Here is a 57,671-nt window from a genome sequence, read left to right as displayed (position 1 = left end):
AACCCCTCGCACTCCGATCGTCGTATGGGCAATGAACTTTGTGAACGGAAGCAAAAAGAATAACAAGATAATGAATGGTATCGACCGAATGATATTAATTAATGAGTTGACAATCGTATAAACGACGATATTTTCCCATTGACCTTGTTTCCTCGTCAAAACAAGCAGAATACCTAATGGAAGGCCGATAAGTATGGAAAATGCGAGCGAAATAAGCGTCATTTGTGTTGTTTGAATGAAGCCTTCCCAGATCGCGTCGCCCCATTGATTCAGAAAATCTGCCATCAGCCCTTCACCTCATCCACGAGAATATTCTGTTCATGCAAAAATTGTATGGCCGTTTCAACCTTATTCTGATCCCCTTTAATATGGACCAGCAGATTACCGACCGATTGATCTTTCAGTTGGTCGATTCCGCCCGCAATAATACTTGGCAGAACGTCGAACTGTTTCGCCAACGTGGCCAGCACCGGATCTTTCGATGACTCACCGAGGAATGTCAGCTTGACCAGCTTTCCCGACTTCAGCAACTCACTTTTCAGTGATGCTGGAATTAGGAATTTGGCTTCATTGCTGATAAACTGCTTTGTCATCGCTTCCTTTGGTCGAGTGAATACATCGACAACTGAGCCCTGTTCAACAATCCGGCCATTCTCCATAACCGCCACCCGGTCGCAAATACGCTGAATAACATTCAATTCATGAGTAATCAGGAAAACGGTAATACCAAGCTCTTTATTCACTTTCAGCAAAAGTTCAAGGATCGCATCGGTCGTATTCGGATCGAGCGCACTTGTCGCTTCGTCACTGAGCAGTACTTCCGGTTCATGAGCGAGCGCACGAGCTATCGCCACCCGTTGCTTCTGGCCGCCGGATAACTGGCTTGGAAAAGCACTTCGACGATCCGACAGACCGACGATTTCCAAATATTTATCAGTGCGGGCCTTGATCTCTTCCTTCGGTACGCCTTCCAGTCTCAGAGGCGTTGCAACATTTTCATAGACATTCGCCGTTTCAAGCAAATTGTAGCCTTGAAAAATCATGCCGATCTTTCGTCTTAATTGCCGCAAACCTTTTTTATTCAGTCCCAAAACATCCTGATCATCGACAAACACCTGCCCGCCGGTTGGTCGTTCAAGCAGGTTCACACAACGAATCAGCGTGCTTTTTCCGGCGCCGCTGAATCCAATCACACCGAAAATTTCACCTTTATTCACCTCTAGGGAGACGTCCTTCAAGGCTTCAATCTTGTTTTTTCCAACCCGAAACGTCTTTGACACATGCTGCAATTTAATCAAGAAGCTGCCTCCTTACCAAGCAGGAACTACAGAACCGCCGAATTTCTTCTTAATGAAATCTTTAACTTCTTTTGAGTGGTAATACTTTTTCAGCTGCTTTACAACTTTGTCGTTCTTATTATCGGTACGAACAACGAAATAGTTTGGATATGGGTTGTTTACTAACGGTTCATGGTAGATTGAGTCGTTCAGAACGGTAAGTCCGGCACCCATTGCAAAGTTCGTGTTGATTGCTGAGGCAGTAACTTCGCCAAGCTGAGCCGGAAGTTGAGCCGCATCCATTTCAATGATCTTCAGATTCTTCGGGTTGCTGACAACATCTCGTTTCGTTGCTGTCACGTTAGAACCTTTTTTCAGTTTGATTACACCCGCTTTTTCAAACAATTGCAAACCGCGAAGTTCGTTTGCCGGATCATTCGGAACTGCGATTTTATCGCCCTTCTTCAGATCTTTAATGTCCTTAATGCTCTTGGAGTAGATCCCCATTGGGAAAGCGACCGTCTTAAATACGTCGGTAATTTTGTAATCTTTATTTTCAATCTGATTCTTAAGGAATGGAAGTGTTTGATAGCTGTTCGCATCCAATTCTTTTTCATTCAGAGCGATGTTGGGTTGATTGTAGTCATTAAAAACCTTCAAGTGAATCGTCAAACCATCTTTTTTAGCCAGCTTCACCACTTGCTCCATAACCTGTTGATGAGGTCCGCCCGTCACGCCGACCGTAATTTCTTTTTCACTCAATTCTTTTGAAGAACCGTTGCCGCAAGCAGCTAACACAAAAATTAGAGAAAATGCCACTAATGCTGATAAAATTGCAGTAACCTTTTTCAATCTGTTTTCCTCCTGTTTGTCACTAGGACTACTATGAATTCTAACCGCAGATTCTTCAAAACATCCTGTTTCCTTCTCCTGAGAAGTTAGAAATATAAAGAGCTTCTCCCGATAAGAGAGAAGCTCGATTTGTCCGTATCTTCTCTTATCTCTCAGGACCCAAACGGGTTCTGCAGGAATTGGCACCTAAATTTTCATTTGGTTGCCGGGTTTCATCGGGCCAGTCCCTCCGCCACTCTGGATAAGAAGTATTCAATTGGTTAGTAAATTGATTGTACATCGAAACGATTAATGTGTCAAAAGTTTGTCATCACATTTGAGAGAATTCCGATATTCATAGACCGTATCTCGTTAGTTAATTGGTTCGGTTGTCGCATAGCCTTGCGGATGGCTGCTGTGCCATTTCCAAGCGTCCGCAAGAATTTCAGGAATATTTGTATGTTGCGGATTCCATCCGAGCACACGTTTCGCTTTTTCTGGTGAAGCAATCAAGGTACTTGGATCTCCAGCCCGTCTCGGAGCAAGTTCTGCAGGAATCGCTTTACCCGTCACTTTGCGCGCGGCCTCAATGATTTCTTTAACGGAGAAGCCTTCGCTTGAGCCGAGGTTGAAAACGTCACTCTTACCGCCATCAAAAAGATATCGAAGTGCCAGACGATGCGCAGCAATCAAATCCTCAATATGCACATAGTCGCGCACGCAGGTTCCGTCCTTCGTGGCGTAATCATCACCGAAAATTGAGATATGATCACGTTCACCGGCTGCAACTTGAAGCACAATTGGAATTAGGTGTGTTTCCGGATGATGATCTTCACCGATCACACCGGATTTGCTAGCACCGGCAACGTTGAAATAGCGGAGTGCGACAAAACGCATACCATATGCGCGATCGCACCATTTCATCATTTTTTCCATAGTCAGCTTGGTCTCGCCGTATGGATTCGTCGGTTGGGTCGTCATTTCTTCTGTAATCGGCACCACTTCCGGCTCACCGTAAGTCGCCGCCGTTGACGAAAACACAATATGTTTTACATTATTTTCTTGCATGACTTCAAGCAATACCTGCATTCCATATACATTATTATTGAAATACATCAACGGTTTCTCAACTGATTCGCCAACCAGTGAATTCGCCGCAAAATGAATGACACCTTTAATGACTTCTTTTTTAAAAACAGTGTCTAAAAATGCTTTGTCACGAATATCGCCCTTATAAAATTTCGCTTTAGGATGCAGTGCTTCCTTGTGACCCGTTTGCAGATTATCGACAACCACAACATCTTCCCCGGCATCAATCAGCTGATAAACGGCGTGTGAGCCGATATAACCTGCTCCGCCTAATACTAAAATAGACATAAACTACCCCTTCCCGTCCTGAACGTGACTTTAACTTCTTTTATTTTCCACCTTATACACATGCTTGACAAGCCTTATTCGGCAACCCTCTTGAATTGAATCGCCACTGTTGTTTTTAGAGCACGCTCAAGATGCTTTTTATGCCTTTGCGCAGCCTGTTCTTCAAAATAAGCATCATCATGATAATATGCGATAATTTGAAGCTGCTTCTTCTTCGTCATTTTGACGGCCAAACGATCAACAACATGCAACTTTGTACGATCAAAATCATGCGCGAGCCGTAGTACAGCACCTAATGTCTCATACAACTTCATTTCATCCTTAGCCAGCAGCTTCTGGAACGGTTTGGCGAAGTCAGCAAGATTCGCACGATTTTTAAATGAAGCAACAAGAGCTACCGCCAGTCGGTCGTGATGACTGATCCCGTTAATGTTAATATTCGTCAATAGGTAAAAGGTTTGCGCGCTGCTCGATTCATTATTCACAAACTCGCCAAGGTACGCAAGGTCGGCGCTATGAGAAAGCACCCAGGCAATGCGTTTTTCCGAGCCTTTTCCCTTTAACAATTCAAGTATACCGTCAAGCACTTGAAAGGCCAACTTCTTCACATATGCGGTATGATGGCTGTCCAAATTAAAATTATGCCGCATCTGTCTCATGCTTTCATTCAAAACATAGGGAATACGCGTTTCATCTCTCTGCCGAAGCATCCATTCATAAAAGGCGCCTTCACGGAGACCTTCACCGCTCAACATGAATGTCTCCCCATGATTCATTTTGACAAGCAAATTGATGACTGCCGAAGCCGGTAAAATAATGTCGGACCTGTCTTTGGAAAGCCCGTCCATACTTTCTCGTTCCTCAATGGTCATGGATGCCAATTTTTTCGTCAAATTGTTCAGCCGCTCGCGGGGAATCGTATATTGATGAAGACCGACCATTGGATAATGTTCCTGAATTTGGTCGATACGTGCCAGATTACGGGCAGTTCCGCCTATACCGATAATCGGGAGTTCATTGCCGCACAACCAATCGAGCGAGACGAATTCCTTTTTGACATAGGCCTCTAGCCGTTCCATTTTATTCGGATCGCCGTTTTTATAAAAGGTTTGATAAAGCGTCACAGCTCCAAACGGAAAAGAATGCGAGCGGACCAGCTGACGCCCTTTGAACATCGTGACTTCAGTGCTCCCGCCCCCAATATCGATTGAGATGCCGTCATCGACATAAGTCGAATTAACAATTGCGAAATAGCCGTAATACGCTTCCTTTAATCCGGAGAGAAGCCGAACCTTCACCCCTGTTTCATCCAAAACACGTTTCAATACTGCGTCCCGATTTTCCGCTTTGCGCATAGCGGCTGTGGCAAAAGCGTCGACCATGCACACATCCCGTTCACGCTCAATGATGGATCGGAATCGTTTCAGAACTGAGAGAAGAACAGAAATTCCCTCTTTACTCAAATGATCATTATCATCTATGTAGTTACTCAATCTCGCTACCGCTTTAAAATTTATAAGTTCTTTAAAAAAATAGTCACGATCAATGCCAATGATCACAAGTCGGATCGAGTTCGAACCTATATCAATCATCGCATGTTTCTGCACAATCTCCAACATATTCTCCCCCTGCCCATTTTGCCCGGAGAGCACGAATTTCGTCAGCTCTTAAATTAACAGTTTGATTAAGCACTGCTCATCTAAAAGTATAGCCTAAAAAGTGAAGCTGTGACATGAAAATACTCGTTATGCAGAACTATTGATAGCCGGCTCAATCATTTTTCGGTTCTGAGATATCCGGAAACTCCTCGACGACTTTGACCCCATTCATCTTCAAATGACTCTCAATTGATTTTGTCATTTGCTTCAACACGGCAATACGCGCGTACCATTTGTTATTAGCAGGGATTATATGCCAAGCGGCAGCGGCTGTATTGGTTTTCTTGAACATTTCTTCAGCAGCTATGACATAGTCATCCCACTTCTCACGGTTTCGCCAGTCTTCATCCGTAATTTTCCACTTTTTCAACGGGTCTGACTCTCGACTTTTGAAGCGTTTGTATTGTTCTTCTTTACTAATATGGAGCCAGAACTTATCAATCATGTAACGGTCGTCGGTCAGCTCTTTTTCAAAATTATTTATTTCTTGGAACGCCCGTTTCCACTCGTTCGGCTCCGCCAATTTTTCCACGCGTTCAACGAGTACCCGCCCATACCAGGAGCGGTCAAAAATCGCGATCTGTCCATATTGGGGAATTTTCCGCCAGAAACGCTGCATATAGTGATAACGCTTCTCATGAGGTGCCGGTGCAGCTATCGGCCAGACACGAACGCCCCTTGGATCAAGGTTAGCTACCGCTCGTTTAATCGCCCCTCCTTTTCCGGCCGCATCCCATCCCTCAAAAACAAACAGAACACCTAGTTTATGCTCAAGAAGCAAGTGCTGCATTGATAACAGCTTCAATTGGTACTTCGCCAGCTTTCTCTCGTATACCTCCTTATGCTTTATACCTTGTTGCAGATCCACTTTAGCTAATTTTTCTTCGTCCATTTTTAACCTTCCTCTCATTTTTTCGATAACTTTAAGATATGGCTTTCGCGACATGACTATCCAAAATCATACCGTATTAGCCACATCAATTCATAATCTGATGAGGCATAATTATTTGAATTACGCTCACACTATCTCATGGCGGCAACGCCAAAATCCAAAAGAGGGCTGTGGTTATTGTGGGACATAAAGATGAAAAATTCAGTAAGTCGGAAAATCAATTTAACGAAGAGTTTGCCGAACCACTTGACGAACATTCTGTAGAAGAAAGAGAACGCGCGCAGCGCACAGGTGACAACGCAACTTCAAAAAATTACAGCGAATGTCACAGTCACAGCAAAGAACAGAACCATAATAACAATCGTTAAGCCCCTAATGAAAAGAACGGAGACCGTTTTAATGCGGTTTCCGTTCTTTTTTGTTTATTAATTTTTAAATGAGTGAATCGGAGCCGGAATCCGACCGCCTCTATTAATAAAATCGGTGGAGGAGTTGTGATTGAAATCCATGACCGGAGCGTAGCCAAGCAAACCGCCGAATTCGACCGTATCTCCGACGGATTTACCGGGAGCTGGAATCACGCGGACCGCTGTCGTCTTATTATTAATGACACCAATTGCCGCTTCATCAGCGATCATCGCAGAAATGGTTTCTGCAGGTGTATCTCCGGGAATCGCAATCATGTCGAGACCTACGGAGCAAACCGCAGTCATCGCCTCTAATTTTTCCAGATTCAACGCGCCCTTCTCAACCGCGTGGATCATTCCAGCGTCTTCGGATACCGGAATGAACGCCCCACTCAAGCCGCCGACATGGCTGCAGGCCATTACGCCGCCCTTCTTGACAGCGTCATTGAGCATCGCCAACGCGGCGGTTGTACCATGCGTACCCACAGATTCGAGTCCTATTTCTTCAAGAATATGGGCGACAGAATCACCAATCGCCGGCGTTGGCGCTAGGGACAAGTCAACGATACCGAAAGGAACACCGAGCCGAGTTGATGCCTCGTGACCAACGAGTTGGCCCATACGCGTAATTTTAAAGGCAATCTTTTTAATTGTGTCCGATACAACATCGAACGGCTCGCCTTTTACCTTTTCAAGCGCCCTCTTCACAACACCCGGACCACTCACACCGACATTAAGGACGCAGTCTTCTTCGCCGACACCGTGAAAAGCGCCAGCCATGAAGGGGTTATCCTCAACGGCATTCGCAAAGATGACTAATTTGGCGCAGCCTAACCCTTGCCTATCTGCGGTTCGTTCCGCCGTTTCTTTAACAATACCGCCCAGTTGCTTAACTGCATCCATATTAATCCCGGAACGTGTGGAACCGACATTGACTGATGAACAAACAAAATCGGTTGTCGCAAGTGCTTCCGGTATCGAACGGATCAGCTTGTGGTCAGCAGCCGTATACCCTTTTTGGACCAGCGCGCTGAACCCTCCAACGAAATTAACTCCGGTTGTTTTCGCAGCCTTGTCCAAGGTTTGCGCAAAAGCAACATAGCTTTCATCCTGCGACGCTCCTGCCACAAGCGCGATTGGTGTAACGGAAATTCGTTTATTAATAATTGGAATACCAAATTCATCTGAGATAGCTTCCCCGGTTTTCACCAGGTTTTCAGCTAGACGTGTGATTTTATCATAGATCTTCGCACGCGCCTTCTCTCCATCGCTGTCAATACAATCCAAAAGTGAAATGCCCATTGTAATTGTTCGGATATCTAATTTTTCTTCCTCAATCATCCGAATCGTTTCTAATATTTGTGTTGTTTCCATGTTTTTTCTTTTTCCTCCAACTTATAAGCTATGCATGGATGTAAAGATTTCTTCACGCTGAATTTTAATCTGAACACCAAGATCTGTGCCTTTATCAGCTAGAGACTTTTTAATTTCTCCAAAGCTGTCTGAAACAGCCGATAAGTCAAGAATCATCATCATGGTGAAATAACCGTTCATGATGGTTTGAGAAACATCAAGAATATTTACGTCAAGCTCAGCCAGCTTGCTGCTGACACCTGCAATAATACCGACATTATCCTTGCCAATTACTGTTAAAATCGCCTTCACTTGTTCCACTCCCTGTTTGTCATTTACCTACATTCATTTTTGGTTCATTAGTCAAAATGGGGTACTGTCCTAATTAATTTTTCAGACAGCTCCTTATTGCCATTATCTCAAGAAAATTTTATGATGCAAGTGAATCTGAAACATTGACAAAAAGAAGCCATTCTTATAAGATGAATTATGGTTTTAAAGCGCTTTTGCGGGTGTAGTTTAATGGTAAAATTAGAGCTTCCCAAGCTCTCGTCGTGGGTTCGATTCCCATCACCCGCTTTACAATCAAAAAATTTTCAGGAGCGGATTTCCGCTCTTTTTTAGTTGCGTAAGACTTTAACCAGATGCAAAGAATCAGCTAATTAGATGCTGGTCACTTTACCGAACTTACTCAAATGCTCAATTCGATTGTAATCAATAATCTTCCACGAATCGCCGGCTGTCTCGATATGACTGATGCATGTGTTGAAAAGCTTGGTCTTTCCCGTTCCAATTTTCCCATTTGACAGGATTGCCAGAATAACATTGATTAGACCTCCATGCGCGACGAGCAGGATCGTCTGATTGGGAAAGCACGCTCTCATCGTTGAAAGGCCGTGAACGACACGCTTTTTGACAAAGTCAATGGGCTCCATATCCGGAATGTTTCCATCCGGGAACTGTTCATCACGCTCCGGGATTGTCATGCCGGACGCCTTACCGTACGCTTTTTCAATGAAGTCTGCGTTTTCTATTAAAGGCAAATTTCCAATATAGTTGTTCACGATCTCCGCTGTCTGCTTTGCGCGAAGCAGTGGGCTGGTCACAACAGCGGAAAACCTCGAGGATTCCAGAAATTCTCCAACCATTTCAGCTTGTTGTCTTCCCCGCTCATTCAGCGGTATATCTTCGCGTCCCTGCAGTTTCCCGATCGCATTCCAATCGGTCTCTCCATGCCTGACCAGGCAAATTGTCGTCATGATCAATCCTCCAACTGTTCTTTCTGGTACTTAAAGCCCGCTTATCACAGGCTCCAAGTAATCTTATCTCCTATTATATCGGAAAATTATTTCTTATGTAGTGCCAAGTTTTCCAATTAATCCGCTTCATTAAGCTGAGCGGCTATCCTTATCACTAATCAAGGCGCAACCCAGTGTGAAAAAGAACCGTTACCAATTAATCGGAAACAGTTCTTTTCTTAGACCACGCAAGCAATACGTGGATAAGTATATGAAAAAATTTTTCTCTACCTTTGCCCTTTTATATACGGAACACCATCCGCTTTTGGGGCTTCTGCACGGCCGACAAATCCGGTGAGTACAATCAATGTCAGTACATATGGCGCGGTCAGCATAATGACCGAAGGCAAGCGATCCAAATACGGAATCTGCTGACTCGTAATACTGAGTGCTTGGGCAAACCCGAAAAACAATGATGCGCCCATGGCGCCAATTGGATGCCATTTACCAAAGACAAGTGCGGCAAGCGCGAGAAAACCTTGTCCGGCAATCGTCGTCACACTGTAGTTGGATGTAATTGTTACCAGATATACGGCCCCGCCGATTCCTCCGAACACACCGCTTAGAGCAACACCTATGTAGCGCATCTTGCTGACATTAATGCCAAGCGTGTCCGCGGCAGCCGGATGCTCACCCACCGAACGAAGGCGTAATCCAAATGGCGTTTTGAAAATAATAAACCAGACAAACACAGAGACAAGAATGGCAAAGTATGATGTATACGTCACTTGCTGAAAAAAGATCGGTCCTATAAAGGGAATCTTGCTTAATCCAGGAATGCTGATTTTATCAATATTATGCGAAATATAAGGGGTCTGCCCTTTTCCATCATAAATCATTTTCACAAGAAAAATGGTTAAACCTGCTGCAAGAAAATTTAACGCCACACCACTGACTGTTTGATCTGCCCGGAAAGAAATCGAGACCACTGCGTGAATCAACGAGAAAATTCCCCCTGCAACAGCCGCAATTAAAATGGCAATCCAAGGAGAAGCGTCACCAAGTCCCGCGTGTTCCAGCCCTAGGGTAGAAATAGCTGCCGTAAAGGCACCGACTGCCATCAATCCTTCCAGTCCGATGTTGACAACTCCCGAACGCTCAGAGAAAACACCGCCCAATGATGTAAAAATCAACGGGGCAGCGGTAAGCAGTGTCGAAGGAATAATAATCGTCAATACTTCAAAAAGGCTCATTATTTATGCCCCTTTCTCGATAGGCGGCCGAGCGCCCACTTAATCACATACCCGGAGCCGACAAAGAAAATAATCAGAGCAATGATGATCTGAATTAATTCAACCGGGACTCCCGCTATCGATTGCATCGTCAAGCCGCCGGTTTGCAATCCGGCGAACAGCGCACCGGAAAGCAATACGCCAACCGGTGTGTTTAAGCCGAGCAATGCAACAGCAATACCATTGAAACCAATCCCGGTAAATGCAGAATTAATCGTCATATACTGATAAGTGCCCAGTCCTTCCATCGCACCGCCTAGACCAGCAAAGACACCGGAAATTGTCAGCGACAGAATAATGTTCCGACTAACATTCATTCCTGCATATTTCGACGCATCAGGGCTGAAGCCGACAGCACGGAGCTCATAGCCCTTTGGCGTTTTCCATAAAATGAACCACATCGCCAGCACTGCGATAATCGCCACGATAAAGCCCCAATGAAGCCTGGATCCTTGAGTCAAGTCAGCAAGGAATGGCGAAGCCAATGATGCCGCGTGCGGTATCGTCGGCGTACGTTCTCCTTCGCTATAAAGAAAGTTCTTTATGATATAGGCCGTCAAATAGAGAGCAATATAATTCATCATAATCGTTGAAATGACTTCATGCACTTTAAATTTTGCTTTAAGAAGGCCGGGGATATAACCCCATAATGCACCCGCTGCCCCGCCGGCGAGAATAGAGAGCGGAAGCAGAACCACTTTTGGAAGGTGACCGAAAATGATGGCGCAGGCCACAGAGGCCAGCCAGCCGGCCATCAGCTGACCTTCCACACCAATATTGAAAAGACCGGTGCGGAAGGCAAATGCAACAGCGAGTCCTGCAAGTACAAGCGGGATCATCGCCCGGATCGTTTCACCACCATAATAGGGCTGAAGGAAAATGGATTCCACAATGGATTGATAAGCCAGCAGCGGATTGTAACCAATGATGAGCATGATGATCGCCCCGCAGAGCAGGCCAAGTACTACGGAAACAACAGGGATCAACAGATTGATCCAATCGACTTTTTTCAAAAGTCTGTTCATGACTCTGCGCCTCCTTTCTTACGACCGGCCATAAGCAAGCCAAGTTCGTTCTCATCCGTTTCTTTCGGATTCACGATATCAATGATGTTCCCCTCATAGATCACAGCAATTCGGTCACTTAAATGAAGAATTTCGTCCAACTCAAAAGAAACAAGCAGAACTGCTTTCCCCTTCTTCTTTTCATCGATCAATTTGCCATGAATAAACTCGATCGCTCCAATATCCAGTCCTCGTGTCGGCTGTGCCGCAATCAAGAGTTGCGGACTTCGATCCACTTCTCGAGCGACAATAACCTTTTGCTGATTGCCTCCTGAAAGTGAGCGTGCAAGCGTTTTTTCACTTGGAGTGCGGATATCAAACTCTTGAATCAGTTGTTCCGCTTTTTTGGTAATCACTTTGTTCTTTAAAACGCCGGATTTAGCATAAGGCTTTTTATAGTAGGTTTGGAGTACCATGTTCTCGCCAATCGTGAAATCCAACACCAAGCCATGTTTCTGCCGATCTTCCGGTATATAGCCCAAGCCTGCCTCTACAATTTTTCTTGTTTTTTGATTCGTAATATCTTGACCGTTGAGTTTGATTGTTCCATCTTTAACTTTGCGCAGACCGGCGATTGCTTCAATCAGCTCCGTTTGCCCGTTTCCATCCACACCCGCGATACCGAGAATCTCTCCGCCATGTACCGACAGGTGTAAATCCTTGATCACATTAACCTTGCGAGAATCCAGCACATTAAGATGCTCAATTTCCAATACCTTTTCCTTAGGATCGTATGGCGCGTCATTGACTTGGACATGAATTTTACGTCCAACCATCATACTGGCTAAATCACTTGGATTCGTCTCGGAAATCGACATTGTATCTATATTTTTCCCGCGTCTGATGACGGTGCAGCGATCACACGCCTCAAAGATTTCTTTCAACTTATGCGTGATCAATATAATTGACTTGCCTTCCGATACCAAGCGTTTCATGATCACGATCAATTCTTTAATTTCAATCGGAGTCAGCACAGCTGTCGGTTCATCGAAAATCAGTATATCTGAGCCTCTGTAGAGTGTCTTTAATATCTCCACACGCTGCTGCATCCCTACTGTAATATCCTCGACCTTTTGATAAGGATCAACATCCAGTCCGTACTTTTCGGAAAGTTCCTTAACAATTTTGACTGCTTTCGCCATATCCAGCAAGCCATGCTTTTTTGGTTCTCTTCCCAAGATAATATTTTCAGCAACAGTAAACTTGTCGATCAGCATAAAATGCTGATGCACCATGCCTATGCCGAGCCGAGTTGCGTCGTTGGGATCATTGATGACTGCCTTTTTCCCATGAACATATAGTTCTCCCTGATCAGGCTGATAGAGACCAAAAAGGATATTCATCAACGTTGATTTTCCGGCTCCGTTTTCGCCGAACAACGCGTGAATTTCTCCCTCTTCTACCTGAAGGGTAATGTTGTCATTAGCCACTATACCGGGAAATTCTTTCCTAATATGTCTCATTTCAATTGCATAGGACATGCCTTCAGTCTCCCATCTCTGAATATGTAAAAAAATTTGTTCTTATCACTATGTCAAAACTTGTTTTTTGCTTAATTATAATAGATGGATGAGACAGAATTCCGCCTCATCCATCAGCAAATATTAATAATTACTTCAAATTAGCAAGATATTCCTTTAATTCCTTGTCCGTTGTTGGAACATTGATCGAACCATCAATGATCTTACCTTTATAGTCATTTACAGCGTCCAAAGCTTTCTTCGATACGTTTTCAGTTGTTGGTGCAATACCTACACCATTTTGTTCAAGTCCGAATTCAAGTACTTTTCCGCCTGGAAATTTGCCTGCTTTTGTTTGCTTTGTTACATCATAAATTGCTTTATCCACACGTTTCACCATGGAAGTAAGTGTTACGTTTTCCGGCAGTCCTTGATCATGTTGATCTTTATCAACACCGATGACCCATACCTTCTTGCCATTCTTGGTGCGATTCTTCGCTTCCGTAAATACACCATTGCCCGTGTTGCCGGCAGATGCATAAATAATGTCTGCGCCTTTTGTATAAATTGTTTGAGCGATTGCGCGTCCTTTATCCGGTGCATCGAAAGCACCAGCATATTGAGCATAGACTTCCGCTTTCGGATTCACAGTTTTTACACCGGCTTTAAAGCCGTTTTCGAACTTCTTGATCAGTGCTGAGTTAATACCGCCGATAAAGCCGACTTTATTTGTTTTCGTTGTCAAACCTGCAACGACACCGACCAAGAACGATCCTTGTTGTTCTTTAAACGTAATGCTGGCTACATTTTTCAAAGGTTTATTGTTCTTATCAACAGCAACGGCATCAACAATACCAAGTTTCGCCTTCGGATTCTGTTCAGCGATCTTCTGAACGTCACTCTGCATCAGGAATCCAATGCCATAAACCACGTTAAAGTTCTGGTGAACCATCGTATTCAAGTTCGGTGAATAATCCGAAGCTTGAGTTGACTGCAAATACTTAACGCCTGTCCCTGTTTTCAGGTCGTTGTCTTTAGCAAAATCTTTCAAACCTTCCCAAGCAGACTGGTTGAAGGATTTGTCATCAACACCGCCTGTGTCCGTAACCATACCGGCTTTAAACGCACTTTTCTTTGTCGCGCTGTCACCGCTCGATTTGCCATTGCCGCATCCAGCAAGAACAGATGCCATGACAACAACGAAAGCTACGAGCACTGCTATTCTCTTTTTAAACACTTGAAATCCCCCCGTTAAATCTTTTTAATTAAACTCACAGACTTTACTATAGCTTATCTCAGTCCAAAAGGAAACCAATAAATAGCGAAAAAGCGAAAATTTAGTAGAACAACGGAATAATCGTTCGGTTTTTATTATTTATCCCTATCGAAATTCTTTAATTCATGCGTATTTCACATGAATCGCTGCTCTTCACCTGCTTTTTCCTTTCCATAATATAGTATCTCTCAACTATTTTAGTTCTTATGCAAAAAAAAGGGTGGTTATTGTCATATTATCTGACAGAGACCATGCCAGTCATATGATTACAGTACACAGAGTACTTTTGTTATAATGAAGCCAAAAGGGTTCTGAGGAGGTTTCTATTTATGGATCGGCTTTTATTCATCGAAACAGGATTTGGTATTGACGTTCACGGTCAAGATGTGACAACTGCTGCTGTCCGTGCCGTTCGCGATGCGATTCACCGCAATTCTATGCCGGGCATCACGCACTTTCTGCCGGAAAATGATCTGAATAACATGAAAGTGACCATTCGTCTCGCCGTTCCTATGGATAAAGAATCCCTGGACTTTGAAAAAGTGAAAGCCGAGATTCCCTATGGTACGGTTCACATTGTCGTTATGGACGGAGGTATGGCTGCTCCAAGCGGAATCGTACTTAAAGAAAAAAATGATAAAAACGATTTAATGTACATTGTTAACGCTTCGGTAGAAGTGGGCTGCTAAAGAGGAAAAGAGGCCGGTAAGCGCATCTATATCTTGCTTCCATTGGCCTCTTTTCTCTTCTTATTCCTTGTATCGATCATAGAGCTTTTGACGATGCGCGTTCACCACATCATCCAAACTTAACTGATACAGATCGGCGAGAATCGCTAAATTTGAGAGCACATCGCCAATTTCTTCAGATAAATTCTGCTTGATCTCAGCCTTTGTTTCGGCAGACTCACCCGGATGATCACGCCCTATTTCATAGGCGCGAACCGCGCGCGACACCTCTCCTATCTCTTCCATTAAAAAACCAACGCGTATATATGGAGGAAGATCCTTCCAACCACGCTTTTCATAAAATCGTTTCTCCCATTCCTGTACTTCTTTCAGATACATGTAGTATTGCTCCCTTTGCGAATGATTTTCCAGCACTTTTCATGAGTTGATTATAGCACGTGCGTTCGCTAAACGATAATCATTAACTGAAACCTGCACTAAAGAATCGGAAATACTTTTACAGAAATGACAGGGCAAAACTAAGGTGCAACTGATCGTTGCAATCAAGCATCTATATAGATCTTTACTTGATCGACATCCAAGACTAGACTACAAACTACCTAATGCGGAAAGGAGCATCATTATGGATTTAGGAAGCAGGATCAAGGAAGCGCGTGAACGATTAAATCTTTCACAAGATGAGCTTGCCGAAAAAATGGATATTTCTCGGCAAGCCATTTCAAAATGGGAAACAGGAAAAAGCTATCCCGACATTGAGAAAATTTTGAAGCTCTCAGACATCTTTAATCTGTCTCTCGATGAGTTGGTCAAAGGCGATAAAACGTTTCAGGAAAATTTGATTAAGGAAGGCAGGATGACTATGTCAGGCTTAACAATTTTAGGCTATGTACTTGTTGCGCTGGGCATCATTGTAAGTATTTGGGGAACAGCTCAATTTCCGCTTAACTTGATGAATACCGAATTCATGTCTTATTTAGTTGGAGGATTGGTCTTAATAACTGCCGGTTTAGCAATCATTCACGGCGTCCCGACTTGGCTCTTATTAAGCGCATTAGTTCTGACAGCAGCTGCAACCATTGTTTACATGATCGGTATGCAAATGGAACTCTTTGTGCTGCTGTCAGGAATCGTTGTCATTTTGGGGCTTGGACTGTGGCTGATAACCCTGATTTTTAAAAGATAGCTCTTAAGTAATGACTTACTTTAACCATCGTGTTCATTAAACAACAATCGACCCGTTTCCAACCGTTTTCGGATAAGACCGAGCAGCAGGGGTAAATTAAGATAAAATGATAGACCCCAATGATTTCCTGAACAATGAGAAAGAATGTTTCCTACAAGTGTATTTACACTTGTAAAGTTTGTCATTATAATGGGGACAGATTTGAATAATAAAAGATGAACACGCTCTGTTTCATAAACACTAAGAGCCGCACTCATTTAATAGGAGGATATTATGTCACTCACGAATCATCCCTCGGAAAAAAAGTTGCTTGGCGTCGCCGGTCTTGCCTGGTTGTTTGACGCGATGGACGTCGGTATGCTGTCATTCATCATCGCAGCTTTGGCAGCTGATTGGAAATTAGATTCGGTTCAAATGGGCTGGATCGGCAGCATCAGTTCAATCGGCATGGCTGTCGGTGCGCTTATTTTCGGATTAATGGCCGATCGAATCGGACGAAAAAATGTGCTTATTTTAACCCTGCTTTTGTTCTCTGTCGGTGCCGGTCTGTCAGCACTGGCTACAGGAATCACCGTTTTTCTTGTACTGCGTTTCTTCATCGGCATGGGCCTTGGCGGTGAATTGCCTGTCGCTTCAACCCTTGTTTCCGAAAGTGTAGCCAAGGAAAAGCGCGGACGCATTGTCGTCTTGCTCGAAAGCTTCTGGGCGGGCGGCTGGATTATCGCGGCACTGATCGCTTATTTTATTATTCCGCCTTTCGGATGGCGTATTGCTTTACTAATCGGGGCACTTCCGGCTTTCTATGCTATTTATCTTCGCTGGAATATCCATGATTCGGCAAACTATGTCGCGAAGAATCTGCAGGATAAACCCTCTGTGCTGCAAAACATCGTTGAGGTCTGGTCGAAGAAATATGTTCGTCAAACCGTGATGCTTTGGATCCTCTGGTTCTGCGTCGTGTTCTCATACTACGGCATGTTTCTCTGGCTTCCCGGCGTCGTCGCTCTTAAAGGATTCAGTATGGTTAAAAGCTTCGGTTACGTACTGATCATGACACTTGCGCAGCTTCCAGGCTATTTCACTGCCGCATGGCTGATTGAAAAATGGGGACGCAAGTGGGTGCTGATGGTCTACTTGCTGGGCACTGCGGTATTCGCTTATTTCTTCGGCTACGCGACGACACTGCCGGTTATTCTGACCTCTGGCATTCTGCTTTCATTCTTTAACCTCGGTGCATGGGGCGCACTGTACGCCTATTCACCGGAACAGTATCCGGCAGTTATTCGGGGCACCGGCACCGGCATGGCGGCAGCTTTTGGACGAATCGGCGGCATTTTCGGACCGCTTCTCGTCGGCTATTTGCTCGTGCAAAAGGTATCCATCGGCGGCATCTTCACGATCTTCTGCATTTCCATTATTGTCGCTATTTTAGCTGTGCTCTTCCTCGGTAAAGAGACGAAGAACAAAGAATTGGCTTAAAGAAAAACTTTTTAGTAGTAAAGAGGCTTCCCACACATGTTGGGAAGCCTTTTTGATTAGTTAAGAAAGTATAAAAAAATTAAAGACTCAAGGAAACGAGTGTAAGTTCGACTAAGTCTTTGTCTTTGCCGGAGACTTGGCAAAGCCAAGTTTTCTAATAAGTAAAAAAAGTAAAGCGTTTTGACTTGCCGGTACGACGATAAGGTCATAAGATTCGATTGGGCGATCAGATAAGCGTCCAATCTGAGAAATAAACGGAAAAATTCCGCTTATCGCATCGAAAAACGTGAAAATGGAGGGTTTTTCTGTGAATAAGCGGAAAAATTACCCTTATGTACCTGTGAAACAAGCGCCAGGATACAAGTAACCGGAAAATCTCCGCTTATTTTACTCCGGCCGCGTTACTTAATTAAGGACCAAAATGATTTATGAAACAGAAATGTCTGTTCACGCACAAGGTTGATGATTCAAACCGGTATTTGGAGCAAAGGAGCTTTCGTATGCAAGGAACCTTCGCTAACAATAGAAGAACTTTCGCTAATTACGCATACGTCCTGTATGCAACGCGAAAGTCACCGCATCATGCGGAAGTAAGGACCGGGCTGTGCCCGGTTTTTCTAATTAGTTACGACTGACCTGATAAATCTTTTCCAGCCATTTCTTTCTTTTCTGCTCACTGCTCGTTCGCACACCGGAAAAAACAAACCGGCGCACCGGCCGAATTCCGCAAAATATCCTGCCAAGTTGGAACTTAATCAGGGAAACTTGGCATTTAATCCGGGATAAATCCTGGACTATCCCGGAAAACTGCGGTCTTATCCGGAGATGGACGCCGTGCTCGAGCTTTATCCCGCCAAGTTGGGACTTAATCTTGTAATTTTCGCGCATCGTGTTGTTGCGCATCTCACGTCTACTGTTCAGGAGTAGGCATGCTGCATGAAAGCAGAATCTCCTGTCAATTCTTTCAATAAAAAAACCATTGGCCTAATCTTATTAGCCAATGGTTTTTCGTTTACTGTTTATTTTTTCATCCCATAAACGCTGCACCAATAATGAGTGCACCGGCGATAACGAATGCCGGGTGAATCCGGAAGCGCTGCATTAGAATAAAGCTTGCCGCGGCGATCAGGACCATCGGTAGCCATCCTGACGATTGCAAAGAAGTCGCAAAGAAATTGTAGGCCATCATACCAAGCATGACTACGATAATCGGACGAATCAATAAAGTCAGCCACTTGACCTTTGGCGAATCTTTGAATCGCTCGAGCAGATGCAAAAGCGCAATAAGTAGAATAAGTGAAGGTGCAACGGTCGCAACCATTGCAACTACCGATCCGGCAATGCCCGCCACATCATAGCCGATATAGCCGGCCATTTTGGTAGCGATCGGCCCGGGCAGAGCATTTCCGAATGCTAAGATATTGCTGAATTCCGATACCGACATCCAGTGATAGTGGCCGACGACCTCATTTTCTACAAGTGGAATCGATGCGGGACCACCGCCGTAGCCAAGAATAGCCGGAATAAAAAACGCCAGAAATAATTGCCACAGAATCATTTGTGCTCACCCGCCTTTTTGGCAGGCTTAAGCAGAACAAGCAGCAAAGTCAACGCGATCAGAATTGCCGGGTGAACGTGCAGTACTTCCATCAATACAAAGCTCAATCCGACCAGAATCAAACTGATTGCCCATCCCAAACCCTTTTTAGCATTCTTCATAAAGCTCCAAGTCAGCTGAGCCATCAATACACCGACCACCGGCAGAACCGCCTGCGTCATCCCGCGCACCCACCGCTGGTCTTGGAATCGGGCGAGCATTCCGAGCAGCGCGATCATTAAAACAACGGTAGGCAGAACCACTGCCGCAAGTGCGACCAGCAAACCTGTGAGTCCCTTCACGCGCCAGCCGACATATCCGGCGAGCTTCGTATTAATCGGTCCGGGCAGAGCGTTTGACAGAGCCACTAAATCGCCGAATTCTTCAAGACTCATCCATTGATATTTTTTGACCACCTCAGCCTCTATGAGCGGGATTCCGGATGGACCACCGCCAAAGCTGACAATCCCTGAGCGGAAAAAAGCGACAAATAAATCCCAATGAATTGCTAAAGAAGATTTCTGAATCGACTTGTTTTCACCTTCCTGAGTCATCCGATCAAACTCCTATCTTATCCATTCTTTCTTCCTATATTGGAAGATCAATGTGTGTTCCTATTACCAGGCGGAAATGATGCCATCCGCCCGTGATTCTGTTCCACCTGCTAAAGTTCCGGTTTTCGCGTCGCGCCAAATAATTTGTCCGCGCCCAAAGGAACCGGTGTCTAGGGCGATGCGAATGTCATGTCCGCGCCGTGCTAATGCTTGCGCCAACGCATTTGGAAACTCAGGTTCAACCATTACCGTCTTGTTTTCAATCCATTGCCATCTCGGTGCGTCAAGCGCGGCTTGCGGATGCAGGTGCTCGTCAATTAATCGGCTCACAACCTGCAGATGGCCTTGAGGCTGCATATAACCGCCCATAACACCAAACGGCCCGATCGGTTGTCCGTTCTGCGTTAGAAAGCCCGGAATTATGGTGTGATATGTTTTCTTTCCAGGTGCGAGGCTGTTTGCGTCCTTTGGATTCAGAGAGAAGGTGTAGCCGCGATTCTGCATTGAGATTCCTGTGCCCGGAATCACGATCCCCGACCCGAATCCCATGAAGTTGCTTTGAATGAAAGAAACCATATTCCCTTCATCATCAGCGGTTGCCAAATAGACAGTTCCGCCTTTTGGCAGCCTGCCCGGCTCCGGAGTAATCGCCAACCGTCCAATTTGTTTTGCCCGCAATGCAGCGTACTGTTCTGAAAGCAGCTGCTTCGTTTCATCACCCATGTCGCGCGGATCCGTAATATAGGATTTGCCATCGGAAAAAGCAAGCTTTATCGCTTCAATTTGCTTATGATATGTATCAATCAAATCCTCGCTCTTCAAATCGAACTGCTTCAAAATAGTCAAGCCAAGTAAAGCAACCAGCCCTTGCCCGTTCGGAGGAATCTCCCACACGTCATAACCGCGGTAATTAACTGAAATAGGATCAACCCATTGCGGACGATACTGTTCAAGGTCGCTTTTACGGATAAATCCTCCATGTGCGCGTGAAAAAGTATCAATTTGATCCGCCAATTCACCTTGATAAAAGGCTTCAGAATTTGATGCGGCAATAGCTCGCAGACTGCGCGCGTGATCTGGGGAACGCCAAATTTCGCCCGCTTCAGGTGCTCGATCATCGGGGGCAAAGACATCGAACCATGGCGCATACATAGGATCGTGAAAAGTTTGCTTATATTCATCAAAGGCATGTCGCCAATTTTTGGCGACAACAGGCGAAACAGGAAATCCTTGCTCCGCATACTCAATGGCCGGACGAAGTACATCCTTTAAAGGGAGACGTCCAAACTTGCGTGAACACTCTGCCCACGCGGCGGGCGCACCGGGAACCATCACCGGCTCTAAACCGTGTGCAGGTATCGCATCAAAACCGCGTGCGTGAATCGCTTCAATGGAAATGCCCTGCGGAGCGACCCCACTGGCATTCAGTCCGTGAAGCTTTCCCTTTGTCCAAATAATCGCAAAAGCATCACTGCCGATTCCGTTGGAAGTGGGTTCAACTACCGTCAGACAAGCCGCTGTGGCAATGGCGGCGTCGATCGCGTTGCCGCCGTCTTTCAAAATATCGAGACCCGCTTGAGCTGCCAATGGCTGCGCGGTTGCCACCATTCCCCTTTTTGCGAAAACCGAATTTCTCGACTGGGGAAATGGATTAAAGTGATAATCAAACATGTGTCACGCCTCTTTTTCAGTGGAGTATGTTCTTTCATTCTACCCCAGCCATGTTAACCCTGTATATGCGGCACGTGATGATTTTCCTTTTTTATCAACCAATTGACGATGCTTATGTTCACTTTGCACAATAGCAAAAAGCGGTGCCTGTAGAGGCACCGCTTTCAATCAATTTTTATTTCAGTTGTCCGTGTCAAGAGAGCTTTTGTCAATTGATGACCCTTTGGTTGAATCGCTTTGTGATTTTGTGTTCGATTTACTTTGGTCCTTTGACTTTCCGCTGTCCTGTTTCGGTGTTTCTGTGCTGCCTTGATCTTTTACCTTTTCAGAGGCTGACGGATTTGTGGTTGTTAACTGCGCGCCAACTGAAACGGCCTTCACATCTGAAGCACTCTTATTCATATAGTTTTCCGGGCTGACCGGAATATTATTTTTGCGAATCTCGAAATGCAGATGAACACCCATCGCTTTGTTCAACGCTTCTGTTCCTGCGGTTCCGATTTTCTCTCCTTGAGCAACCTCTTGTCCCTTAGCGACATCTACAGATCCGAGACTTTGATACATTGTTTCAACACCGTCTTTGTGTTTCAGTGTGACTTTGTAACCCAAAGTGTCGTCCTTCGTTGCTTCTGTAACTTTTCCACCCATCGCCGCTGTAACTGTAAACGGTTTTTCATCATTCGCGCCAATGTTGATGCCCGTATTTTGGACGTATGAATTGTTATAGTTTACGAGAGCGGCTTGCTGTTCTGCTTCAGTTCCTTTGACGTCATAGAATGGCTGGATCGTTGTTGTGTCCTCTGCCTTTGCCGGCCATTCAAATACTTCATCCCCGGCATTAAGTGCATGAGGCGTTGCTTTGTCCTGATTGAAAACCGTGCTATCCTGATTCTCGCTCGCCTTATCCGCGCCATTCATTTGAAAGAGCAGCACCCCGGTTAGGATTAGTGATGCGGCGCATAAATATAAGGCGGGATAGAACCAACGCCGTTTTGCTAGTTTTCGCAGACCGGACAACTCTTTTTCTTGCGTTTTCTTTTGATCCTTGTTATCTGTCAAATTGTATCACCTCAGCAACATTCTGATCAGAATGCGGCCAATCTATACATTGAAAATGAAAAATCAAGTTTTTTTCTGTAAAAATTTATAAAATTAACAAAAGTGCATCGATAAATTGCTATTTTCTAAGAATAACCTGCGTTCTGTTTTCTGAAAATATTGTCTTGAACAGACACTCCATCTGCGCATTCTTGGAAAAAAAGTATGGTGCTCGTCCGTCTTATTAGTCTTGACTTAAATCTGGTGAGAGTAAAAATAAGCGGAGATTTTCCGGTTATTTACATCACGACGCTTGTTTCATAGGTAAATAAGGGTAATTTTTCCGCTTATGCACGGAAAATATCTCTATTTTCACGTTATTCGATTTGATAAGCGGAATTTTTCCGTCTATTTAGGTGAATTTTTCATTCATTATCTAATTAAGCGAAATTTCTCCGTCTATTTATCAGATTGGGTGCTAGCCTAATTGTCAACCACATTTTATGACACTTATCGTCGTACCAACAAGCCAAAACACTGTACTTTCTAAACATGTAAAACAGGCACCAAAACTCAGGTACCTGCGAAATAACGATCATTTTTTTGCGATTTCCTTTTCCCCTTTGACTGTCATCTTGCTAATTTGTGTCCCTTTGTAGAAGTAAGTGATGATCTGTTCGGCTGCCTTTCCTTCACGGGCCATTCCTTCCGCTCCGTATTGGCTCATTCCGACATCGTGTCCGCTGCCCATGGTCAACACTTTGATTTGATTACCAACTCGTGTGAGCTGGAAATCAGTAGAACTCAGTTTTAATTTTTCACGCACCTGCCTACCTGTAAATCGTTTGCCCGCGATCTCATAGAGCGCAATATGACCGGTACTCGTTTTCCGAACGACCTTTCCTAAAACACCTTGACTATTTGCCAAATTAATGTCTAATGCCTGTTCAACTGCTTGAATGCTGATTGACTTCGTGTTTCTATACCTTGGGGATAGTTTATCCCATGGACTGGGTACGGATTTAAGGTATGGGACATCATTTGTCCAGTAGTCTTTAGCATTTTCCGTTTGTCCATTGCTTGTCGAAAAGAACACCGGAGAAATTAATTTCCCATTATAAGTAATGACTTGGTTATGTGTACCATCAACTGCTTTTTTTACTTTTTTCATTTTCCATTCATAGTCCTTACCCCAAATTTTCTTTAATTCTTCGGGACTATGATACACTTGGTTCTGTACTGTGTCTGTCACACGAACATTCGAATTTTCAATAATACGCGCCATAATGTACGTTCGTGCAGCGATCGCTTGAGCTTTTAGTGCCTCAACCCTGAACTTGGCTGGCATTTCTGATCCAACAACACCAACCAAATAGTCATTCAAAGCCACGTGATCCGTTTGCTTTTGTTCTGACCTGTAAACGGAGACGGTTATCAAACTTTGCTGAGCCGCGCTTTTGGTTCGATTGCTGCTTAGGCTTTGTTTCTGTTCACCTACAGCCTTATGTGTGAATGGAATCACGACTGCCGCGGGGATAATAATAATGACAAGCGCGAAGAGGAAAAGGAGTACGGCGGCTTTCTTCATATGGTTTTTGCCTCCAGGACATTAATATATTAAAAGTTATGTTATCCCTGTGTTAATTAGAACAGGCTGTTCACACATAGTTCCGCCGTTGCTGCATATAATCTTGTTTAAAGATCTTTCTATAACTGTTTATTTCTGAAAATTCAAAACGGTTTGTGCAACTTCAACGTGATGAGTATCTTCTAAATCAGTATTTAACGAGTACTGCAAAAAACCCGACCGGGGCAGTCAGGTCGAGTTTGATTTAAGACATTATTTCGTTTTAATACATCTGTTTATGCAAATTTTGGATTAATGCTAAGGGATCCGCGCAGATCATCAGTGACAGCAACAGGTTGCTCCGCCTCGTTTAGGTTTACGCGTTCAATTTCCGCGCCTAAAGCACGCAACTTGCCTGTCAAATCTACATAGCCGCGATCAATATGGTGTAGACGGCTGACCTTTGTATAGCCCTTTGCAACAAGTCCGGCAATAATAAGTGCAGCACCTGCGCGGAGGTCTGTTGCTGCCACCTCGGCACCTTGCAGATCGCATGGACCGTTTATGACCGCAGAGCGTCCGTCAATTTTAATGGTTGCATTCATTCTTCGGAATTCTTCGACATGCATAAAACGATTTTCAAACACCGTTTCTGTGATGACCGATGTTCCTTTGGCTTTGAGTAAGAGTGCCATCATCTGAGCTTGAAGGTCGGTTGGAAAACCGGGATGCGGCATTGTTTTAACGTCAACCGTATGAAGATGGTCGCTGCCGATGACACGAACGCCATCCGTTTCTTCTTCAATGGTGACGCCCATCTCACGCATTTTTGCAATTAGGGGACGAAGATCTTCAATATCTGAGTCCTGAATCAACACATTACCGCCGGTGATCGCAGCCGCAATCATGTACGTTCCTGCTTCAATCCGATCGGGAAGGATCGTGTGTTCGGCACCATGCAGCTTCTCAACACCTTCAATTGTGATTCTGCCGGTTCCTTCGCCACTTATCTTTGCGCCCATCGCATTGAGGTATTGCGCCAAGTTAACAATTTCCGGCTCACACGCCGCATTCTCAAGGACTGTTTTTCCATCGGCAAGCGATGCCGCCATGATTATGTTTTCCGTAGCGCCGACACTTGGGAAATCCAAATAAATGACTGCACCTTTAAGTTTCCCGTTGACGCTCGCTTCTATCGAACCATTACCAATGGTAACTTGCGCACCCATCGCTTCAAACCCTTTAAGGTGTTGGTCAATCGGGCGTGATCCAATCGCGCAGCCGCCAGGCAATGCAATTTTCGCATGACCAACCCTTGCCAAAAGAGGTCCCATAACCAAGAATGACGCACGCATTTTCCGAACATATTCAAATGGCGCTTCCGTAAATAGATCGGCCATTGCGTTAACCATAATCGTTTTATTTTCATAGTTCACCGACGTATTTAAATAACGTAATACTTCGTTAATTGTGTATACATCCGCAAGTTCCGGTACATTATATATCTTGCTTGTGCCTTCAGAGGCAAGCATTGATGCGGCAATGACAGGAAGAACAGCGTTCTTTGCACCTTCAATCTTCACAGAGCCCGAAAGCCGTTTCCCTCCATGAACGATAATTTTTTCCAAACTTTTCCCCTCCGCGTCCATTTATCTCTTCGCTCGATCCGGAACATTCTTCCGTGCCGCGTATTTTACTAAATCAAATCAAAACGAGGAGTGTCCCAAGATTTATATTCCCCACTTAGTATTCCGTCGTAATGATCGGTGAGCCAAGGACAATGATGGTCCGGTCCCCATCATTCCTCAAGGCCGCCTGAATGTTCATCTTTTTGTTCGCTGTATAAATGGCATTGTTCCATGTCTTAGTATATGCGGAAATTGATACAAAGGTTTTTTCTTGCAGTCGTTCAACTGGAGCGGCTGAAAAAAAGTTCAAATATCGTTTTCCTTCGTCAATTAAGGCAAGTTTCATTTTAGCACTGCGATAAGCTTTTACACAAGTGTAGATGTGCTCTTGTCCGTGAAAAATTCTACTCATTTCCGCTGTCATTTCTTTTTTGTTTTTCAACCATTCATTCTGCATAAGAGATTCGCCGGATACTCGATATAGTACGACGGTCTGGTAATACTTTCCTTTGGGGTAAGCGATATAGGTTACCCTCATTTGATAGTTGCCAGACGTTACTTTTTTTGTTCCTTGCCAACCTATGGCCCCTTCATTTGGTCGCAATTTCTTCCAGCTGTATCTAGTTAATTGCGCCTTTTTTTGTGCGAATGCATGGTGAAATTGAGTAAGCGTTACATTTGAAGCCTCGTTCTCACGCGCATAAACCGTCCAATTAAACACATGCGCATGATACTTCTTAAAAGCTTGCGCAAATAATGAGACACGATTTAATTCGTCGCTTTGATGTGTTGCCTGTTCCGCTGACGCTCGTTCTTGACTTGTCGCCGTATACAACTGGATACTCAGTAAAAAGATTATTATTAGAAAAATATTCCGATTCATTATGCACGCCTCTCTCCCTGTCTTCATTATTCCCAAGGGAAAGAAGGAGGCATACGTGGAACTTTTCGTCAAAAACAGAGCAATTTCGCTGTAGTAAAGAGAATGATCATAGTCAGTTGTAAATTTGCGGCAACATCAAAGACCAAACGACATAGTCAAGAAAAAACTTGGCTACAGGATAACTGATCGCGATGGCCAAAAGCACATAAAAAATTCTTGCCTGCAAGCTTTTCGGATAGCGAAATACTGCTTCGAATTTCAAGCTTTGCAGAGCCCACCAAGTGAGCGCAAGAAAACTGAGATGAATTAAGATGCTGATCATTGCCTGAAGGCCGGAATTTTCAATCAATCAAAGCCACCGCCTGTTTCTGTCTTCATATGTAATGCCTGTTCTCTAATTCCATATACGATCAACACATGTAATTCGTATAGGAACAAGAGATTGTGCATCCATCTCCTCATTCGTAATGAAATTGTAATACGTTTTTAACAAAAACATAATATTTTTTGCCTGTGATCATTTTATCGCGGATCGCGAGAAATAACCACCGTTTTTCTAATAATATTTTTTTCAATTTATTTCATTATGAAATAAATAATGCTGTCTTTGTATTTATTAAAGTGCGAAAAAAATATACCAAATATATCTGTACACTTTTTGAACAAATAAGTTGATGTGTTTTATTTTTTCGTAGAAGAAAAACCAGGCAAAGAGCGCACGATCCTTGCTTCCACAGGATGTGATGACTTTCGCGTTGCTTGCAGGACGTACTTTCACATTAAGTAACGTGATCGAAATAAAATAAGCGGAGATTTTCCGGTTATATGCATCCTGGCGCTTGTTTCACAGGTACATAAGGGTAATTTTTCCGCTTATGCAAAGAAAAGCCCTCCATTTTCACGTTTTTCGATTCGATAAGCGGAATTTCTCCGTCTATTTAAGCAATTTTTTCATTCATTTTCTAATTAAGCGGAATTTTTCCGTTTATTTCTCAGATTGGGCGCTTACCTGATCGTCCAGCCCAACCGAATCTTATAAGCTTATCGTCGTACCTGTCTGTGTAAAAAACTGGACTCCACCTAGAGCCTGGTCCTTACTTTCACAGGATGCGACTTCAAATCATCAACCCTATGCCTAATTGTCACTTCAGCTGCTCGCTTGCCTCGGGCGATCCGGAAGCCTAAGGACACACTTCCGCAGGACACGGTGGCTTCGACGTTGCTCATAGGATGTGAGTGCCGTTAATCGGAGTTTCCACTATTTTTCGGATCGCTTACACAATATTCCGCTCAATTTAACATTTTCTTATAGTAACAAAAAAGACCTATCCCAATCTTTACGGGATAAGTCTTCTTTGATTTATAGCTCTTATGCTTCTGGAACTGAATCGTCAATCGCTGCTGTAGCTATGCGAAGCTCTGAACGCTTCAGTTTCAGCAATGCCTCTGCATAGCCGTCGGAAGTCTCATGAAGTGTGCTGAGCTGTCTTTCAGCCTCAGCCTTTGCCTTCTTGGCACGTTCTACATCAATGTCGGCTCTTTTTTCTGCAGCTTCCGACAAAATGGTAATCGTACTGCGGCTCACCTGGATGAAGCCGCCGTGAACAGCCACATAGTCGACAATTTTCTCGTCTTCATGCTTCAACCGGACAAGTGCGATTTCAAGTGGAGCGACAATCGGCAAGTGATGCGGCAAAATACCTAGCTCACCGCTTTTGGAACGCACACATACCATATGGACGTCTCCCTCGTACACCTTGCCCGCAGGTGTGACGATATCCGTATGCACCGTACTCATCAGCCAGCCCCCCTCATTAGGTCCAAGCGTTTCATCTCGCTCCGCCAATTAAACCAGTTGCTTTGCTCTTTCCAAAACATCTTCAATGGTTCCTGTGTTTCGGAATGCTTCTTCTGGAATATCGTCATAGTTACCGTCAAGAATTCCTTTGAATCCCTTAATCGTTTCTTCAACAGTAACATAGGAACCTGAAACACCGGTAAATTGTTCGGCAACGTGAAAGTTCTGACCTAGGAAGAACTGGATCCGGCGTGCACGGCTTACCGTTAGTTTATCATCATCAGAGAGTTCATCCATACCAAGAATAGCAATGATATCCTGCAATTCGCGGTATTTTTGAAGTGTCATCTGAACACGTTCAGCGACTTCGTAATGTTCTTCACCAACGATATCCGGTGACAGCGCTCGTGATGTGGAAGCAAGCGGATCCACAGCCGGATAAATACCGATCTGTGTCAACGAACGTTCAAGGTTTGTTGTCGCATCCAAGTGAGAGAATGTTGTGGCCGGAGCCGGGTCGGTATAGTCGTCGGCAGGCACATACACAGCCTGAATGGATGTTACGGAACCTTTTTTCGTTGATGTGATTCGTTCCTGCAAACGCCCCATTTCCGTTGCCAGCGTCGGCTGATAACCAACGGCGGAAGGCAAACGTCCAAGCAGCGCGGAAACTTCCGAGCCTGCCTGGGTGAATCGGAAAATGTTGTCAATAAACAGCAGTACGTCCTGACCATCGACATCACGGAAGTATTCAGCCATCGTCAATCCGGAAAGTGCGACACGCATACGCGCACCCGGCGGCTCGTTCATTTGGCCGAACACCATTGCAGTCTTTTTAATAACTCCTGAATCCGTCATTTCATAATAAAGGTCGTTACCTTCACGTGTTCGCTCACCGACACCGGCAAAAACGGACACACCGCCATGTTCTTCAGCAATGTTGTGAATCAATTCCTGAATAAGTACCGTTTTACCAACCCCGGCACCACCGAACAGGCCGATTTTTCCACCTTTGATATATGGTGTCAAGAGATCAATGACCTTAATTCCTGTTTCAAGAACCTCCGTTTTCGTAGACAATTCAGCGAATTTTGGCGGCTGTCTATGGATCGCGTGTTTCTCAACATCCGGAGCAATCGCTTTTCCATCAATGGCTTCACCAAGGACATTAAAGACACGTCCCAGCGTCACATCACCAACCGGAACAGAGATTGGCGCGCCTGTATCAACTACTTCCAGTCCTCTGACAAGTCCGTCACTAGAATCCATGGCGATTGTTCGCACAGAATCGTCACCGAGGTGAAGTGCGACCTCGAGCGTGAGATGAATGTCAGTTTCATTGGAGGACTGCGCTTTATAATTTATGGTGAGAGCGTTATAGATATCAGGAAGATGACCGCGTTCAAATTTAACATCGACAACGGCGCCCATGACCTGAGTCACATACCCTTTGTTCATGAAACTACCTCCTTCAGCTAGGTTTTCAAAAAGTCCGGAAAAAGGATTCGCGGTTCCTCTGCTAACAGTGAAAAGGATCTTTCGGTAAAAACATGCACATTCCTGTGCATAACGCGAAAGTCTCCGCTTCCTGGAAGTACGTCTGCACAACACAGAAGTCACCGCATCCTGCGGAAGTTCAGCGTCAGCTAGTTTTTCCGCTCTTTTGTCCTCCTTTTTGAAACAATAAACATTTCTTACAGTCGGTTATTCGAGAGCGGCCGCACCGCCGACAATTTCAGTAATTTCCTGAGTAATAGCGGCCTGACGCGCACGGTTGTAGGACAGAGACAAGTGATCGATGATATCACTCGCATTGTCCGAAGCGCTTCTCATCGCAGACATTCGTGCTGCTTGTTCTGCGGCTTTTGCATCAAGTAACGCACCATAGATTTGTCCTTCTGCGTACAGCGGCAGTAGCGTCTCAAGCACTTCATCTTCATCTGGTTCATAAACGTAATTGACCTTTGCTGCTGATTCGCTTTCAAGATCCTTCAACGGCAGCAGCTGTTTGTCAACCAAGGTTTGAGAGATCGCATTAACGAAGTGATTATAGATCAGATGTAATTCATCAAACTTCTTGGTATCGAACAGTGCAAGAATCTGCTTAGCAAAGTCCAATACATCGTCAAAAGAAAGGTCATCCGGAATATCCGTTTTGCTCAAAGTTACAGGATAGCCACGCTTTTCAAAAAAATTCAATCCAACTTTTCCGGTCACGATGATCACGTATTGATCTTTGGACGCGTGCTTTTCTCGGATTAAATTCTGCGTGTACTTCAACACGGTGCTGTCATAGGCACCTGCTAAGCCTCGGTTTTCCGTAACCACCAGATATGCGGTCTTCTTTACCGGTCTCGAAGCCAGCATCGGATGTTTGCTGCTTGATCCTGTTGATGAGGTGCTCGCGATACTTGCCACAACTTCGCGCAGTTTATCAGCGTAAGCTGAATAATTCTCCGCGGTTGCCTGTGCACGATTCAGTTTCGCTGCTGCAACCATTTGCATCGCTTTGGTAATTTTGCGCATCTGTTTCGTAGATGCGATTTTTTCCTTTATGTCACGCATTGAAGGCATGTTCGTTCACCACCCTTGAAAGCCTGTCTGATCTTAATTATGTACTTCATAACCAATCAGATCGGGCAAATCTTAAGAAGAATGTGCATTCTTTCAAGCACCGTTTATTCGATCACTGTGACTTACTCAGCCTTTGATGAAGGAGCAAAAGTTTTTTTGAATGCGCTGATTGCTGCTGCAAACGTTGCATCATCCGGCAGTTGTTTCGTCGTGCGGATATTATTAAGAATGCCATCACCATTTTGTTCAAGGTAAGCAAGCAATTCTTTTTCAAAACGTTTCACGTCTACTAGTGCAATATCATCAATATAGCCCTTCGTCAATGCGTAAAGAATAGCTACTTGTTTTTCAACCGGATACGGTTTGTGAAGATCCTGTTTCAGGATTTCAACCGTCCGAGCTCCTCTATCCAATTTCGCTCTCGTCGCCTTATCAAGATCTGAGCCGAATTGCGAGAATGCTTCCAACTCACGGTAGGACGCCAAATCGAGTTTCAGTGTTCCGGCAACCTTCTTCATCGCTTTGATCTGAGCGGCACCACCAACACGGGATACAGAAGTACCAGCGTCAACGGCAGGGCGAATACCTGAATAGAAAAGATTCGATTCAAGGAAGATCTGACCATCAGTAATGGAAATAACGTTGGTTGGGATGTACGCTGAAATATCCCCGGCCTGCGTTTCAATGATAGGCAGCGCGGTAATTGATCCGCCGCCTAATTCATCACTCAGTTTAGCCGCACGTTCCAGCAATCTCGAGTGCAAGTAGAAAACGTCGCCCGGGAATGCTTCACGACCCGGCGGACGGCGAAGCAGCAAGGAAAGTTCGCGGTATGCCGCCGCCTGTTTGGACAAATCATCATAAATAATCAACACGTGTTTGCCGTTGTACATGAACTCTTCGCCCATTGTAACGCCGGCATATGGAGCCAAATAGAGCAATGGTGCCGGTTCGGATGCTCCGGCAGAGACGACAATCGTCTTATCCATACATCCGTATTCTTTTAAGGTGTTTACAACACCTGCAACCGTTGACTCTTTTTGACCAATAGCAACGTAAATACTGATGACGTCCTGATCTTTTTGATTAATAATCGTATCAATCGCGATCGCTGTTTTACCGGTTTGACGGTCGCCAATGATCAATTCACGTTGGCCGCGGCCAATCGGAATCATTGCGTCAATCGCTTTAATACCGGTTTGCATTGGTTCGAACACTGATTTTCGATCCATAACGCCCGGCGCTTTCTTTTCAACCGGACGCGACTTATCCGTTACAATTGGTCCCTTTCCGTCAATCGGCTGACCCAGCGGATTGACGACACGGCCAAGCAGCGCTTCGCCAACAGGCACTTGCATGATACGTCCTGTACGTTTTACAGCGTCTCCTTCATGGATATCTGTAAAAGGGCCGAGAATAACGATACCGACATTGTCCTCTTCAAGGTTTTGAGCCATGCCAAGGACGCCGCCTGAAAATTCGACAAGCTCGCCCGACATGACACTGTCAAGGCCGTGGACGCGGGCGATTCCGTCGCCGACAGTGATGACACTGCCAACTTCGCTCACTTCAACGGTGGATTGATAATTTTCAATCTGCTGTTTGATCAATGAGCTGATTTCTTCCGCTTTAATGCTCACGATATTTTCACCCCTGTCTCCCTACTTTAATCTCCTGTTTGAAGCCTGCCAGCTTGCCGGCAATCGACCCATCAAAAAGACGGTCGCCGATGCGAAGCAGGATGCCTCCAATGATTGCCTTGTCAACTTTAACGTGGATGCTCAACTTTTTGCCGAGTGCTTTGCCCAACCGTTGAGCAAGTTCTTGCTTCTCTTGCTCTTCTAGGGCAACGGCAGTCGTAACAATGACGTCAAGTATGCCGCGTTTTTCGTTTGCCATATGTGTGAATGCTTCAAGCACTTCATCAAGTATAGCTTCGCGTTTGCGGTCGATGAGCAGTCTCAGCAGATTCAGGACTTCAACACCTGCTTGATGTTCAAACAGCTTGTTCACAAGTTCTTTTTTATTTTCACCACTGACCTGAGGATGCATCAGAACTTGGCGCAGATTTTCGTGCTCATAAAGGCTCTCTGCTACGATGTGCAATTGAGATTCAATGGTGTCAATGGCATCACGCTCTTCCGCAACTTCAAAAAGCGCACGAGCATAACGGTTCGCTACGATTTCGCTCATCGTTGATTCCCCACTTGTTTGATCAACTGGTCAATCTCTTTAGAATAATCGTCCGGATTGATTTCTTTTTCAAGCACTTTAGATGCGAGCAGAACCGACAAGTCGGCGACTTCATCGCGGATTGCGGCAATCGCCTTTTCTTTCTCAAGGCCAATTTCTTCATTCGCATCTTTAATCATCAGATCCGAACGGTTCTTTGCTGCTTCAAGAATAGCTTTTGCCTCAGCATTAGCCTGGCTTTTCGCCTGTTCAAGAATGCTATGGGCTTCATTGCGAATCCGTTCGATTTCCGATTTCTGTTCAGCCAAATAGGATTCCGCATTCTGACTTTTCTTTTCAGCGTCGTCAATTTGACTGTTAATGTATTTTTTTCGTTTTTCCATGATCGCAATAACCGGTCGTACACCGACAAATGCGACGAAAATCATCAACAATATGAAGACGACTAATTGGAAAATAATATTTCCTAAAGAAAATGACAGCACAGCTCTTGCCACTCCTTTCAATCTACAGATTTTCTCGCTGATTTCTACCGCAAAAGAGTGGCAGAATTACCCGATAATACCGAAGAGCACCAAGATGCCAAACGCGATTGAAATGACAGGTAATGCTTCTACAAGACCAAGAGCGATCATTGATTGTCCGAATAAAGTACCCTGAGCTTCCGGTTGACGGGCAATGCCAGACAAATAACTGCTGAAAAGAACACCGTTGCCAATACCTGCTGCAAGCGCACCAAATGCGATCATGATACCACCCGCTAGAACTGCTAAACTCATAACAAGATTCCTCCTAGTTTGTCTATGTTTTTTTACTATCGCCTAAGCAGAGACGCCTATTCATAAATAGGCATTATTCCTCTCCCACCTTTTGAGCGATGTACACCATTGCCAGTACTGTAAAGATGTACGCCTGGATACATCCGACGAAGACGGAGAATCCCATCCAGGCAAAGAGCGGCACACCGGTGAAATAAAAGGCGCCTTCACGAAGAATGGTTATTAATACTTCACCCGCGAAAATATTCGCCCAAAGTCGTAAAGCGTGCGTTGCCGGTTTCGATACTTCGTCAATCAGGTGAATTGGAAGCATCCACCAGAACGGTTTTACATAATGCTGCAGATAACCGCGCGGACTTTTGGCAATGCCCGCAAAATGCGAGTAAAGAAAGATTGCGCCAGCCATCGCCACCGTAACATTGATGTCGGACGTTGGCGATTTGAACCAGCTGACCGAATTATCTGCCATTTTCAAGCCAGCTGTAGTGATTCCAAGTGAAGGAATCGGGCCGTTTACTGTTGACGTTACCATGACGATAACGCCAAGCAAATTGGCCACCAAGATGAAAAGAAAGGTTGTCAGCGCAAAGCTTAAATATTTGGCAGACTCTTTCTTTTCAAGCATCGTGCCTGTGATGCCACTGACGAAATCAATGATGTATTCCATCACATTCTGTCGTCCCTCGGGTCTTACGCTAAGTCGCCGAGTCAATAAAAACACAATTAACATGACGATTAACGCGGAAACCACTGATCCAATCATCAATGTGACATCAAATGTCATCCCGAGAAATTTCACTTTCGGAGTCAGTTCCATGAATCTCCCCCCCTTCATCCGAAGAAGTCATGCCATTGCCTTTCAGATAATAATAACTCATCACCGTCACAAGTGTCAGATAGCCGAATAACAATGATAGCACAAAAGATCGATAATCAATACGGGTTGGAAAACGATAAACCATCAGCGCACCAAACACAATAGTCAGTATGCGGACCGTCATATGTAATCCCGCTTGTCTGCGGGCACCTGATTGAACCCGAAGTCCGGCCATCCGTAAACGAAACGATAAATGAAAAACATTATATAAACTGATTAATCCGCCGAGGAGAAAGCCGCTGGCCAGCGCTCTCGCCGGTATCAAAAACCAGATTAACCCAAATACACAAGTGTACAGAACTGTGACAATCAATAAAACGCGTGAAAACCACTCCATGACCGGTTTCATCGCTATTCATTCCTTCATTAAGGATTTCAAAGTATAAAAACAGCTGATCAGTCCCAAAAAGAAACCGGCAACCGCACAAACGGGCAACCACAGATGCCCTGTTCCGTATCGGTTATCAAGATAATTTCCGCCAAGCGCACCGATGATGATAAAGGCAAAAATTTCAAATCCCATCGCGCTTACCGTTGCGGCGATCTGCAAAGAGTTAGGTCTTTTTTTCTGTTGCATTAGAACCCCTCCCAAAAAACAATCGTTCTCCCACAACTGTTGCACTCAGGCATATTGATGTACAGGAAAGTCCCCACCTTTATACTTTTCGAATCCAGCATACCGAAACTGTAGTCAGCCATAAATCGTTCACAAAGCAAGTTTACTACAGAAAAGGGGGATTGCCTGTACAGTCGCACTTGAAAACGTGGTCATCAAAATGATCCTTTTTAACATTTCCATGAAAACGTTCTCTTTATGCAATCATTATACAACAAAGTGTGCGATTGATCACTGCAATTGTTTGCGTCTTGTGATAAAAAATTCTAGCGCATATTTCTTTATAATAAGAATTCTAATCATTTTTCCTACCTACGGCACAGGCGAATTGTGACAAATCACCAACAATGAAAATTTTTCTCATCCTTACCGCTACGAAATGAAATGATTTTTGAACGCATTCATACTTTTTAATCCTTTTATTTCGTTCCAAATAGTCTGTCCCCGGCATCTCCCAGACCCGGTACAATATAGCCATGCTCATTTAACTTCTCATCAAGCGCAGCCAAATAGATATCGACATCAGGATGCTCCTTCTGTATTTCTTTAACACCCTCGGGGGCACCAATCAAACACATTAACTTAATATTAACCCCACCCCGCTGCTTCAGTGAAGTAATCGCTGCTGCTGCCGATCCACCGGTCGCCAGCATTGGATCGACAACAATCAAGTCGCGCTCTGAAATATCCGCAGGAAGCTTAACATAATACTCTACAGGTTTCAGTGTTTCCGGGTCGCGATAAAGACCGACATGGCCCACCTTGGCCGCCGGGATCAAATTCAACACGCCATTGACCATACCCAGTCCGGCGCGAAGGATTGGAACAATACCCAGCTTCTTTCCGGCGATTTTATACGCCTTTGCTTTTGCGACCGGTGTCTGCACCTCAACTTCTTCCAAAGCAAGGTCACGTGTAATCTCGAAGGCCATCAATGTGGCGACTTCGTCCACCAATTCACGAAATGCTTTTGTGCCTGTTCTGTAGTCTCGTATCATCGTCACTTTATGTTGAATCAGCGGATGATTCAGTACAACTAATTTACCCATTTTGTGCCTCCATACTTTAATCACCAGAGACGGTAATTAAAAGTTCATATTAGAAAACGCAGCTCCAATCCCTTAGCGGAAGGGCAGTCGTTGCGACGGCCATGGACGGCCTAGGTCCGGTGCGCCATGCGGTGGCTTCGGCATTGCTCATAGGAAGTGAGCGCTGTTAATCGAAACCACCTTTATTTGCCGAACCGTTTAATTCATTTCCTTTAAAAATTCTATACTTCTTTACGTATAAAAAGGGAGAAATAAATTCTCCCCATGCAATCTTTTTTAATGGTTAAGCAAAAACTCCGGCACCTTCAGCATACAACGGGTATTTCGCAGTCAATTTATCAACGCGTTTCGACGCTTGATCCAGTGTCTCGTCGTTATCAGGATCCTTCAGCGCGAATGCGATAATGGACGCTGTTTCGCTCATGTCGGCTTCTTTGAATCCTCTCGTTGTTACGGCAGGTGTTCCCATTCGCACTCCACTTGTAACAAACGGTTTTTCCGGATCAAAAGGAATCGCGTTCTTGTTGGTGGTGATTCCGATAGCGTCAAGAACAGCCTCGGCTTTTTTACCGGTAATCCCCAAATTGCGCATATCCGCAAGAACAAGGTGGTTGTCTGTCCCACCTGAGACAAGATTAATTCCTTGTTCTTGGAGGGTCGTAGCGAACGCCTTGGCATTGGCGATTATTTGAGCCGCATAGTCCTTAAATTCAGGTTTGAGTGCTTCACCAAGCGCAACTGCTTTGGCTGCGATGATATGCATTAGCGGTCCGCCCTGAATTCCAGGAAAAATAGATTTATCCAGTTTTTTCGCAAATTCTTCTTTGCAGATGATCATTCCGCCGCGTGGTCCGCGCAGTGTCTTGTGCGTTGTCGTGGTGACAAAATCCGCATAAGGAACCGGGCTCGGGTGAAGTCCCGCTGCGACGAGCCCTGCGATATGCGCCATGTCTACCATCAAATAGGCGCCTACACTGTCGGCAATTTCTCGGAATTTCTTGAAGTCGATAATTCGCGGATACGCGCTTGCCCCGGCTACGATCAATTTTGGCTTATGTTCCTGAGCTTGTTTAGCCACCTCATCGTAGTCAATAGTTTGCGTATCTTTGGTCACTCCGTAATCCACAAAGTTGTAAAGCTGCCCACTGAAGTTCACCGGGCTTCCATGTGTCAAGTGTCCGCCATGAGCAAGCTTCATTCCCAGAACAGTATCTCCCGGTTTTAAAATGGTTTCATATACCGCCATATTGGCTTGAGCACCTGAATGAGGCTGAACGTTCACATGTTCACCGCCAAACAGTTTAAGCGCGCGATCTCTGGCAAGATCTTCAACGATATCGACATATTCACAGCCGCCATAATAGCGATGTCCAGGATAGCCTTCTGCATATTTATTGGTGAGAACCGAGCCTGCCGCCTCGAGTACCGCCGTGCTGACAAAATTCTCCGAGGCAATCAATTCAATTTTATTCCTTTGTCTGCCCAGTTCTTTCTCAATGGCTTCAAATACTTCAGGATCGTTCGCTTTAATACCCTTCATGAAATGCGTGCAACTCCTCTCAAGTCTAATTCAAGTAAATTTTATCACATTTTAGCGGATATAAGTGAATGTTTTCGAAACAAATGCAATCGTTAATGATGCCCATGAGTAGTTCACATATCCATTTAGATGATGCACGAAACAGGAAGAATTTATCAATTGAATTTCTTTTCACATCCGTTAAATTAGTCCATAGAATTCTTACGTATGAAACCTCCCCATCATTTTTTCTCATTTATAAGTGTCGTACTTAATCGGCATGCCCCCACTCCCCTGATCCCATTGAGCGCGAGCGGCTTAACCAAACCCGTTCATTATTGACAATCAACGAAACTACTCGTCACTCTTTTGGCTGTGTTTCTACTGCATGGCACAAAACGGAGTGTGGAAGTTCACGATTAACCGGAACCTATCTTCTCATGGAATTATAGATTGGACAAAAATGATATACTGTCAAAAGGAATGAATCAGAGGTGACTTCATGAAACGTATATACAAATGGATGATACTATCCCTAGTTGTTTTGATTACCCTCAGTATTTTACTGATTAAACCCGATCCGACGCGGAAGCATTCACAGATCAAAACGGCAAGTCATCAGCTCCTATCATCGCCCACTACTGATCGTGCACGATACAATCCGGGACAACACATTGCTTTTTCCATTCGTACAAAAGAAAAAGCGGTCCAATTGACTGTCCGTTACTATCATCTTAATAAAAAAATCGACCAACAGTCCTTTATCTACAAACAGGCTTCATCCCATTCTTGGAAATGGTTGCCACCTAATAAAGATAATCAGGGCTACTTGGCTGTCGTTGAAGCAAGAACATCGACAAAAACCCAAACAGAGACGATCGCAGTTGATATATCCAGCAATTGGCGTAAATTTCCTCGCTATGGTTTTCTGAGCGCATTTCCAACAATGTCGCAAGCTCAGATTAACCAAACCATTGCACGGTTGAACCGTTTTCATATAAACGGCCTCCAATTCTATGATTGGAGTGCGAAGCATCATCGGCCGTTAACAATCGCCAATGGAACGATTCCTAATTCATGGACAGACATTGCTAATCGTCCTATTGAGAAAAAAACGCTATTGTCCTATATTGACGCTGCTCATCAACGAGCAATGACAGCCATGTCCTATAATCTCATTTACGGTGCCTTGGCTAATTCGGAGCAGGATGGCACCGAGCGAAGCTGGTTCCTTTTTAAAGATTCAAACCACAATCAAGTGGATGTCAATCCATTACCGGACGGATGGAAAAGTGCGATCTATTTAATGAATCCGGCGAATCAAGGTTGGCAGGATTATCTCATTCATCAACAAGAGCAGGTTTACACTTATCTGCCCTTTGACGGTTGGCATGTGGATCAGCTTGGTGATCGCGGTGAGGTGTATGATAACGACGGTCATCCCGTTGCACTCGCAGACAGTCTCGGCCCTTTTCTAACGCGGGTAAAAGCAACGATACCAAACAAATCTCTTGTGATGAATGCCGTGGGTCAATTCGGACAGCCAAGTATCGCAAAAGCCCCGGTTGATTTTCTGTATACGGAGGTATGGGACAATCAGAATCCTGATTATATAGATCTAAAGAAAATCGTTGATACAAATACCCAGTTATCGTCCGAGGAAAAAAATACCGTACTTGCTGCCTATATGGACTATGATCACTCAGGAAGCTTTAATCCGGCCGGTGTTTTACTCACTGACAGTGTTATTTTCGCTTCGGGCGGTGCTCATATTGAATTGGGTGAACATATGCTTTCCAAAGAGTATTTTCCGAATCGCGATCTAACCATGAACGCTTTGCTGTCTCAAACATTGATTCGCTATTATGACTTCATGACTGCTTATGAAAATCTTTTGCGTGACGGGACACAAAACACAGGTGTTCAGGCTGATTCAAGCGAACAAATCCCGATCTCATACGAACCGAAGCAAGGTCATCTTTGGGTATTCGCTAAGAAAAAAACAACACATAAAATCATTCACTTGATCAACTTTTTAGATGCTGATTCGATGAAATGGCGTGATCGAAACGGAACACAACCAGAACCCCAAGAACGTCGTGATCTTGATTTTACGCTCTATGATTCCAAGCCGGTAAAACAGGTTTGGATGTCTTCACCAGATCTAGAAAAAGGTCAAGCAATCCCACTCTCGTTCAAACAAAAGGATGGGAAAATCCATGTGATCCTCCCCTCAATTCGTTACTGGGACATGCTTGTTCTTGACTACAAGTAAATTCTGCCACAACACGTACAGATGACAATAAAAACAAATCCCGTTCCAAATGAAGAACCCATTGGAATAGGATTTGTTTTTTAGCATTCTTTTTGCCCCATCGTTTCCTTTTCTGGATAAACTGCTCGTTCGCCGCCAATCAGCTTCGGCCTTGTTCGAGCCATGACCAGATGGGCGTTTCCGATTTCAGCAATGCGGCTGCGGACGGGGACCGCAACATGTTTGATATGCATGCCGATCAACGTGTCGCCAATGTCTATGCCGCCATCAGCCTGAATAAATTCCACAACCATCGGATGGGACATATGTTCAAAAGCATAGGCAGCCATGGATCCCCCTGCATGGCGAATCGGGCGGACTGTCACTTCCCCATAATTTTTTTGTTCCCCTAAATCTCGATCAATAACCAGCGCGCGATTTAAATGTTCGCAGCATTGAAAAGCGAAATGTGCTCCGGTTTGATCATGACATTTCCTTATCGCTGCATAAATTGAAGCTGCCGCATTCATTGAGCCCAATGTTCCAATCTTCTTTCCCTCTACCTCACTTGTGCTACAGCCAATAACCAGCAACGTTTTTTTATTAAATGGCATCACTTGTCGCAAATCTTGTAGCGCTTGACTTACTTCCGACATCAGTTGTGAATTTAATACTTCCATTATGATTCCTTCCTTATCCGTTCCATTTATCACTACACAGCTATTATAACAGGTTATACTCATGTCGCATTGGACATACATGAATTGTTATCATTCGTCATGATGATCCATTACCCGGGAAATAATCCGTCATTTCTCATGTCAAATTGTCCTTTTAGATCGAATGATGTAGCAACAACTTTAAACCCAGCACAAATAAGATGATTCCGCCAAGCGCTTCGCCATATTTGCCAAAAAATTTTCCTGTTGTCCGTCCGATATAAAAGCCTGTCCATGCCATAATCATACTCGTAAGTCCAAATAAAAAAACTGTTGCCAGTAATTTAGCACGAAAGAGCCCCATACTCAGCCCGACAGAGAAGCTGTCAATACTAACACTAAAAGCGAAGATCAGCAAGCTTGCTTCAGATGTATAACTGTTTCCCGAACGCACAGAGGAGGGACGAATCAGCGACAAAATCATTTGAAACCCGATCATTAGCAGCAGTAACCCGCCTGCCATTTCCGCGATCGTGCCAAATCTTGCAGAAAGTAAATGACCTAAAACGATACCGATTAATGGCATGAGGATATGAAACAAGCCAATCCACATGCCTGCCCAAGCCGCTCGTTTCAAACGAAACACAGTCATACCCATCCCCATGCAAACTGAAAAAGCATCCATGCCAAGGGCGATCGCCATAATTCCCATCGCCATTGCCTGATTGATCACCCCCGCTGCCACGTCCGTCGCCTCCCTCATGTCCATAGAACATTTTATGCATGTCCTTTAATAAATAGACATTGCTCAAACAGTACCTGCACATCGAAAAAAATGCTAAATGAGGGGTCTTGGATTTTTTGAGCGCATATAAAATGATCCCCGCCCCGCTCACTTCTTTTTTCATGAAGTATTCTGGTCCTTAATTAAGTAACGTGTAAAATAAGCGGAGATTTTTCGGTTAAATGCAGAATAAAGCTTGTTTCGGAGGGAGATAAGGGAGGTTTTCCGGTTATGCCAAGCAAAACCCTCTATTTTCACGTTTTTTAAGGAGATAGACGGAATTACTCCGCCTATTTAAGCTCTTTTTTCGTTCATTTTCTCATTAAGAGAATATTTTCCGTCTAATGATCAAATCGGTCGCTTAACCTGATCGCCCACCGATCCGTGCGAAACCTATTGATCCCAGCTGTGAGCATCAGCATCTTTTACTTGTAAAAAACAGCACCTCTGCTCATAACGAGCGGGAGATGCTGTCTTAAGGTCCCCTTAATGGACCACAACTTTGCTGTGTCCATTAACAGGAATCTTTACATACAGAATTTTTTGCGATCCGTCATAATAATAGCCTGTCTTTTGACCATCCAGATCTTTGAGACTGCCCACCTTAGCGTATTTTTTAAAGCCGCTAGTAACAAATCTCGGGTCTCGAGTATCATGCAGTTTTAATGTATAACTCTGAAGATCGGAATGGTATCTCGTAACCTTTTGATCCGCGCTAAATACAGTCGTACGTCCAATTTTTCCGACATTGATGTCAGTCAAATTGTACTGTCCTTTGTTGTGATTCAGCGTTTTGCCATCATCTTCGTAGAAACTATAAGATGCATGGCGATCAAGATAAGTGTCAAGCGTCAAGTTCGTCAGTTTGTTTTGCTGCGTATATTGCTGCACTTCACGCGTTGGAATGATGGAATCTTTTTTCACAAAAATTGGCATTGTATCGAGTGGCGCGTCAACGGTGATCGTTTGTCCACCTTGATACTCTTTTTGATTCCAATAATTGATCCACGTTTCACCTTTTGGCAGATATACACTGCGTGATGTCTTGCCTTGATCAACGACTGGTGCAAGAAGTAACGAGTCACCAAACATTGATTCATCATCAATGTTATATGTTCCTTGGTCATTTTGGAATTGGTAAACAAGTGGCTGTTGAACCGGCTTGCCTGTTTCCGCGGCATCATGAAATGCATTATATAGGTATGGTAAGAGTTGATAACGCATCTCGATATATTTTTTGCTAATCTGTTCCACATCAGATCCAAATGACCACGGTTCCTGATGATAATTTCGATCAGTCCATTGGTCATAGTGAATACGTGAGAATGGCAAGAATGAACCGAGTTCAATCCAGCGTGCAAAAAGTTCCGGTGTTGCCTGATTGCCAAAACCGCCAATATCATTGCCTACAAAAGCCTGACCAGACAACCCAATATTCATATTCATTGGAAGCGACATTTGCAAATGCTCCCAATCACTTAAACTATCACCAGTCCATACAGCAGCGTATCTTTGTGTCCCTGCAAACATATCGCGTGTTAACACAAATGGACGTTTATTTGAGTTTGCAGATGCCCAAGCATTATAGGTTGCTTCATCTTCCAAGTGACCATACGTATTGTGAAATGCTTCATGCAACACTTTATTTCCATTATCGTCCAAACCATAGGAATCAAGTGGCAAGGTATGGAATAAACCTTGATCATCATTAAATACAGCTGGCTCGTTCATATCATTCCAAATACCATCCACACCTTCATTGAGCAGCGTTGTGGCGATATTTGATGACCACCAGTTTCGTACAGTACTGTTTACAAAGTTAGGGAAGGCAGAGTCTCCCGGCCATACAGGTCCAATATAGGGTGTACCATCCGCCTTTTTAACAAAATACTCTTTATCCAGCCCTTCTTTATAAACGGAGTAATCATTATCTTGCTTAACACCCGGATCATTGATCGTAACCGCATGCATACCTGGAATACGCTTAATCGTATCAAACGCTTTTTTGTATGCATCGCTCCACGTGAATACTCGATAACCATTCATATAGTCAATATCGAAATTCATTGTATCAAGCGGAATTTTTTTATCACGATAAGTTTGAGCAATCGTCTCAATTTGTTCCGGTGTATACGCCCATGCACTTTGCTGCAAACCAAGTGCCCATTCCGGAGGCAGATTTATTTTACCCGTTAGTTCCGTGTACTGGTCAAGAACATGCGAAATATCCGGTCCATTCATAAAATAGTAAGTTAGCGGTCCGCCATCTGCATAGAAATAATAATAATCATCTGAATCCTTTGCCATATTGTAATAGGTACGATACGTATTATCAAAGTATATACCATAAGCATTGCCATTCTTTAAACCAATAAAGAAAGGAATCGCAGTATAAACATACTTTGTGCTGTTGTCGTATCCGTAAGAGTCAGAGTTAAAATTAGCTAAGCTCTTACCACGCTTATTTAATTGACTGCCAGTTTGTTCGCCAAATCCATAAAAATTTTCATTTTTGTCGGTTTTCTTGATAATATACGGTTTTCCGCTCTCGTAGCCTGAAGATGAACCATTCAGTGCATAGTCTTCATTGATTACGCGACCCTTCTTGTCCAAAATCTTGACACCAAAAGGTTTCTCATTAACTTCAACAGTAATCTGTTTTGTTTTTAAAGTGTAATGATCTTGTTTTTCTTGCGCTTTGAATCTCGGTGCCTCCCAAACTTTCTTGGCAATCGCCGATGAATACTTTTCAGCGGATCCATCAGGAACAACCGATACTTTGACCGTATCTTCAGATAAGAAGTGAATATATCCCGTATACTTGCCAAGATCAAATTGTGCACCATCACGAATCCGTTTCGCTTCGGTTACTTCCAGTTTTTGCAGCTTATCTTTATCAAGAGGCCGATCCGTATGAGGCTGTGCTGCAAACGCAGTTGAAAAAATTGTTGAGAACGCAATAATCAGCGCTACCAGCAATGCAACAGCGGCTTTATAGTTAACTTTATATATGGTCATTACCCATCTGCCCTTCAATAGTGTGTAATTCATTTGACGTTCATTACATTTCTCTTACTATTTGGTATAATTTAAATGTCTAATGATGACTAACGAATCATCGCATAAGTTTTCTCAGGACTTCGATGACCTTTAGCTCATTCCAATGGATGCAGTCTTTATCATAAGACTGCTTTTTATTTTGTAAAGGATCATATTTCGTCTCAATCATCACCCTCCGAATTGTTATTTTTTTCTTTTTCAGGAATAATTTTGAAAAAGAGTTCAAAGAGAGTTCTCTCGAATTCTTTTTTCCTTCCTCTACACATCAATCCATGCATCCTTTGTTCTATTCAAATGGCGTTGTTAAATCATACCGTCGTATTGGGGTACTCATTTCTGCCTGTTCGCTGAACTAACGTGTAAAAATGCGTTTTCACACAAGTCGAAAGCCATGAAAAGTTTGTCCTTTTTCACGAATGAGCCCCTTCACGTCCATAAACAACATTATTTTTTTATAAAAGCCATTCAATAAACAAACAGAACATCTTGCTGCATAAATAAATGGAGAACAGCGGACAAAGGCCCGGAGCTCTTCTCTTTTCTCCTTAGTTACCTCCTCAAACTTATCCTAACATGATTCGACTTTTTGTGAAAAAATGTATCCTATACTCACATTTTACGTCCATTTCACCTATGAAATGGTCAACCAGGAGGGCAATGATTGTTGTACCCATGTCAAAAGACATGGTTTGTAGCCACTAACTGTGATCAGACACTTTCATTGACGATCTCATGGTCGTTCATCAGGATATACTGTATGAGAAAACCTGCTATATAGTGGTTCGTTTTTGTAAGGAATCATGGGACCTTTTTTGTTCGAGTACGAACTTGAATAACTATCGATAAAATCAGATTAAGAGCGTTATACTGAAAAAGAGGCGTCTAGGGATCTCTTGATCCCCAAACGCCTTCCTATTATTCTCTCTTGCCTTCAATCGATGATTCGACCACCTGCTGCTTTGGACAGTCGATTCATAATCGCTTGGCCTATCCCTGTCTCAGAGAATGTCTCACTATATATAACATTTACCTTTTTTTGATCGAAATGACGCAGTACATCAAAAAGATTATGCGCTACCGTTTCAGGTTCGCTCCGTTTGCCGCAAACAAGGACAACATCCGCATCAGGATAGCTGTCTGCATTCTCTTCTGTCGTCAGCACGCCAATGCTGCGTCCACTATTTTTTTCATCTCGGATTAATTCACGAATTCGCTTCTTGCCGGTGGGCACCAGATACATCGTCGCTTCCGGGGCATAGTGCTTATATTTCATGCCCGGCGCTTTTGGTGCTTGATCCGAACGTGTCAATCCGGGGTCATCCGCAACCGCTCCTACCGCTTCAATTAACTGTTCTTTGGATACGCCGCCCGGACGAAGAATCGTAATTGGCGTTGTCGTGCAGTCCACTACCGTGGATTCGACACCGACACCGGTTTCCCCTCCATCTAAAATGCCTGCGATGTGACCATCTAAGTCATGAAAAACATGATCCGCTCGTGTCGGACTCGGTCGTCCGGAACGGTTGGCTGATGGGGCAGCAATTGGTAATCCGGATGCTAGAATCAATGCCCTAGCGACCGGATGACTCGGCATACGAACCGCTACGGTCGACAAACCGGCGGTTACTGCGTTCGAGACTTCTCCACGCGACGGCAGCACCAGGGTAAGCGGTCCCGGCCAAAACGTGTCGATCAATTTTTGAGCGATCGGGTGAATTTCCGTGCAAATCGAGCGAACCTGTTCTAAATTGGCGACATGCACGATCAGCGGATTGTCACTGGGTCTTCCCTTGGCTTCATAAATCTTTTGCACAGACTCTCGCAGCTTTGCATTCCCGCCGAGTCCGTACACGGTTTCAGTAGGAAAAGCGACAATTTCTCCTTGCTGCAGTTTTTCCGCTGCGGCCATAATCTGAGGCGTATGTTCAAGATCAGGAGCTTCAGGATCCACCCGCCATACTTGTGTTTCTACCATTTTCGTTTCCCCTTTTACTAGTTACTGATTCGCTCAGACAAAGCCTGCCGGTGAACTTGATGCCCGGTTGTCTAGTGTCCATTGGGTTACTGATTCGCTCAGACAAAGCCTGCCGATGGGCAAGCTCTTGGTACAGATAAAAAGTTTCATAGGCTGGCATTCGTATCACGCACCGGAGATACGTTCACAGGATGTGGTGATCTTCTCTGCATTCATGAACGTTCTCAACGGTGCAAACAAGGCCGGATTTCATCCGACCTTGTTTCATTCCGTATACACCATACCATTCAGACAAGCAGTACGCAACGCTTTTACCCCGCAATCGCATGCCAAGCTCTAGTGAAGAAATCAACAACGAATGAATGAACCTCGACCTTATCGACCGGTTGTGACGAGGGATCAGATGCTGTTGTTTCATTTTGCTGAGGCTGCTGCTTTACCTGCTTGCTCGCCTTTACTGGCTGCACTTCTTTTGGATCATCGACTTTATCGACCGATTGTGATGACGTTTCAGATGATGCTGCTTCATTCTGCTGCGGCTGCTGTTTGCTTGCTTTTACCGGACGCGCTCCCTTTCGAACATCGACTTTTGCCTGCACCTGTGCCCGAGGATTTGCTACCGCCTCACTATTAGAAAAGTCTAGGAAGCACAGCGGCGGGAACAGGACGCACCACCAATTCGCCCCTCTCCCATCTCCCAGCGTGACCACTAACGCATCGTATTTCCCTGCCGGATAGACAAAAGTACCATACATTTTCGTAGGAAAATCCGCTTGGCCAAGTTTTATTTTATAAGCACTGTCCGCATGCGCCCGCTTTAATGTCTGTTCAACCGTCCGCTTCAGTTCGGGCATATGAGCGCGAATGACTTTTTTTGCCTGATTGGTTGTTTTTAAGTCCTGAACCCACTTTGTTATATCTGCGTTCACCGCGTCACGTACCTGACGCTTCACAACCTGATCGGCGGGTGAATCACTATTGGCGAGAATGCGCAGTCGAATCGCGTTTTGAGGAATTGGTCCCTTCTGATCCGCTTTCGTTGTGCTATATTGCCAGAAAAAAAATACGAGTACTAGATTAATAGATAATAAGAGCATGAAAACAAATGATTTTTTCACAACGCCCGCCTCCTTACCACCCATTGTGGACACAGAAGCGGGAAACTAAACATACGGATTCAAATTACGTATTCGAACACTATTGAATCACAGCCATAACGTTGCGGTCATAACCGGAAATATCTTTTTCCACAGTCAGAGCTTTGATTTGGCTGGTGAATTTGTCACGAACTAAATCGGAAACGGCTCTTCCTTGAGCCGCGCCAATTTCAAAAGCAGCTATAAAAGAGCCTTCTCTTCGCCAAATCGAAGGTATGTCATCAATAATCCGCCGGTAGAATTCCAGACCGTCTATTCCTCCGAACAACGCTAAATGAGGTTCATAATTTCCAACCGTGTCGTCCAGCCCGCCCATTTCTTCTCGCGTTATATAAGGGGGATTAGAAACAAGTACATCACATGTTTCATTGTGCAGAGGCGCGAGCAGGTCTCCTTGGCGAAAATCGACGCACGCGCCAAGTGCCGCCGCATTCCCCTTGGCGACATCCAATGCCTTCTCTGACAAATCGACTGCTGTAATTCGCCAATCCGGATGTTCAAGCGCTAGCGTGATCGCGATCGCCCCGCTGCCGGTGCCGATATCACAAACTGACGGATGCTTCAGCTCCGGCATATAGCGTTCCACCCATTGCCCGACCCTCCAGACCAGCTCTTCCGTCTCCTGACGCGGGATCAGTACGTCGGGAGTGACTTTGAACGTTCGTCCATAGAATGGAGCAGATCCGATCATATACTGAACGGGCGTCCCGAATTGCACGTGGTCCGTGACCCTCGCACGCACCCATGCCGCATCCTCATCGTCTATCGGTTCTCTACGATCGGCAATAAGATCCGTTCGCGAGAGGTTTAACCGGGCGCAAAGCAGAATTTCGCCAATATTTTCATCGCGTTGATGCGCATTTAATAGTGAAGATGCCCAGTTCATCAGTTCATATCTTTTCACAGTCACCGAGCATCCGCCTGTTCCATTTTCTTCGCTTGATCATCTAAAATCAGCGCATTTATAATGTCATCTAATTTCCCATTGAGTACTTGATCCAATTGATGGATGGTCAAACCAATCCGATGATCCGTGACACGATTCTGAGAGAAATTGTAGGTTCGGATGCGTTCTGATCGGTCGCCGGTTCCAACCGCTGACTTCCGTGTCGAATCATAGTGAGCTTGCGCCTCTTTCTGATACTTATCATAGACACGCGCGCGCAGCACCTTCATCGCTTTTTCCTTATTCTTAATCTGCGATCGTTCCTCCTGACAGGAAACCACAATGCCCGTCGGAATATGCGTCAAACGAATCGCGGACATGGTTGTATTGACGCTTTGACCACCCGGTCCGCTAGAAGCAAATCGATCGACACGGATATCTTTGTCATTAAGATCAACCTCGACTTCTTGTGCTTCCGGCAAAACCGCGACAGTCGCAGTCGATGAATGCGTGCGTCCACCCGATTCCGTTTCAGGAACGCGCTGCACGCGGTGTGCGCCATTCTCATATTTCAGTTTCGAAAACGCACCTTTTCCGGAAATCATGCACACGATTTCTTTATACCCGCCGATTTCATTGGGATTGGTGTCGATAACTTCAGTTTTCCATCCTTGCTGCTCGGCGTAACGCGAGTACATGCGAAACAAATCCCCGGCAAAAAGGGCTGCCTCATCGCCGCCGGCAGCACCACGCACCTCAAGAATGACATTCCGATCGTCATTCGGATCTTTGGGAATGAGCAGCTGCTTTAATTCTTCTTCTATTCGTGGTCGATCCGACTCAAGGCGGTTGATTTCTTCAAGAACCATAGTCTTCATGCTCTCATCCAACTGTTCATCGAGCATCGATTCAGCGTCGGTTATTTCGGAAATCATTCGTTTGTATTTACGATATACTGAAACAATGTCTTGTAAATCAGACTGTTCTTTAGAATATTTACGCAGCTTAGCCGGGTCACCGATCACATCCGGATCAGCGAGAAGCTGATTCAGTTTATCATAGCGTTCTTCCATGGACTGTATTCGTTCAAACATTTCATCCACCTCAATTGTATCCGTCTGCATCCCATTTACTCTATTATATCAGTCATTTCATCGTGAAAAAACAGACGCAAATCATTAGATTGGCGGATGACTGTAACAGTTCCTACAGACTGGATAGTAGCTTTCATTACCGCCAATTTGAATCTGTTCTCCGGTATAGACGGGTTTGCCCCTGCCATCAATGCGCAGATTCATCGTCGCCTTATGTTCACAAAACCAGCAAATTGTCTTCATTTCTTCAATTTTGTCCGCATAGAGCAGCATATATTTGCTTCCCTCAAACAATTCATTTCGGAAATCATTTTTCAGACCAAAGCCCATAACGGGAATATGTAACCGATCGACAATGCTCGCGAGCTGAAGCACATGCGCTTTAGAAAGGAATTGCACTTCGTCAACAAGCACGCAGTGCGGGCGCGGGCGATAGTCGCTTACAACTGCGAAGAGGTTTGTGGACTCAAATACGGGATGCGCGCTCCGTTTAAATCCGATCCTGCTGGAGATCGCGCCAACCTGATACCGATCATCTATTCCCGGCGTAAATAGCAGAACAGACTTCCCCTGCTCCTCATAATTGTGAGCGACCTTAATAATTTCAATGGATTTACCACTGTTCATCGCCCCATACTTAAAGAAAAGCTGAGCCATTAGTTAGTCGTCCTTTCATGCAACTGAATTTTCTATATTGATTTCAGGCTGTTAAAAAGCAGGCAGTTGGCTGCCTGCGATTGATCATGTATGCTCGCCTTGTCCTAAAAAAACAAAAACGGCAAATTCCGCACCATTTTTCATCGCACCGGAACACGCCGTTTTTCTCTCTGGACTTCAAACGAATCTTATTTAAGATTATATTTCTGTTTAAACCGATCAACACGTCCGCCTTTGTCAGCGAATTTCTGACGGCCAGTATAGAATGGATGCGAATCGGAACTGATTTCGACTGTAATTAATGGGTATTCGTTTCCGTCTTCCCATTGAACCGTTTGATTCGATTTCTTCGTTGAACCGCTCAAAAATTTAAAGCCAGTACTTGCGTCCATAAATACAACCTTATGATAGTCAGGATGGATGCCTGCTTTCATCTCATTCATCTCCTTTGCGCCCTGATTATTCTCTCAAACCAGAGTCATATAGCGCCTAATAATATAACGCACAACGAGTATTATAACAGGCAGTCGTGGGGTTTGCAAGCAAGGTCTTATTTGGAAAACCATGCCATATAGCGTTTTTCTTCACTGCACCCAAAACAGGGTCAACCTTATCGTCCTTATTTTGACTGCAAACTGCCTTTTTTCTCTTTATCAAAAATATCGAAAAATTCCTGATTGGATTTCGTTTCACGAATTCGTTTATAAAAATGCTCCACAAACTCTTGAGATTCATCCATCGTTTTGCGCATGGTCCAAAGTTTGTCCAAATGATCACGATCAACAAGCAATTCTTCCTTGCGCGTGCTGGAACGTCGAATATCAATAGCCGGGAAGATTCTGCGTTCTGCCAGTCTCCGGTCAAGATGCAGCTCCATATTTCCTGTTCCTTTAAATTCCTCATAAATGACATCGTCCATGCGCGATCCTGTATCAACCAAGGCCGTAGCCAGTATGGTCAGACTTCCGCCCTCTTCAATGTTTCGAGCCGCGCCAAAGAATTTTTTCGGTTTATGGAATGCGGCGGGATCGATACCTCCGGATAGAGTCCGACCACTCGGAGGAATGACAAGGTTGTAAGCTCGGGCCAGTCGGGTCAAGCTGTCCATGAGAATAACGACATCTCGCTTATGTTCCACCAGACGCATTGCCCGTTCAAGGACAAGTTCGGATACCTTCACATGATTTTCGGGCACTTCGTCAAAGGTTGAGCTCACAACATCTCCCTTGACCGAACGCTCAATATCCGTTACTTCCTCCGGACGTTCATCGACGAGCAAAACAATTAATTCAACATCAGGATAATTTACAGTAATACTGTTGGCGATCTCCTTCAGTAATGTCGTCTTTCCGGCTTTTGGCGGAGCAACAATCATACCTCTTTGTCCAAAACCCACAGGTGAAACCATGTCAATAATTCGTGTGGAAAAATCTTCTTTGTCCGTTTCAAGAACCATGTGTCTGTCGGGATAAAGCGGAGTCAACGCAGGAAAATGAACCCGTTCCTTCGCTACATCAGGATTCTCTCCGTTAACGGCCTCAACCCTCAGCAGCCCAAAGTAACGCTCATTTTCTTTCGGGGGTCGAACTTTCCCCGTAACCTTATCTCCATTTCGTAAATCAAATCGACGAATTTGCGAAGCGGAAATATAAATATCTTCCGAGCTCGGCGAATAATTGATCGGGCGAAGAAAACCAAAGCCCTCAGTTGGAATAATCTCAAGAACACCTTCCATAAGTGATAAGCCGTCTTTTTCCGCCTGTTTTTTTAAAATCGAGAAAATCAATTCTCTTTTGTTCAATTTACTATAGTAGGATACTTTAAACTCTTTTGCATGCTCATATAATTCTTTAAGTTTCATATTTTCTAACTCTGCTAATGTAATCGGCATTCTCACACCACACTTTTTAAATTTATCATCAAATACATAAAGCCATAAACTAATTCGGCTTTATATTTTTACCTTCTTCACATCTGAAATTCGGAAAAGACATAGAACTGTGCTAGTTGAGAGGAGGGGAGGAATTAAGTTGAAAGAGCAAGCCACGAACAGCTGAGCAAATTTAAATTCTTCACGAGCATAAGCACAGTCTCTTCAGATCATAGATATCATTCAAAAAAAGCCAAACGCAATTTTTTTCTCACCGTTATAATTTTTTATAAATCACACTATCCCATTAATATCATATTATACCCTTTTAATCAACCATTAGTCCCGTATTTTCAACGGATCTAATTAGAAAATTTAGTTTCATCGAGATTCTGATGGTAAAACAGCCGTTGCTACGGCCTGGATGGCCCAGATTCCAGATCCGGTGAACCGCAGAATGTGCTGGTTTCGATAGTGTTCCTTTTTTGCGAATCACGTACACCGTTTCTTTGAATTCAGAATTTTGTGTTTTGTTAATGATGTAAAAAAGGATCTGCACGAAAACACACATGGTTTCTATGCAAATCCTGACTTATTCTTGCTCCTTAAGACTTTCTCTAGCTTCATCCTCGAGCATGCGCTCGCGCCAGATGTTGGCACCGATAGCTCGCAGCTTCTCCATGATATGATCATAGCCGCGATCAATATGCTCAACACCAACAATTTCTGTAATGCCTTTTGCCATTAATCCGGCAATGACCAGTGATGCTCCCGCTCTTAAATCAGTGGCTCGAACCTTCGCACCCTCAAGATGTGTCGGTCCGCTCAAAATTGCTGAGCGACCTTCAACTTTCACATTCGCCCCCATGCGCCTTAATTCATCAATATGTTTAAAACGCGCGCCATAAATGGTGTCCGTGATAATACTCGTGCCTTCCACTTGCGTCATTAAACTTGTCAACGGTTGCTGGAGATCTGTTGGAAATCCCGGATAAACCAACGTTTTCACATCGGCACTTATCAAGCGCTTATTGCTTCTCGAGACAAGAATTTGATCCTCGCCTACTTGCACATCGGCGCCCATTTCACGAAGTTTCGCGGTCAGTGATTCCACATGCTGAGGGATCACATTGTCAATCAGCAAACGATCGGCTCCGGCCGCTCCGATAATCATGTATGTGCCGACTTCGATTCGGTCGGGAATAATCATATGTCTGCATCCATGGAGCTGCTTCACGCCTTCAATGCGAATGACATCTGTTCCCGCTCCTTTAATCTTGGCGCCCATACTCGTCAATAGTGTCGCTACATCAATAATTTCCGGTTCTTTCGCCGCGTTCTCAATGACGGTCTGCCCTTCGGCTTTAACAGCCGCAAGCATGATATTAATTGTCGCGCCAACGCTGACGACGTCAAGATAGATCCTCGCCCCGCGCAAAGAATCCGCACGTAAATAAATCGCTCCGCGTTCATTCGTCACTTTTGCCCCAAGCGCCTCAAATCCTTTGATGTGCTGGTCGATGGGACGCGGACCAAGATTGCACCCACCGGGGAGACCAATCACGGCTTTATGAAACCTGCCGAGCATCGCGCCCATTAAATAGTAGGAAGCACGCAATCGTTTCACTGAACCATTCGGAAGCGGCATGTCCACCATCTTTCTCGGGTCAACAACAAATGTATGGTCGTCAAAAGAAACAGTTCCGCCAATTTCACGTAGTAGCTTACATAGTGTGCGCACATCTGAAATATCGGGAAGCTGGTCAATGGTAACAGGTGAATCAGCAAGAATGGTGGCCGGAATCAACGCGACCGCACTGTTTTTCGCTCCGCTTATTTGAACGGTGCCATTTAAACGTGTGCCGCCTTCAATTAGTAATTTATCCATGGTCAGAATACTTCCTTTTCCTTTTACATCAAATTATCAAGCGCTTTTCTAAGAACACTCATACATGAAACCAGGCAGGCAAAACCATTATATGTACAAAATTAACACTATGCTCTCGTTTTCATAAAAATTACTGAGCATTTATAGGTCCTGCCGACAACTAGAAGACTCTTTCAGCATTATAGCATAAACCTGCAAATCATGTGTGTACAGACTCGTCCCCTATAGAAAATTCAATTAATTATTTTGCGCACTGCGGGCATTCTTTCTCAACTGCAGCAATGAGTTCCTGAAGATCAAAAGGTTTTGAAAAATGCGCGATTGCGCCATCCCGCAATGCTTCCTTAACGAGCGTATTCTCGCCATAAGCAGTCATAATCATCACTTTCAGATTCGGTTTCATTTGCATCATATGGTGCAATATTTCCATACCGCTCATTTTAGGAATTTTCATATCAAGCAGGACGAGCTTTGGGTCCTCTTCTTTGAGAAATTTAAGTGCCTGATCACCGCTGCCCGCCGTCAAAATGGGGTACCCTTCCTTTTTAAAAACTTCTTTCAGCAATAATCGAATACCTGCCTGATCGTCAACAATCATAATTTTGTTTGCCTTTGTTGCGCTGCACACCAAATTCTGTTTTACCATTAGATTGCCCTCTTTCGTTCATTCTTTGCAACGCGCTCTGTGCGGGTTCAGATTTGTCTTTACATATATCACTTCTTTATCGAACGTCATTTCCCTCTTTTAAATTATTAGAAAAAAAGCAAAAGCCGGCAGGTCGATTCATAAATCAATCGGTCTGCCGGTTTGCTCACACATTTATAGGTATTAACATTTATTATTCATTAGCCAAAGATGCTTTAATGAAGTCGTGGAATAATGGTTCCGGCCGTGTCGGACGCGATTTGAATTCCGGATGGAATTGGCACGCCACAAACCAAGGATGATCATTTAATTCAATCATTTCCACAAGCCGATTGTCCGGACTCAAGCCTGAGAACACCATGCCTTTTTCCGTCATTTTTTCACGGTACTGGTTATTGAACTCATAACGGTGACGATGGCGCTGGTAGATAATTTCTTTATTGTAAGCGTCAAAAACCTTCGTATCCTTCACGATTTTACATGGATATAACCCAAGGCGCAGGGTGCCGCCCAAATCTTCAACATCCATTTGTTCCGGAAGGAGGTCGATAATCGCTTCCTCAGCGTCTTGATTAAATTCGGCAGAATCCGCTCCGCTTAATTTCAATACGTGACGAGCAAATTCTATCGTCGCCAGCTGCATACCGAGACAGATGCCGAAGAACGGCACCTTATGTTCACGTGCGTATTGGATAGCCAAAATTTTTCCTTCAATACCTCGATCACCAAATCCGCCCGGAACAATGATACCTTGACAATCCTTTAACTGTTCATTCACGTTGTTTGGCAGCAGATCTTCAGAGTTGATATACTGAACCTTCACTTCCGTATCGAAGCTGTATCCCCCGTGCTTCAGTGCCTCAACAACAGAAATATAGGCATCCTGAAGCTCAACATATTTACCGACCAAGCCAATTTTCACATGTTTTTTCGGATGAAGGACCTTATCTACCAAATCATGCCACTGGCTCATATCTGCTTCACCCTGCGGCAGGTGCAACTTCTCACAGACGATATCGTCCAAATGCTGATCCTGCAACTGCAGCGGAACCTGGTAGAGCGTTTCTGCGTCACGCGCCTCAATGACGGCTTCTTTGTCGATATCGCAGAATAAAGCGAGCTTCGCTTTCATCTCTTCGGAAACCGGCAATTCGGTACGAACAACAATGATATTCGGCTGAATACCAAGACTGCGCAGTTCTTTTACACTGTGCTGCGTCGGTTTTGTTTTCATTTCACCGGCCGCTTTCAGATAAGGAATCAATGTACAGTGGATATAAAGCACATTGTCCAAACCAACATTACTCTTAATTTGTCTGATCGCTTCTAGGAACGGGAGGCTTTCGATATCACCGACCGTACCGCCGATTTCCGTGATCACGACATCAGCGCCCGTCGTTTTACCCGCTCGGAAAACACGATCTTTGATTTCATTCGTGATATGTGGAATGACCTGAACGGTGCCGCCTAAGTAGTCACCCCGGCGTTCTCTTTTCAGAACTGTGGAATAGATTTTACCTGTTGTAACATTGCTGTTTTTATTTAGATTGATATCAATGAACCGCTCGTAATGCCCAAGGTCGAGATCGGTTTCTGCACCATCGTCGGTAACAAATACTTCACCGTGCTGATACGGGCTCATTGTCCCCGGATCCACATTAATGTATGGATCAAACTTCTGGATCGTCACTTTCAATCCGCGATTTTTCAAAAGACGTCCCAGTGACGCCGCGGTAATCCCTTTGCCGAGAGACGAAACCACGCCTCCGGTCACAAAAATGTACTTCGTCATCCTTGATGATTTCCCCCTTATCAATAGAAAAAACTTGGTGAATTCATACGGCTAGCACAGTGATAAATCTACATGGCAAGGGGTCGTCATTACGATCAATTTCGACCTTTTTCGACCGGTTTTTCTTGCCTTTGTTTGTAAAAAAGCAAAAGCGACACGCTCCCCTTTCGGAGGGCTCGCTTTTGCTTTGAATTTCGTTCTATTTGTCGCCCTTTGCAATTCTAACAAACTTGCCCAGTTGAATCAAGAGTACGTTACAGGAAAAAAGCCCCTGCATGATTCGATGAAATAAGATTGGGTTGTGCTCCATTCCATTGACTCTGTATTCTAGCTTATTTGCGATGCAAAAGGCACATCCGTACGGTCGTAAGTTTATTCTTCTTCATCATCAATAATCGCGTTACGCTTAATTCTTTTCACATCGTCATCTTCAAAATCATCATCGTTGTCATCGTCTGTATCATTGTCTTCATCTAAATCTTCTTCTTCATCATCTTCGTCATAATCATCAAATCCATCATCCGCTACCTTATGCTTCTCATGATGGCTGTCCCCGAGTGTTTTAGCGATATCATCCTCGCGTTGTTCCAGCGGGTACCAGTTGCGCAGCGCCCAGAGGTTATGACCAACGCTCAGAAAACGTCCGTCAAGAATCAACGTTGTATAAAGACGAGCCAGTGATTCGCCGCCATCAGCCTCAACTTCGCCGTCTTTATAAACCATGTCGGTCAGTTCATAGAAAGTTTTCGGTTCTTTCGACTGGGACAATATATCATAGAATTGGTCAACCTTCGCTTTTTCAACCACGTGTTCTGTCAATGGAAACATCCTTTCCCTTTATCATACCTTATCAAGGCTTTAACATCCGCCCTGCAGTAGGTTTTTCTAACGCAAGACTTCTGAATGCTGAAAAAAATCCCGCAAATCGTTTATCCAAAAAATCTATTTGGACGTCCGTCACGGAAGTACGCACACTGAGACTCATTGTAAGGTTATACAATAAATACAATAATCCGTTCATGGATTAAAATCAAGTCTAGTCAAAAAAATTCTCAGTAAAACAAGATACAACGATAAAATTGGGATATATTAAATGATAACCGGCGCAAATTATACGCCTAGTTGATCGG

53 protein-coding genes, 1 tRNA gene and 1 riboswitch (1 of these 55 only partly in view) are annotated in these 57,671 nt (G+C 44.4%); of the genes, 6 read left to right on the top strand and 48 right to left on the bottom strand.

Going from position 1 to position 57,671, the window contains the following annotated elements; genetic code table 11:
• The 6 genes from ABWW58_RS07905 to ABWW58_RS07880 all read right to left on the bottom strand — a co-directional run.
• Positions 1 to 285 carry the 5' end (the start) of a methionine ABC transporter permease gene (locus tag ABWW58_RS07905; RefSeq protein WP_093670706.1) on the bottom strand. Its footprint begins 378 nt before the window's first position, so only the first 285 of its 663 coding nucleotides appear in the window; its start codon is at positions 283 to 285; its stop codon lies beyond the left edge, outside the window.
• Positions 285 to 1,298: a methionine ABC transporter ATP-binding protein gene (locus ABWW58_RS07900; protein WP_353868594.1), complete on the bottom strand. Its 1,014-nt coding sequence runs from the start codon at positions 1,296 to 1,298 to the stop codon at positions 285 to 287. The genes ABWW58_RS07905 and ABWW58_RS07900 overlap by 1 nt, the downstream gene beginning before the upstream one ends.
• 12 nt (positions 1,299 to 1,310) lie before the next feature.
• A complete protein-coding gene (locus tag ABWW58_RS07895) occupies positions 1,311 to 2,129 on the bottom strand; it encodes a MetQ/NlpA family ABC transporter substrate-binding protein (protein WP_353868593.1) in 819 nt (272 codons plus the stop codon).
• Positions 2,130 to 2,271: 142 nt separating this feature from the next.
• A riboswitch (SAM riboswitch) is annotated at positions 2,272 to 2,377 on the bottom strand.
• 103 nt (positions 2,378 to 2,480) lie between these two features.
• Positions 2,481 to 3,485: a UDP-glucose 4-epimerase GalE gene (gene galE, locus ABWW58_RS07890; RefSeq protein WP_353868592.1), complete on the bottom strand. Its 1,005-nt coding sequence runs from the start codon at positions 3,483 to 3,485 to the stop codon at positions 2,481 to 2,483.
• A gap of 74 nt (positions 3,486 to 3,559) precedes the next feature.
• Positions 3,560 to 5,104: a Ppx/GppA phosphatase family protein gene (locus ABWW58_RS07885; RefSeq protein ID WP_445783421.1), complete on the bottom strand. Its 1,545-nt coding sequence runs from the start codon at positions 5,102 to 5,104 to the stop codon at positions 3,560 to 3,562.
• A gap of 151 nt (positions 5,105 to 5,255) precedes the next feature.
• On the bottom strand, positions 5,256 to 6,035 hold the full coding sequence (locus tag ABWW58_RS07880; protein ID WP_353868591.1) for a polyphosphate kinase 2 family protein: 780 nt from the start codon (positions 6,033 to 6,035) through the stop codon (positions 5,256 to 5,258).
• A gap of 179 nt (positions 6,036 to 6,214) precedes the next feature.
• Here ABWW58_RS07880 and ABWW58_RS07875 point away from each other — a divergent pair, with 179 nt between their 5' ends.
• Positions 6,215 to 6,403, top strand: a complete 189-nt coding sequence (locus ABWW58_RS07875) for a hypothetical protein (RefSeq protein WP_353868590.1) — start codon at positions 6,215 to 6,217, stop codon at positions 6,401 to 6,403.
• 57 nt (positions 6,404 to 6,460) lie between these two features.
• Here ABWW58_RS07875 and ABWW58_RS07870 read toward each other — a convergent pair whose 3' ends face one another.
• The gene (locus ABWW58_RS07870) at positions 6,461 to 7,816 is read right to left on the bottom strand and encodes a PFL family protein (RefSeq protein WP_353868589.1); all 1,356 of its coding nucleotides are present in this window, start codon (positions 7,814 to 7,816) and stop codon (positions 6,461 to 6,463) included.
• A gap of 21 nt (positions 7,817 to 7,837) precedes the next feature.
• On the bottom strand, positions 7,838 to 8,107 hold the full coding sequence (locus ABWW58_RS07865) for an ACT domain-containing protein (protein ID WP_093670722.1): 270 nt from the start codon (positions 8,105 to 8,107) through the stop codon (positions 7,838 to 7,840).
• A gap of 196 nt (positions 8,108 to 8,303) precedes the next feature.
• Here ABWW58_RS07865 and ABWW58_RS07860 point away from each other — a divergent pair.
• Positions 8,304 to 8,374, top strand: a tRNA-Gly gene (locus ABWW58_RS07860).
• A gap of 83 nt (positions 8,375 to 8,457) precedes the next feature.
• Here the strand turns inward: ABWW58_RS07860 and ABWW58_RS07855 are convergent.
• The 5 genes from ABWW58_RS07855 to ABWW58_RS07835 all read right to left on the bottom strand — a co-directional run bounded on the left by ABWW58_RS07855 (position 8,458) and on the right by ABWW58_RS07835 (position 14,086).
• The gene (locus ABWW58_RS07855) at positions 8,458 to 9,054 is read right to left on the bottom strand and encodes a histidine phosphatase family protein (RefSeq protein WP_353868588.1); all 597 of its coding nucleotides are present in this window, start codon (positions 9,052 to 9,054) and stop codon (positions 8,458 to 8,460) included.
• Between the two features lie 266 nt (positions 9,055 to 9,320).
• Positions 9,321 to 10,286, bottom strand: a complete 966-nt coding sequence (locus tag ABWW58_RS07850; protein WP_353868587.1) for an ABC transporter permease — start codon at positions 10,284 to 10,286, stop codon at positions 9,321 to 9,323.
• Positions 10,286 to 11,350, bottom strand: coding sequence for an ABC transporter permease (locus ABWW58_RS07845; RefSeq protein ID WP_353868586.1), 1,065 nt, complete (start codon positions 11,348 to 11,350; stop codon positions 10,286 to 10,288). Before ABWW58_RS07845 ends, ABWW58_RS07850 begins: the two co-directional genes overlap by 1 nt.
• Positions 11,347 to 12,870, bottom strand: a complete 1,524-nt coding sequence (locus tag ABWW58_RS07840; protein ID WP_353868585.1) for an ABC transporter ATP-binding protein — start codon at positions 12,868 to 12,870, stop codon at positions 11,347 to 11,349. The genes ABWW58_RS07845 and ABWW58_RS07840 overlap by 4 nt, the downstream gene beginning before the upstream one ends.
• Before the next feature lie 130 nt (positions 12,871 to 13,000).
• A complete protein-coding gene (locus ABWW58_RS07835) occupies positions 13,001 to 14,086 on the bottom strand; it encodes a BMP family lipoprotein (RefSeq protein WP_353868584.1) in 1,086 nt (361 codons plus the stop codon).
• Positions 14,087 to 14,454: 368 nt separating this feature from the next.
• Here ABWW58_RS07835 and ABWW58_RS07830 point away from each other — a divergent pair, with 368 nt between their 5' ends.
• Complete coding sequence (locus ABWW58_RS07830; protein WP_093670734.1) at positions 14,455 to 14,814, top strand: Lin0512 family protein; 360 nt, start codon at positions 14,455 to 14,457, stop codon at positions 14,812 to 14,814.
• Between the two features lie 60 nt (positions 14,815 to 14,874).
• On the opposite strand, the gene ABWW58_RS07825 is transcribed toward ABWW58_RS07830, so the two are convergent.
• Positions 14,875 to 15,192 carry a MazG nucleotide pyrophosphohydrolase domain-containing protein gene (locus ABWW58_RS07825; protein WP_353868583.1) on the bottom strand — a complete coding sequence of 106 codons (318 nt, stop codon included), beginning with the start codon at positions 15,190 to 15,192 and terminating at the stop codon, positions 14,875 to 14,877.
• 244 nt (positions 15,193 to 15,436) lie between these two features.
• Between ABWW58_RS07825 and ABWW58_RS07820 the strand changes: the two genes are divergently transcribed.
• Together ABWW58_RS07820 and niaP are read left to right on the top strand one after the other, a co-directional pair.
• Positions 15,437 to 15,997: a helix-turn-helix domain-containing protein gene (locus ABWW58_RS07820; RefSeq protein ID WP_353868582.1), complete on the top strand. Its 561-nt coding sequence runs from the start codon at positions 15,437 to 15,439 to the stop codon at positions 15,995 to 15,997.
• Positions 15,998 to 16,270: 273 nt separating this feature from the next.
• Complete coding sequence (gene niaP, locus ABWW58_RS07815) at positions 16,271 to 17,476, top strand: niacin permease NiaP (protein ID WP_353868581.1); 1,206 nt, start codon at positions 16,271 to 16,273, stop codon at positions 17,474 to 17,476.
• 1,027 nt (positions 17,477 to 18,503) lie between these two features.
• Here niaP and ABWW58_RS07810 read toward each other — a convergent pair.
• The 20 genes from ABWW58_RS07810 to glyA form a co-directional block, all read right to left on the bottom strand.
• On the bottom strand, positions 18,504 to 19,034 hold the full coding sequence (locus tag ABWW58_RS07810; protein WP_353868580.1) for a chromate transporter: 531 nt from the start codon (positions 19,032 to 19,034) through the stop codon (positions 18,504 to 18,506).
• Positions 19,031 to 19,627, bottom strand: a complete 597-nt coding sequence (locus ABWW58_RS07805; RefSeq protein ID WP_353868579.1) for a chromate transporter — start codon at positions 19,625 to 19,627, stop codon at positions 19,031 to 19,033. Before ABWW58_RS07805 ends, ABWW58_RS07810 begins: the two co-directional genes overlap by 4 nt.
• Before the next feature lie 63 nt (positions 19,628 to 19,690).
• Complete coding sequence (locus tag ABWW58_RS07800; RefSeq protein ID WP_353868578.1) at positions 19,691 to 21,298, bottom strand: gamma-glutamyltransferase family protein; 1,608 nt, start codon at positions 21,296 to 21,298, stop codon at positions 19,691 to 19,693.
• A 180-nt stretch (positions 21,299 to 21,478) separates the two neighbouring features.
• On the bottom strand, positions 21,479 to 22,357 hold the full coding sequence (locus ABWW58_RS07795; protein WP_353868577.1) for a peptidoglycan DD-metalloendopeptidase family protein: 879 nt from the start codon (positions 22,355 to 22,357) through the stop codon (positions 21,479 to 21,481).
• A 574-nt stretch (positions 22,358 to 22,931) separates the two neighbouring features.
• Entirely contained in the window at positions 22,932 to 23,924 is a 993-nt protein-coding gene (gene spoIID / locus ABWW58_RS07790; protein ID WP_353868576.1) for a stage II sporulation protein D, read from the bottom strand.
• Between the two features lie 275 nt (positions 23,925 to 24,199).
• On the bottom strand, positions 24,200 to 25,531 hold the full coding sequence (gene murA, locus ABWW58_RS07785; RefSeq protein WP_353868575.1) for a UDP-N-acetylglucosamine 1-carboxyvinyltransferase: 1,332 nt from the start codon (positions 25,529 to 25,531) through the stop codon (positions 24,200 to 24,202).
• A 115-nt stretch (positions 25,532 to 25,646) separates the two neighbouring features.
• Positions 25,647 to 26,414 carry a YwmB family TATA-box binding protein gene (locus ABWW58_RS07780; protein WP_353868574.1) on the bottom strand — a complete coding sequence of 256 codons (768 nt, stop codon included), beginning with the start codon at positions 26,412 to 26,414 and terminating at the stop codon, positions 25,647 to 25,649.
• A 112-nt stretch (positions 26,415 to 26,526) separates the two neighbouring features.
• Positions 26,527 to 26,763: a DUF1146 family protein gene (locus tag ABWW58_RS07775; RefSeq protein WP_177184644.1), complete on the bottom strand. Its 237-nt coding sequence runs from the start codon at positions 26,761 to 26,763 to the stop codon at positions 26,527 to 26,529.
• A 1,020-nt stretch (positions 26,764 to 27,783) separates the two neighbouring features.
• Positions 27,784 to 28,212, bottom strand: coding sequence for a F0F1 ATP synthase subunit epsilon (locus ABWW58_RS07770; RefSeq protein WP_353868573.1), 429 nt, complete (start codon positions 28,210 to 28,212; stop codon positions 27,784 to 27,786).
• 48 nt (positions 28,213 to 28,260) lie between these two features.
• On the bottom strand, positions 28,261 to 29,670 hold the full coding sequence (atpD, locus tag ABWW58_RS07765; protein WP_353868572.1) for a F0F1 ATP synthase subunit beta: 1,410 nt from the start codon (positions 29,668 to 29,670) through the stop codon (positions 28,261 to 28,263).
• A gap of 246 nt (positions 29,671 to 29,916) precedes the next feature.
• Complete coding sequence (atpG, locus tag ABWW58_RS07760) at positions 29,917 to 30,786, bottom strand: ATP synthase F1 subunit gamma (protein WP_353868571.1); 870 nt, start codon at positions 30,784 to 30,786, stop codon at positions 29,917 to 29,919.
• 122 nt (positions 30,787 to 30,908) lie between these two features.
• On the bottom strand, positions 30,909 to 32,426 hold the full coding sequence (gene atpA, locus ABWW58_RS07755; protein WP_353868570.1) for a F0F1 ATP synthase subunit alpha: 1,518 nt from the start codon (positions 32,424 to 32,426) through the stop codon (positions 30,909 to 30,911).
• Positions 32,427 to 32,433: 7 nt separating this feature from the next.
• Complete coding sequence (locus tag ABWW58_RS07750) at positions 32,434 to 32,979, bottom strand: F0F1 ATP synthase subunit delta (protein ID WP_353868569.1); 546 nt, start codon at positions 32,977 to 32,979, stop codon at positions 32,434 to 32,436.
• The gene (atpF, locus tag ABWW58_RS07745) at positions 32,976 to 33,464 is read right to left on the bottom strand and encodes a F0F1 ATP synthase subunit B (RefSeq protein WP_353868568.1); all 489 of its coding nucleotides are present in this window, start codon (positions 33,462 to 33,464) and stop codon (positions 32,976 to 32,978) included. Before atpF ends, ABWW58_RS07750 begins: the two co-directional genes overlap by 4 nt.
• Positions 33,465 to 33,530: 66 nt before the next feature.
• Positions 33,531 to 33,758, bottom strand: coding sequence for an ATP synthase F0 subunit C (gene atpE, locus ABWW58_RS07740; RefSeq protein ID WP_093670763.1), 228 nt, complete (start codon positions 33,756 to 33,758; stop codon positions 33,531 to 33,533).
• 73 nt (positions 33,759 to 33,831) lie between these two features.
• Entirely contained in the window at positions 33,832 to 34,575 is a 744-nt protein-coding gene (gene atpB, locus ABWW58_RS07735) for a F0F1 ATP synthase subunit A (protein WP_093670765.1), read from the bottom strand.
• Positions 34,532 to 34,984 (bottom strand): ATP synthase subunit I, encoded by a 453-nt coding sequence (locus ABWW58_RS07730; protein ID WP_093670767.1) that lies wholly within the window; start codon positions 34,982 to 34,984, stop codon positions 34,532 to 34,534. The genes atpB and ABWW58_RS07730 overlap by 44 nt, the downstream gene beginning before the upstream one ends.
• Positions 34,985 to 34,990: 6 nt before the next feature.
• Positions 34,991 to 35,212 carry an AtpZ/AtpI family protein gene (locus tag ABWW58_RS07725; RefSeq protein WP_353868567.1) on the bottom strand — a complete coding sequence of 74 codons (222 nt, stop codon included), beginning with the start codon at positions 35,210 to 35,212 and terminating at the stop codon, positions 34,991 to 34,993.
• A 458-nt stretch (positions 35,213 to 35,670) separates the two neighbouring features.
• A complete protein-coding gene (gene upp / locus ABWW58_RS07720; protein WP_093670773.1) occupies positions 35,671 to 36,300 on the bottom strand; it encodes a uracil phosphoribosyltransferase in 630 nt (209 codons plus the stop codon).
• A gap of 283 nt (positions 36,301 to 36,583) precedes the next feature.
• Complete coding sequence (gene glyA, locus ABWW58_RS07715; protein ID WP_353868566.1) at positions 36,584 to 37,840, bottom strand: serine hydroxymethyltransferase; 1,257 nt, start codon at positions 37,838 to 37,840, stop codon at positions 36,584 to 36,586.
• A gap of 481 nt (positions 37,841 to 38,321) precedes the next feature.
• Between glyA and ABWW58_RS07710 the strand changes: the two genes are divergently transcribed.
• Positions 38,322 to 40,094, top strand: a complete 1,773-nt coding sequence (locus ABWW58_RS07710) for a glycoside hydrolase family 66 protein (RefSeq protein WP_353868565.1) — start codon at positions 38,322 to 38,324, stop codon at positions 40,092 to 40,094.
• An 80-nt stretch (positions 40,095 to 40,174) separates the two neighbouring features.
• Here the strand turns inward: ABWW58_RS07710 and ABWW58_RS07705 are convergent, their stop codons facing one another.
• From ABWW58_RS07705 to rpoE, 14 genes are all read right to left on the bottom strand, one after another.
• Positions 40,175 to 40,753, bottom strand: coding sequence for a TIGR01440 family protein (locus ABWW58_RS07705; RefSeq protein ID WP_353868564.1), 579 nt, complete (start codon positions 40,751 to 40,753; stop codon positions 40,175 to 40,177).
• Between the two features lie 154 nt (positions 40,754 to 40,907).
• Positions 40,908 to 41,450 carry a manganese efflux pump MntP gene (locus tag ABWW58_RS07700; protein WP_445783422.1) on the bottom strand — a complete coding sequence of 181 codons (543 nt, stop codon included), beginning with the start codon at positions 41,448 to 41,450 and terminating at the stop codon, positions 40,908 to 40,910.
• Positions 41,451 to 42,002: 552 nt separating this feature from the next.
• On the bottom strand, positions 42,003 to 44,534 hold the full coding sequence (locus ABWW58_RS07695) for a glycoside hydrolase family 31 protein (protein WP_353868562.1): 2,532 nt from the start codon (positions 44,532 to 44,534) through the stop codon (positions 42,003 to 42,005).
• Between the two features lie 973 nt (positions 44,535 to 45,507).
• Positions 45,508 to 46,551 (bottom strand): L-threonylcarbamoyladenylate synthase, encoded by a 1,044-nt coding sequence (locus ABWW58_RS07690; RefSeq protein WP_353868561.1) that lies wholly within the window; start codon positions 46,549 to 46,551, stop codon positions 45,508 to 45,510.
• 311 nt (positions 46,552 to 46,862) lie between these two features.
• Complete coding sequence (gene spoIIR / locus ABWW58_RS07685; protein WP_353868560.1) at positions 46,863 to 47,669, bottom strand: stage II sporulation protein R; 807 nt, start codon at positions 47,667 to 47,669, stop codon at positions 46,863 to 46,865.
• A 79-nt stretch (positions 47,670 to 47,748) separates the two neighbouring features.
• Positions 47,749 to 48,618 carry a peptide chain release factor N(5)-glutamine methyltransferase gene (prmC, locus tag ABWW58_RS07680; RefSeq protein ID WP_353868559.1) on the bottom strand — a complete coding sequence of 290 codons (870 nt, stop codon included), beginning with the start codon at positions 48,616 to 48,618 and terminating at the stop codon, positions 47,749 to 47,751.
• Positions 48,615 to 49,688: a peptide chain release factor 1 gene (gene prfA, locus ABWW58_RS07675; RefSeq protein WP_353868686.1), complete on the bottom strand. Its 1,074-nt coding sequence runs from the start codon at positions 49,686 to 49,688 to the stop codon at positions 48,615 to 48,617. The genes prmC and prfA overlap by 4 nt, the downstream gene beginning before the upstream one ends.
• 84 nt (positions 49,689 to 49,772) lie before the next feature.
• The gene (locus ABWW58_RS07670; RefSeq protein WP_353868558.1) at positions 49,773 to 50,345 is read right to left on the bottom strand and encodes a thymidine kinase; all 573 of its coding nucleotides are present in this window, start codon (positions 50,343 to 50,345) and stop codon (positions 49,773 to 49,775) included.
• 188 nt (positions 50,346 to 50,533) lie between these two features.
• On the bottom strand, positions 50,534 to 50,779 hold the full coding sequence (locus ABWW58_RS07665; RefSeq protein ID WP_093670789.1) for a type B 50S ribosomal protein L31: 246 nt from the start codon (positions 50,777 to 50,779) through the stop codon (positions 50,534 to 50,536).
• Positions 50,780 to 50,964: 185 nt separating this feature from the next.
• Positions 50,965 to 52,236 (bottom strand): transcription termination factor Rho, encoded by a 1,272-nt coding sequence (gene rho / locus ABWW58_RS07660; protein ID WP_093670791.1) that lies wholly within the window; start codon positions 52,234 to 52,236, stop codon positions 50,965 to 50,967.
• Between the two features lie 571 nt (positions 52,237 to 52,807).
• A complete protein-coding gene (murA, locus tag ABWW58_RS07655; protein ID WP_353868557.1) occupies positions 52,808 to 54,103 on the bottom strand; it encodes a UDP-N-acetylglucosamine 1-carboxyvinyltransferase in 1,296 nt (431 codons plus the stop codon).
• A 241-nt stretch (positions 54,104 to 54,344) separates the two neighbouring features.
• Positions 54,345 to 54,749 (bottom strand): response regulator, encoded by a 405-nt coding sequence (locus ABWW58_RS07650; protein ID WP_353868556.1) that lies wholly within the window; start codon positions 54,747 to 54,749, stop codon positions 54,345 to 54,347.
• Positions 54,750 to 54,942: 193 nt separating this feature from the next.
• Positions 54,943 to 56,541, bottom strand: a complete 1,599-nt coding sequence (gene pyrG, locus ABWW58_RS07645) for a CTP synthase (RefSeq protein ID WP_093670799.1) — start codon at positions 56,539 to 56,541, stop codon at positions 54,943 to 54,945.
• Between the two features lie 372 nt (positions 56,542 to 56,913).
• Positions 56,914 to 57,369, bottom strand: coding sequence for a DNA-directed RNA polymerase subunit delta (gene rpoE / locus ABWW58_RS07640; RefSeq protein WP_353868555.1), 456 nt, complete (start codon positions 57,367 to 57,369; stop codon positions 56,914 to 56,916).
• Between the last annotated feature and the right edge of the window lie 302 nt (positions 57,370 to 57,671).

The organism is Sporolactobacillus caesalpiniae (assembly GCF_040513385.1).
GTDB lineage: Bacteria > Bacillota > Bacilli > Bacillales > Sporolactobacillaceae > Sporolactobacillus.
This window is presented reverse-complemented; position numbering and strand designations above follow the sequence as displayed.

Excerpts from the sequence above, each read along its gene's own strand:
- galE (WP_353868592.1), bottom strand. The coding sequence starts at position 3,485 with ATGTCTATTTTAGTATTAGGCGGAGCAGGTTATATCGGCTCACACGCC.
- ABWW58_RS07885 (WP_445783421.1), bottom strand. The coding sequence starts at position 5,104 with ATGTTGGAGATTGTGCAGAAACATGCGATGATTGATATAGGTTCGAAC.
- ABWW58_RS07880 (WP_353868591.1), bottom strand. The coding sequence starts at position 6,035 with ATGGACGAAGAAAAATTAGCTAAAGTGGATCTGCAACAAGGTATAAAG.
- ABWW58_RS07870 (WP_353868589.1), bottom strand. The coding sequence starts at position 7,816 with ATGGAAACAACACAAATATTAGAAACGATTCGGATGATTGAGGAAGAA.
- ABWW58_RS07855 (WP_353868588.1), bottom strand. The coding sequence starts at position 9,054 with ATGACGACAATTTGCCTGGTCAGGCATGGAGAGACCGATTGGAATGCG.
- ABWW58_RS07850 (WP_353868587.1), bottom strand. The coding sequence starts at position 10,286 with ATGAGCCTTTTTGAAGTATTGACGATTATTATTCCTTCGACACTGCTT.
- ABWW58_RS07845 (WP_353868586.1), bottom strand. The coding sequence starts at position 11,350 with ATGAACAGACTTTTGAAAAAAGTCGATTGGATCAATCTGTTGATCCCT.
- ABWW58_RS07840 (WP_353868585.1), bottom strand. The coding sequence starts at position 12,870 with ATGTCCTATGCAATTGAAATGAGACATATTAGGAAAGAATTTCCCGGT.
- ABWW58_RS07830 (WP_093670734.1), top strand. The coding sequence starts at position 14,455 with ATGGATCGGCTTTTATTCATCGAAACAGGATTTGGTATTGACGTTCAC.
- ABWW58_RS07825 (WP_353868583.1), bottom strand. The coding sequence starts at position 15,192 with ATGTATCTGAAAGAAGTACAGGAATGGGAGAAACGATTTTATGAAAAG.
- ABWW58_RS07820 (WP_353868582.1), top strand. The coding sequence starts at position 15,437 with ATGGATTTAGGAAGCAGGATCAAGGAAGCGCGTGAACGATTAAATCTT.
- niaP (WP_353868581.1), top strand. The coding sequence starts at position 16,271 with ATGTCACTCACGAATCATCCCTCGGAAAAAAAGTTGCTTGGCGTCGCC.
- ABWW58_RS07810 (WP_353868580.1), bottom strand. The coding sequence starts at position 19,034 with ATGATTCTGTGGCAATTATTTCTGGCGTTTTTTATTCCGGCTATTCTT.
- ABWW58_RS07805 (WP_353868579.1), bottom strand. The coding sequence starts at position 19,627 with ATGACTCAGGAAGGTGAAAACAAGTCGATTCAGAAATCTTCTTTAGCA.
- ABWW58_RS07800 (WP_353868578.1), bottom strand. The coding sequence starts at position 21,298 with ATGTTTGATTATCACTTTAATCCATTTCCCCAGTCGAGAAATTCGGTT.
- spoIID (WP_353868576.1), bottom strand. The coding sequence starts at position 23,924 with ATGAAGAAAGCCGCCGTACTCCTTTTCCTCTTCGCGCTTGTCATTATT.
- ABWW58_RS07780 (WP_353868574.1), bottom strand. The coding sequence starts at position 26,414 with ATGAATCGGAATATTTTTCTAATAATAATCTTTTTACTGAGTATCCAG.
- ABWW58_RS07770 (WP_353868573.1), bottom strand. The coding sequence starts at position 28,212 with ATGAGTACGGTGCATACGGATATCGTCACACCTGCGGGCAAGGTGTAC.
- atpD (WP_353868572.1), bottom strand. The coding sequence starts at position 29,670 with ATGAACAAAGGGTATGTGACTCAGGTCATGGGCGCCGTTGTCGATGTT.
- atpG (WP_353868571.1), bottom strand. The coding sequence starts at position 30,786 with ATGCCTTCAATGCGTGACATAAAGGAAAAAATCGCATCTACGAAACAG.
- ABWW58_RS07750 (WP_353868569.1), bottom strand. The coding sequence starts at position 32,979 with ATGAGCGAAATCGTAGCGAACCGTTATGCTCGTGCGCTTTTTGAAGTT.
- atpE (WP_093670763.1), bottom strand. The coding sequence starts at position 33,758 with ATGAGTTTAGCAGTTCTAGCGGGTGGTATCATGATCGCATTTGGTGCG.
- atpB (WP_093670765.1), bottom strand. The coding sequence starts at position 34,575 with ATGGAACTGACTCCGAAAGTGAAATTTCTCGGGATGACATTTGATGTC.
- ABWW58_RS07730 (WP_093670767.1), bottom strand. The coding sequence starts at position 34,984 with ATGAAACCGGTCATGGAGTGGTTTTCACGCGTTTTATTGATTGTCACA.
- ABWW58_RS07725 (WP_353868567.1), bottom strand. The coding sequence starts at position 35,212 with ATGCAACAGAAAAAAAGACCTAACTCTTTGCAGATCGCCGCAACGGTA.
- upp (WP_093670773.1), bottom strand. The coding sequence starts at position 36,300 with ATGGGTAAATTAGTTGTACTGAATCATCCGCTGATTCAACATAAAGTG.
- glyA (WP_353868566.1), bottom strand. The coding sequence starts at position 37,840 with ATGAAGGGTATTAAAGCGAACGATCCTGAAGTATTTGAAGCCATTGAG.
- ABWW58_RS07710 (WP_353868565.1), top strand. The coding sequence starts at position 38,322 with ATGAAACGTATATACAAATGGATGATACTATCCCTAGTTGTTTTGATT.
- ABWW58_RS07705 (WP_353868564.1), bottom strand. The coding sequence starts at position 40,753 with ATGGAAGTATTAAATTCACAACTGATGTCGGAAGTAAGTCAAGCGCTA.
- ABWW58_RS07700 (WP_445783422.1), bottom strand. The coding sequence starts at position 41,450 with ATGGCGATGGGAATTATGGCGATCGCCCTTGGCATGGATGCTTTTTCA.
- ABWW58_RS07695 (WP_353868562.1), bottom strand. The coding sequence starts at position 44,534 with ATGACCATATATAAAGTTAACTATAAAGCCGCTGTTGCATTGCTGGTA.
- ABWW58_RS07690 (WP_353868561.1), bottom strand. The coding sequence starts at position 46,551 with ATGGTAGAAACACAAGTATGGCGGGTGGATCCTGAAGCTCCTGATCTT.
- prfA (WP_353868686.1), bottom strand. The coding sequence starts at position 49,688 with ATGTTTGAACGAATACAGTCCATGGAAGAACGCTATGATAAACTGAAT.
- ABWW58_RS07670 (WP_353868558.1), bottom strand. The coding sequence starts at position 50,345 with ATGGCTCAGCTTTTCTTTAAGTATGGGGCGATGAACAGTGGTAAATCC.
- ABWW58_RS07665 (WP_093670789.1), bottom strand. The coding sequence starts at position 50,779 with ATGAAAGCAGGCATCCATCCTGACTATCATAAGGTTGTATTTATGGAC.
- rho (WP_093670791.1), bottom strand. The coding sequence starts at position 52,236 with ATGCCGATTACATTAGCAGAGTTAGAAAATATGAAACTTAAAGAATTA.
- murA (WP_353868557.1), bottom strand. The coding sequence starts at position 54,103 with ATGGATAAATTACTAATTGAAGGCGGCACACGTTTAAATGGCACCGTT.
- ABWW58_RS07650 (WP_353868556.1), bottom strand. The coding sequence starts at position 54,749 with ATGGTAAAACAGAATTTGGTGTGCAGCGCAACAAAGGCAAACAAAATT.
- pyrG (WP_093670799.1), bottom strand. The coding sequence starts at position 56,541 with ATGACGAAGTACATTTTTGTGACCGGAGGCGTGGTTTCGTCTCTCGGC.
- rpoE (WP_353868555.1), bottom strand. The coding sequence starts at position 57,369 with ATGTTTCCATTGACAGAACACGTGGTTGAAAAAGCGAAGGTTGACCAA.